51 protein-coding genes, 1 tRNA gene and 3 pseudogenes are annotated in these 54365 nt (G+C 52.5%); 15 read left to right on the forward strand and 40 right to left on the reverse strand.

Annotation, left to right across the window (positions count from 1 at the left end; translation table 11 throughout):
* Window positions 1-29: 29 nt before the first annotated feature.
* The 8 genes from IPI86_RS13255 to IPI86_RS13290 all read right to left on the reverse strand — a co-directional run bounded on the left by IPI86_RS13255 (window position 30) and on the right by IPI86_RS13290 (window position 8431).
* Complete coding sequence (locus IPI86_RS13255; protein ID WP_345298489.1) at window positions 30-608, reverse strand: sigma-70 family RNA polymerase sigma factor; 579 nt, start codon at window positions 606-608, stop codon at window positions 30-32.
* A 121-nt stretch (window positions 609-729) separates the two neighbouring features.
* A complete protein-coding gene (rfbD, locus tag IPI86_RS13260) occupies window positions 730-1596 on the reverse strand; it encodes a dTDP-4-dehydrorhamnose reductase (protein ID WP_345298490.1) in 867 nt (288 codons plus the stop codon).
* A complete protein-coding gene (gene rfbA, locus IPI86_RS13265; protein WP_345298491.1) occupies window positions 1597-2469 on the reverse strand; it encodes a glucose-1-phosphate thymidylyltransferase RfbA in 873 nt (290 codons plus the stop codon).
* Window positions 2466-3545: a dTDP-glucose 4,6-dehydratase gene (rfbB, locus tag IPI86_RS13270; protein WP_345298492.1), complete on the reverse strand. Its 1080-nt coding sequence runs from the start codon at window positions 3543-3545 to the stop codon at window positions 2466-2468. Before rfbB ends, rfbA begins: the two co-directional genes overlap by 4 nt.
* A 15-nt stretch (window positions 3546-3560) precedes the next feature.
* Complete coding sequence (rfbC, locus tag IPI86_RS13275; RefSeq protein ID WP_345298493.1) at window positions 3561-4109, reverse strand: dTDP-4-dehydrorhamnose 3,5-epimerase; 549 nt, start codon at window positions 4107-4109, stop codon at window positions 3561-3563.
* A gap of 6 nt (window positions 4110-4115) precedes the next feature.
* Window positions 4116-4883, reverse strand: coding sequence for an ABC transporter ATP-binding protein (locus tag IPI86_RS13280; RefSeq protein ID WP_345298494.1), 768 nt, complete (start codon window positions 4881-4883; stop codon window positions 4116-4118).
* 2 nt (window positions 4884-4885) lie between these two features.
* Entirely contained in the window at window positions 4886-5713 is an 828-nt protein-coding gene (locus IPI86_RS13285) for an ABC transporter permease (protein ID WP_345298495.1), read from the reverse strand.
* 150 nt (window positions 5714-5863) lie between these two features.
* Window positions 5864-8431 carry a glycosyltransferase family 39 protein gene (locus IPI86_RS13290; protein WP_345298496.1) on the reverse strand — a complete coding sequence of 856 codons (2568 nt, stop codon included), beginning with the start codon at window positions 8429-8431 and terminating at the stop codon, window positions 5864-5866.
* Between the two features lie 49 nt (window positions 8432-8480).
* On the opposite strand from IPI86_RS13290, the gene IPI86_RS13295 reads away from it, so the two are divergent.
* From IPI86_RS13295 to IPI86_RS13305, 3 genes are read left to right on the forward strand one after another with little or no spacing between them, the layout of a single operon-like run.
* The gene (locus tag IPI86_RS13295) at window positions 8481-9305 is read left to right on the forward strand and encodes a methylase (protein ID WP_345298497.1); all 825 of its coding nucleotides are present in this window, start codon (window positions 8481-8483) and stop codon (window positions 9303-9305) included.
* Window positions 9306-9352: 47 nt separating this feature from the next.
* Window positions 9353-10264, forward strand: a complete 912-nt coding sequence (locus IPI86_RS13300) for an SH3 domain-containing protein (RefSeq protein WP_345298498.1) — start codon at window positions 9353-9355, stop codon at window positions 10262-10264.
* 16 nt (window positions 10265-10280) lie between these two features.
* Window positions 10281-11072, forward strand: a complete 792-nt coding sequence (locus IPI86_RS13305; protein WP_345298499.1) for a polysaccharide deacetylase family protein — start codon at window positions 10281-10283, stop codon at window positions 11070-11072.
* A 66-nt stretch (window positions 11073-11138) separates the two neighbouring features.
* Here IPI86_RS13305 and IPI86_RS13310 read toward each other — a convergent pair whose 3' ends face one another.
* A complete protein-coding gene (locus tag IPI86_RS13310) occupies window positions 11139-11558 on the reverse strand; it encodes a hypothetical protein (protein WP_345298500.1) in 420 nt (139 codons plus the stop codon).
* Window positions 11559-11979: 421 nt separating this feature from the next.
* Between IPI86_RS13310 and IPI86_RS13315 the strand changes: the two genes are divergently transcribed.
* The 10 genes from IPI86_RS13315 (at window position 11980) to IPI86_RS13360 (ending at window position 19685) form a co-directional block, all read left to right on the forward strand.
* Complete coding sequence (locus IPI86_RS13315) at window positions 11980-12564, forward strand: GNAT family protein (RefSeq protein WP_345298501.1); 585 nt, start codon at window positions 11980-11982, stop codon at window positions 12562-12564.
* A 4-nt stretch (window positions 12565-12568) separates the two neighbouring features.
* Window positions 12569-13129, forward strand: a complete 561-nt coding sequence (locus IPI86_RS13320; RefSeq protein ID WP_345298502.1) for a GNAT family protein — start codon at window positions 12569-12571, stop codon at window positions 13127-13129.
* Complete coding sequence (locus tag IPI86_RS13325; RefSeq protein WP_345298503.1) at window positions 13126-13704, forward strand: GNAT family protein; 579 nt, start codon at window positions 13126-13128, stop codon at window positions 13702-13704. Before IPI86_RS13320 ends, IPI86_RS13325 begins: the two co-directional genes overlap by 4 nt.
* Entirely contained in the window at window positions 13682-14674 is a 993-nt protein-coding gene (locus IPI86_RS13330) for a GNAT family N-acetyltransferase (protein ID WP_345298504.1), read from the forward strand. The genes IPI86_RS13325 and IPI86_RS13330 overlap by 23 nt, the downstream gene beginning before the upstream one ends.
* Before the next feature lie 15 nt (window positions 14675-14689).
* Window positions 14690-15667, forward strand: a complete 978-nt coding sequence (locus IPI86_RS13335; protein WP_345298505.1) for a GNAT family N-acetyltransferase — start codon at window positions 14690-14692, stop codon at window positions 15665-15667.
* A gap of 222 nt (window positions 15668-15889) precedes the next feature.
* The gene (locus IPI86_RS13340) at window positions 15890-16300 is read left to right on the forward strand and encodes a hypothetical protein (RefSeq protein WP_345298506.1); all 411 of its coding nucleotides are present in this window, start codon (window positions 15890-15892) and stop codon (window positions 16298-16300) included.
* A 3-nt stretch (window positions 16301-16303) separates the two neighbouring features.
* Window positions 16304-16912 (forward strand): HAD family phosphatase, encoded by a 609-nt coding sequence (locus tag IPI86_RS13345; RefSeq protein WP_345298507.1) that lies wholly within the window; start codon window positions 16304-16306, stop codon window positions 16910-16912.
* Window positions 16909-17133 carry a hypothetical protein gene (locus tag IPI86_RS13350; protein WP_345298508.1) on the forward strand — a complete coding sequence of 75 codons (225 nt, stop codon included), beginning with the start codon at window positions 16909-16911 and terminating at the stop codon, window positions 17131-17133. Before IPI86_RS13345 ends, IPI86_RS13350 begins: the two co-directional genes overlap by 4 nt.
* Window positions 17134-17397: 264 nt before the next feature.
* Window positions 17398-18648 carry an MFS transporter gene (locus IPI86_RS13355; RefSeq protein WP_345298509.1) on the forward strand — a complete coding sequence of 417 codons (1251 nt, stop codon included), beginning with the start codon at window positions 17398-17400 and terminating at the stop codon, window positions 18646-18648.
* A 116-nt stretch (window positions 18649-18764) separates the two neighbouring features.
* Complete coding sequence (locus IPI86_RS13360; protein ID WP_345298510.1) at window positions 18765-19685, forward strand: branched-chain amino acid transaminase; 921 nt, start codon at window positions 18765-18767, stop codon at window positions 19683-19685.
* Between the two features lie 57 nt (window positions 19686-19742).
* Here the strand turns inward: IPI86_RS13360 and IPI86_RS13365 are convergent, their stop codons facing one another.
* The 9 genes and pseudogenes from IPI86_RS13365 to IPI86_RS13405 all read right to left on the reverse strand — a co-directional run bounded on the left by IPI86_RS13365 (window position 19743) and on the right by IPI86_RS13405 (window position 27897).
* Entirely contained in the window at window positions 19743-20129 is a 387-nt protein-coding gene (locus IPI86_RS13365) for a hypothetical protein (RefSeq protein WP_345298511.1), read from the reverse strand.
* Window positions 20130-20148: 19 nt separating this feature from the next.
* The gene (locus IPI86_RS13370) at window positions 20149-20886 is read right to left on the reverse strand and encodes a hypothetical protein (protein WP_345298512.1); all 738 of its coding nucleotides are present in this window, start codon (window positions 20884-20886) and stop codon (window positions 20149-20151) included.
* 54 nt (window positions 20887-20940) lie between these two features.
* On the reverse strand, window positions 20941-21828 hold the full coding sequence (locus IPI86_RS13375) for a SurA N-terminal domain-containing protein (protein ID WP_345298513.1): 888 nt from the start codon (window positions 21826-21828) through the stop codon (window positions 20941-20943).
* A 72-nt stretch (window positions 21829-21900) separates the two neighbouring features.
* Window positions 21901-23561: pseudogene (gene groL / locus IPI86_RS13380) on the reverse strand (chaperonin GroEL).
* A 27-nt stretch (window positions 23562-23588) separates the two neighbouring features.
* Window positions 23589-23888 carry a co-chaperone GroES gene (gene groES / locus IPI86_RS13385; protein ID WP_345298514.1) on the reverse strand — a complete coding sequence of 100 codons (300 nt, stop codon included), beginning with the start codon at window positions 23886-23888 and terminating at the stop codon, window positions 23589-23591.
* Window positions 23889-24102: 214 nt separating this feature from the next.
* Complete coding sequence (locus IPI86_RS13390; RefSeq protein ID WP_345298515.1) at window positions 24103-25527, reverse strand: tetratricopeptide repeat protein; 1425 nt, start codon at window positions 25525-25527, stop codon at window positions 24103-24105.
* Window positions 25524-26774, reverse strand: coding sequence for a tetratricopeptide repeat protein (locus IPI86_RS13395; RefSeq protein ID WP_345298516.1), 1251 nt, complete (start codon window positions 26772-26774; stop codon window positions 25524-25526). The genes IPI86_RS13390 and IPI86_RS13395 overlap by 4 nt, the downstream gene beginning before the upstream one ends.
* A gap of 322 nt (window positions 26775-27096) precedes the next feature.
* Window positions 27097-27168 (reverse strand) — tRNA-Lys (locus IPI86_RS13400).
* A gap of 63 nt (window positions 27169-27231) precedes the next feature.
* Window positions 27232-27897 carry an ion channel gene (locus IPI86_RS13405; protein ID WP_345298517.1) on the reverse strand — a complete coding sequence of 222 codons (666 nt, stop codon included), beginning with the start codon at window positions 27895-27897 and terminating at the stop codon, window positions 27232-27234.
* A 101-nt stretch (window positions 27898-27998) separates the two neighbouring features.
* On the opposite strand from IPI86_RS13405, the gene IPI86_RS13410 reads away from it, so the two are divergent.
* The gene (locus IPI86_RS13410; protein ID WP_345298518.1) at window positions 27999-28445 is read left to right on the forward strand and encodes a hypothetical protein; all 447 of its coding nucleotides are present in this window, start codon (window positions 27999-28001) and stop codon (window positions 28443-28445) included.
* Between the two features lie 48 nt (window positions 28446-28493).
* Here the strand turns inward: IPI86_RS13410 and IPI86_RS13415 are convergent, their stop codons facing one another.
* From IPI86_RS13415 to dnaG, 18 genes and pseudogenes are all read right to left on the reverse strand, one after another.
* Window positions 28494-29513: an NADH-quinone oxidoreductase subunit N gene (locus IPI86_RS13415; RefSeq protein ID WP_345298519.1), complete on the reverse strand. Its 1020-nt coding sequence runs from the start codon at window positions 29511-29513 to the stop codon at window positions 28494-28496.
* A 475-nt stretch (window positions 29514-29988) separates the two neighbouring features.
* The gene (locus IPI86_RS13420) at window positions 29989-31500 is read right to left on the reverse strand and encodes an NADH-quinone oxidoreductase subunit M (RefSeq protein WP_345298520.1); all 1512 of its coding nucleotides are present in this window, start codon (window positions 31498-31500) and stop codon (window positions 29989-29991) included.
* 23 nt (window positions 31501-31523) lie between these two features.
* Window positions 31524-32399, reverse strand: a complete 876-nt coding sequence (locus IPI86_RS13425; RefSeq protein ID WP_345298521.1) for a proton-conducting transporter membrane subunit — start codon at window positions 32397-32399, stop codon at window positions 31524-31526.
* 37 nt (window positions 32400-32436) lie between these two features.
* The gene (locus IPI86_RS13430; RefSeq protein ID WP_345298522.1) at window positions 32437-33711 is read right to left on the reverse strand and encodes an NADH-quinone oxidoreductase subunit L; all 1275 of its coding nucleotides are present in this window, start codon (window positions 33709-33711) and stop codon (window positions 32437-32439) included.
* A 71-nt stretch (window positions 33712-33782) separates the two neighbouring features.
* Window positions 33783-34103 (reverse strand): NADH-quinone oxidoreductase subunit NuoK, encoded by a 321-nt coding sequence (nuoK, locus tag IPI86_RS13435; RefSeq protein ID WP_345298523.1) that lies wholly within the window; start codon window positions 34101-34103, stop codon window positions 33783-33785.
* Window positions 34103-34627: an NADH-quinone oxidoreductase subunit J gene (locus IPI86_RS13440; protein WP_345298524.1), complete on the reverse strand. Its 525-nt coding sequence runs from the start codon at window positions 34625-34627 to the stop codon at window positions 34103-34105. Before IPI86_RS13440 ends, nuoK begins: the two co-directional genes overlap by 1 nt.
* A gap of 70 nt (window positions 34628-34697) precedes the next feature.
* The gene (gene nuoI / locus IPI86_RS13445; protein ID WP_345298525.1) at window positions 34698-35219 is read right to left on the reverse strand and encodes an NADH-quinone oxidoreductase subunit NuoI; all 522 of its coding nucleotides are present in this window, start codon (window positions 35217-35219) and stop codon (window positions 34698-34700) included.
* Window positions 35206-36345: an NADH-quinone oxidoreductase subunit NuoH gene (gene nuoH, locus IPI86_RS13450; protein WP_345298526.1), complete on the reverse strand. Its 1140-nt coding sequence runs from the start codon at window positions 36343-36345 to the stop codon at window positions 35206-35208. The genes nuoI and nuoH overlap by 14 nt, the downstream gene beginning before the upstream one ends.
* Before the next feature lies 1 nt (window position 36346).
* Window positions 36347-38815, reverse strand: coding sequence for an NADH-quinone oxidoreductase subunit NuoG (gene nuoG, locus IPI86_RS13455; protein ID WP_345298527.1), 2469 nt, complete (start codon window positions 38813-38815; stop codon window positions 36347-36349).
* 10 nt (window positions 38816-38825) lie between these two features.
* Window positions 38826-40073 carry an NADH-quinone oxidoreductase subunit NuoF gene (gene nuoF, locus IPI86_RS13460; RefSeq protein WP_345298528.1) on the reverse strand — a complete coding sequence of 416 codons (1248 nt, stop codon included), beginning with the start codon at window positions 40071-40073 and terminating at the stop codon, window positions 38826-38828.
* On the reverse strand, window positions 40073-40579 hold the full coding sequence (locus tag IPI86_RS13465; protein WP_345298529.1) for an NAD(P)H-dependent oxidoreductase subunit E: 507 nt from the start codon (window positions 40577-40579) through the stop codon (window positions 40073-40075). Before IPI86_RS13465 ends, nuoF begins: the two co-directional genes overlap by 1 nt.
* The gene (nuoD, locus tag IPI86_RS13470; RefSeq protein ID WP_345298530.1) at window positions 40576-41805 is read right to left on the reverse strand and encodes an NADH dehydrogenase (quinone) subunit D; all 1230 of its coding nucleotides are present in this window, start codon (window positions 41803-41805) and stop codon (window positions 40576-40578) included. The genes IPI86_RS13465 and nuoD overlap by 4 nt, the downstream gene beginning before the upstream one ends.
* Before the next feature lie 2 nt (window positions 41806-41807).
* Complete coding sequence (locus IPI86_RS13475; RefSeq protein WP_345298531.1) at window positions 41808-42320, reverse strand: NADH-quinone oxidoreductase subunit C; 513 nt, start codon at window positions 42318-42320, stop codon at window positions 41808-41810.
* A 55-nt stretch (window positions 42321-42375) separates the two neighbouring features.
* Window positions 42376-42864 (reverse strand): NADH-quinone oxidoreductase subunit B family protein, encoded by a 489-nt coding sequence (locus IPI86_RS13480; RefSeq protein ID WP_345298532.1) that lies wholly within the window; start codon window positions 42862-42864, stop codon window positions 42376-42378.
* The gene (locus IPI86_RS13485) at window positions 42855-43211 is read right to left on the reverse strand and encodes an NADH-quinone oxidoreductase subunit A (RefSeq protein WP_345298533.1); all 357 of its coding nucleotides are present in this window, start codon (window positions 43209-43211) and stop codon (window positions 42855-42857) included. The genes IPI86_RS13480 and IPI86_RS13485 overlap by 10 nt, the downstream gene beginning before the upstream one ends.
* Window positions 43212-43399: 188 nt before the next feature.
* Window positions 43400-44188 (reverse strand): annotated as a pseudogene (locus IPI86_RS13490) (sigma-70 family RNA polymerase sigma factor); the annotation flags it as partial.
* 489 nt (window positions 44189-44677) lie between these two features.
* Window positions 44678-45034 (reverse strand): annotated as a pseudogene (locus IPI86_RS13495) (sigma-70 factor domain-containing protein); the annotation flags it as partial.
* 29 nt (window positions 45035-45063) lie between these two features.
* Complete coding sequence (gene dnaG, locus IPI86_RS13500) at window positions 45064-46968, reverse strand: DNA primase (RefSeq protein ID WP_345298534.1); 1905 nt, start codon at window positions 46966-46968, stop codon at window positions 45064-45066.
* 28 nt (window positions 46969-46996) lie between these two features.
* On the opposite strand from dnaG, the gene IPI86_RS13505 reads away from it, so the two are divergent.
* Window positions 46997-48598, forward strand: a complete 1602-nt coding sequence (locus tag IPI86_RS13505) for a hypothetical protein (RefSeq protein ID WP_345298535.1) — start codon at window positions 46997-46999, stop codon at window positions 48596-48598.
* 57 nt (window positions 48599-48655) lie between these two features.
* Here IPI86_RS13505 and IPI86_RS13510 read toward each other — a convergent pair whose 3' ends face one another.
* From IPI86_RS13510 to glyQ, 4 genes are all read right to left on the reverse strand, one after another.
* Complete coding sequence (locus tag IPI86_RS13510; protein WP_345298536.1) at window positions 48656-50173, reverse strand: peroxiredoxin family protein; 1518 nt, start codon at window positions 50171-50173, stop codon at window positions 48656-48658.
* Between the two features lie 180 nt (window positions 50174-50353).
* Window positions 50354-51298: a hypothetical protein gene (locus IPI86_RS13515; protein ID WP_345298537.1), complete on the reverse strand. Its 945-nt coding sequence runs from the start codon at window positions 51296-51298 to the stop codon at window positions 50354-50356.
* Between the two features lie 58 nt (window positions 51299-51356).
* Entirely contained in the window at window positions 51357-53381 is a 2025-nt protein-coding gene (gene glyS, locus IPI86_RS13520) for a glycine--tRNA ligase subunit beta (protein ID WP_345298538.1), read from the reverse strand.
* Complete coding sequence (gene glyQ / locus IPI86_RS13525; protein ID WP_345298539.1) at window positions 53309-54358, reverse strand: glycine--tRNA ligase subunit alpha; 1050 nt, start codon at window positions 54356-54358, stop codon at window positions 53309-53311. The genes glyS and glyQ overlap by 73 nt, the downstream gene beginning before the upstream one ends.
* Window positions 54359-54365 lie beyond the last annotated feature (7 nt).

Here is a 54365-nt window from a genome sequence, read left to right on the forward strand (position 1 = left end):
GTTTTTGTCTGCTTGATTCCAATGCTTGTTCATGATTCGTCTCTTGTTAGTTTACTTTCCAGTACGATTAATGCACGTGCTTGTAAACGTTTCACGGCATCAACTGATTTTCCTGTGATCTTTGCTGTCTCTGCGATGCTGAAGTCTTCAAAAAATCGCAGGATGATAACTTCCTTTTGGTCCGGGGTCAGTTTTTCAAGGGCCATACCCAATTCTTTATTGGTTATGTCCTGCTCGACGGCTTTCTCCGGATCGAGTGAGGCATCCAGCCATGTTTCCTGCAATTGCAGGGCTTCGGGGCGGCGCAACATATCCACAATCAGGTTGCGGGCGATCGTGACCACCCAGGCACCGAATGAAACGCCCTTCCACTGGAAGGTGCCGATCATTCGAAACGCACGCATAAAAGCTTCCTCGGTAATATCCTCGGCAAGCGGTACGTTCCCATCCAGGCGATAGTAGGCAAATGTATAGATTCGCTGGTAATGCAGACTATACAGAGTCGCTACAGCCTGAGAGTCACCTTCCTGGGTGCGCTCTACCAGGCGGGGAATGTCGGTTTCAGGCGATGAAGAACCCTGAGAAATATGTGATGCTTCATTATTCATAACGTATGAGATCGAAAAAAGAGACCGGCAAAACCAAAATTGCCACGAATTTGCATAATTGAAAGGTCATGAAGGGCCACAAAAGCACTGGACCGTACATTAAAAGGGAAAAACATGCAGATTAACGGTCCATGGCCATGCGCAAAGTGGATTCCCAGCTGGGGAGACGCAGGCCAAAGGTGGATGTGAAGCGGTCACAGTTCAGGGCTGAGAACAGCGGACGAGTGGCCGGGGTCGGAAAATCGGAGGTGGGAGCAGGCAGGATTTCCTTTACCTTCTGTTCGTGACGGTTGGGATCGAGTTCGAGCACCAGACGTGCCCATTCGAGGCGGCTGGCAAAGCCATCTCCAGCGAGGTGGTACAGACCAGCCCGCTCACGGATGTAGTCGCCGCCGCGTGCCAGCACCTGAGCGGTGGTCTCCGCCAGCATGCGCGCCCAAGTGGGATTACTGATCTGGTCATCCACCAGCCGCAGGGTCTCATTTTGACGCGCCCATTGCAGGGTTTTGGTCACAAAGCTATCACGGCGCAAACTGTACACCCAGGCGGTACGGAAAATGAGATATGAACCGGCGACGGATTGAATCGCCTGCTCCCCTGCCAGTTTGCTAGCCCCATAGACGTTTAACGGGTTGGTGGCGTCTGTCTCAACATAAGTTGAGCCTTTTGCGCCGTCGAAAACGTAATCGGTGGAGTAATGGATCAGGGTCGCATTCAACGCTTTGGCTTCTTCAGCCATGACGGCAGAGGCTTTGGCGTTGATGGCATACGCGAGATCGCTTTTGCTTTCAGCCACGTCCACGGCTGTGTAGGCAGTGGAATTCACAATGGTATCGGGTTTGTAGGCGCGAATCACTTCGCGCAGAGTCTCTGGATTTGCCAGATCAATTTGCGGGTAGTCCAGACCGTGTACATCGCCCAGAGGCGGCAAACAGCGTTGTAATTCCCATCCCAGTTGGCCGGTATTACCCAGCAATAAAATTTTCATTTATATTTTTCCGTTTGCGAGATCCAAAAGATATTGACCGTAGGAGTTATTCTTGAGTCTGTCAGCCAGCTCCAGAAGTTGTCTTTTGTCGATGAAGCCCATGCGGTAGGCGATTTCTTCGGGGCAGGAGATCATCATGCCCTGACGTTCCTGCACGGCCTGAATGAAATTCGAAGCCTGCAACAGCGACTCGTGGGTGCCGGCATCGAGCCAGGCCACACCGCGGCCAAGCGCTTCCACACGCAGGTCGCCGCGTTCGACGTAAAGACGGTTCAAATCGGTGATCTCCAGTTCGCCGCGTTTCGAGGGCTGTAAATTCGCCGCCATTTCGATCACGCCGGGGTCGTAAAAATAAACGCCCGGCACCGCGTAATTCGATTTTGGCTGGGCGGGTTTTTCTTCGAGGCTTACCACTTTGCCATCGCTATCGAACTCGACCACGCCGTAACGTTCGGGGTCGCGCACGGGGTAGGCAAAAATGCGCGCGCCGGAAGTCAACGTGGCAGAGCGACGCAATATCTCGGGCAGGCCGTGACCGAAGAAAATGTTATCGCCCAAAATCAAACAGGATGAATCATTCCCGACGAATTTCGCGCCGACGCGGAACGCATCCGCCAGACCCCGCGGCTGGTCCTGTTCTGCGTAGGAGAATCTCAGCCCCCACTGAGTCCCATCGCCAAGCAGGTTGCGGAAGAGCGGCAAATCTTCGGGCGTGCTGATGACGAGAATGTCACGGATCTCCGCCAGCATCAGCATGGAAAGCGGATAATACACCATCGGCTTGTCGTACACCGGCAGCAATTGCTTGCTCATGGAAAAAGTCAGCGGGTGCAGGCGTGTGCCGCGCCCACCGGCAAGGATGATTCCCTTCATGACGGGTTCTCTCTTTTTTCATAGTTTTTGGAAAGCCAGGTTTGATATTCGTGCTGCTTTTGAATGGCACTCACCCACTCTGGGTTGGCGAGGATCCATTGCACCGTGGCAAGCAGGCCGTCCGTCAGGGAATGACGCGGCTTCCAGCCAAGATCGCGTTCGATCTTGCTGATATTCATGGCATAGCGGCGGTCATGACCAGGGCGGTCTGTTACGAATTTAATCAAACTACGATGCGGCTCTGCCAGCGGCTGAAGTTCATCCAACAGATCACAGATGGTTTCGATGATGGTCAAATTGGCGGGCTGGTTATTGCCGCCGATGTTATAGGTTTCGCCGGGTTTGCCATCCACAACGATCTTGTGGATCGCCTCGCAATGGTCGGTCACGAACAGCCAATCGCGGATCTGCTGGCCGTCGCCATACACGGGCAGGTGTTTGCCTGTCAACGCATTGAGGATGACCAGCGGAATCAATTTCTCGGGAAACTGGCGCGGGCCATAATTATTCGAACAATTCGAAATGGTCACCGGCAGTTGGTAGGTGTGGTTATAAGAACGCACCAGATGATCGCTGGAGGCCTTTGAAGCGGCATAAGGTGAATTCGGCGCGTAGGGGGTGGTTTCAGAAAAGGCGGGGTCATCGGGCGCAAGCGTGCCATACACTTCATCGGTGGAAACATGATGAAAGCGGACTTGATCGAGAGGCAACGCATTTTCCACCTGCCAGTATTGCCGCGCCGCTTCAAGCAATGTAAACGTGCCGATCACATTCGTTTGAATGAACGGCTCCGGTCCCAAAATCGAACGGTCCACATGGGTCTCGGCGGCAAAATGAATGATGGTATCGATCTGATGTTGGCGAAGCAAATCGCGCACAAAATCACGGTTGCAAATATCACCCTGCACGAAGGTGTGATGATCCGCGTTGGGCAGGTCCTTCAAATTCTCGAGGCTGCCCGCATAGGTCAACGCATCGAGGTTAATGATCTGAACCTGTGGATCCGCCTCTAAAATATAACGAACAAAATTGGAGCCGATAAAACCCGCCCCGCCAGTGACCAAAACATTTTTCATTTTGTCTCCCGGAGTCTAATCATAAATCTCAGCATCTTTGAGGAGCACGCCCTTTGCATCCTTCCCAGACAGAATCGGAAAGCCATCGCCCGCAACGGGCCAATCGATGCCCAGAGCAGGATCGTTCCATAACAGACTGCGCTCCCATTGCGGAGCATAATAATCTGTCGTTTTATAAAGGATCTCAGCCCGCTCGCTCATGACGTAAAACCCATGCGCGAATCCGGGCGGGACCCAAAGCTGGTTCTTGTTTTCTGACGAAAGGACCGCCCCGACCCATTTTCCAAACGTCGGGGAACTGCGGCGAATATCCACAGCCACGTCATAAATCTCGCCAACGACCGTTCGCACCAGTTTACCCTGAGGCTGGCGAATCTGGTAATGCAATCCGCGCAACACCCCCCGCGTGGAAGCCGAATGGTTATCTTGTACAAAATCAAATTGAATGCCTGCCGCCAAAAAGCGTTCCTTTTGGTAGCTTTCCAAAAAGAATCCACGCTCGTCTTCAAAGACTTTCGGCACGACCAGAATCACTTCAGGCAGGCTGGTTGGTATGAATTGCATGTGGATTTATGCTCCTGCGCCCGGCTGTGCCTTGCGATATTCCGCCACGATATCGGCAGCGGGGCCAACCGCGCGCACTGTGCCATGGTCAAGCCAGGCAACACGCTGACAAAGATTCATCACAGATTCCATGGAGTGAGAAACCATGATGGAGGTGGTCTTTCCATTGCGGAATCCACGCATACGCGCTTCGCATTTCCTGCGGAAGGATTCATCCCCCACAGACAGCACTTCATCAAGCAGGAGGATATCCGGTTCCCAGGTGGTGGCTGCAGCAAATCCGAGGCGGGCATACATGCCGCTGGAATAGGTACGCAGGGGCGAATCAATAAAATCGCCCAGCTCAGAGAACTCGATGATCTCGTCCATGTGCTCTTCGATCTCACGGCGCGGATGACCAAGAATGGTGCCATTCAACATAATGTTCTCACGCCCGGTCAATTCAGGGTGAAAGCCCGCGCCCAACTCCAACAGCGGCGTGACAACGCCTTTGATCCACACCCGCCCTTCCGTAGGAATCAAGACTCGTGAGACAACCTTGAGCAGGGTGCTTTTCCCGGCGCCATTATTGCCCACGATGCCGAAGATCTCGCCTTTTTGGATCTGCAGATTTACATCATTCAAGGCGCGGAATTCTTTAAATTGGATCCGTCTCTGCAGAATACGAATGGCGTATTCCTTGAAGGTACGAATCCGTTCTCCCGGCTTGCGATACAGCACGGAGACACCTTCAATGCGGATAACGTCTTCTGATGGTTTGTTTGAATCGATCATGTTTATAAGTGATAGGCGAACTCATCAGAGCGTTTCGAAAAGAACAGCCATCCGATGATAAGAGTCGTGACAGAGATCAACGTCGCAACGATCAGGATATCCCCATCGGGAAGCACTCCCTCGAAGATCGGCGCGCGGAATATTTTCACATAATAGTACATTGGGTTCAAATGAAAGAACCAATAGCGATAGGCTTCGGGGATCAAGGTTTCGGGATAGACGATGGGCGTCAAATACATCCAGCCAGTCAGCACAAGGTTGTACATATCCGCCACATCAGGGAAGTAGATCGACATGGTGGAAATGATCAGCCCCACCCCCAAAGCGAACGCCCCCAGCAGCAGCATCGAAACCGGCACGAACAGGATGCTCCAACGCAGCGGCAGGCCGATGATGAGAACGATCAAAACGAGGGGGATGAACGAAATCCCCAAATTGGTCAGCCCGGTGCCGATCGAAGAGACCGCAAAAGAGGTGCGCGGCACGTAGATCTGCCGAAGCAAAGCGCCACCCCACACGATCTGCGTCATCATGGCGCTGGTGGCCTGTGAAAAGAACGTCCACGCGATCAGGCCGCTGAGGATGTAAGCCGGGTAGCCCTTGACCTGGCTAAACAGAGTCGAGAAGACCACAGAAAGGATCACCATCATGCCGAGGGGCTGGAGCATCGTCCAGGCGACGCCCAAAACCGAGCGCTTGTAACGCGCCACAATGTCCTTGCGGATCAATTGAAAGATCAGGTCGCGATATCGAAAGATACCGCGCAATTCCTCCAACGCCACCGGCCCGCGCCGGGCGCTATCATAGATAAATTCTTCAGATGTTTTCATACCACTCACAAAAGGTAACTTATTTTCAGGAACCCGACCCGAAATCAGAGCCAGAACAGGCAGGTCAGAAAAATCCGCGGTGCGGATTCTCGAACGGGATTTAAAACAGCGTTTTCGATTCTACCATACGGGAAAAAGCCGCAGAAACGGCTACTGCACAGGGCATTGCAGCGGCACCGGCGGGCGGCGCGTGTACACGATGTTCGGCTGATCCACGATCACCACGGCCAGCGCATCGATATTAGCCCCCAGCCCGCACCCCAAAACAAACACATCGGAGGCGTTCGGGAAGTAATCCACATCGGCCCGCGGCAAAAGCACATAGCTCAACCCCTGCGGACCGATCACCGTAAACGCGATTCGGGGAAAATCCATCGCGGTGTACGGAAAACGATTCTTGGGGATGCCCCTGCCCGCCTCAAAATAACGCGGATACAAAGCGCGCCCGGCCACGATCCTAAGTTCGGGCCATTGCGCGAAGGCGGTCTGCAATTCCGCCGCATCGTATCCCATCTTTTGAATATCGCCCTGAGATTCAAGCAGCGTGAACAATTCCTCCTGCGAACGGTCAGGATAGCGGCGTGGAATGAAATGACCCGACACCGGCACCAGTGACCCAACGAACAGGAAGAAAATGACGATCAACGGAGCCTGCTTCTTAAGCGGTTCCCAACTCCACGAAGCCTGCTCAGCGACATGGGCAGTCTCTTCCCGCAGGCCAAAGAAAGCCAGTCCCCACAAAATGACTTGAAACAAACCCAACGCAAAATAAAACAGGATGACCCAATCGATCGGCACAACGTAGCGTCCGCCGGAGGTGCGGGCGAAGGCATTGGCAAGGTCATAAAAAAGGAAGATACCCAATGGAGCCAGCCCCGGAGCGCGGGAGTATTTCCAGGCGGCGGCAATGCCCAGCGCGACTAGAAGCAGGTTCAAGGTCAGGAAATGATGCGCGCTTTCAGCGAAGCGGCCATCCCAATACGGTTCCCAATACGGGAAATCGCCGCGCACCGTGCGCCACAGATCGTGGAACTCGTCATCTGTCGGCAGAATAAAGACCGACGAAATGATGTTGTGCAGGAAATGAATGGTCACAAATTCATAAACAGGTTTCACCCTTGCAGGCTCAGCCAAACGCGGACCTGTGGATGATACAGCGGCAACGCTCACCGGAGCTGCTTCATTTCCCTGCGGCTCTTCCTCGGGCGCAAGCTGCGGCGCCGCTTGCGGATAACGCGCCTTAAGAACGATCATGATTCTGTAAATATAAATATCGAAAACGGATTTGTCGTGATACGCTCCCCACGCAAACGTGCTCGCGAACATCGTAACCAAAACCAGCATGCCGATCACCATGCCGCGCAATTTCTGCCGCCAATACACGAAGGGAATCAAAATTCCCGCGAACACCAAAAGAAAAAGCGTATTCGTGCGCAGCATGATTCCCAGCCCCACCACGCCACCCGCCCACAACGCATATAAATAATTCTTCGCAGGAGCCTTCAACCAGCGCACCATCATCAAGGCAAACCACGCCACGAAAATGACCGTCGGGAAATCGGTGAGCATATACTTCTGATTGGCAAGATCGATCAAGGTGCTGACCACGATTCCGTTGACACCGCGCATTGTCACCAATGCCGCGAGGATCACACCAAAAGAACGGTTGAAAACATCCCGCCCCAGCAAATACAGGAGCGCTGGAAAAACAGCATAGATGGCGGCTTGCACGTTCATCAAGTGCTCGTAATTCTGCCCGAACAATTGATGCAGGAAAACCAGAAACGCCATATACAGGGCGCGGTCCCAATAGGCACCGTTGTTAATGCCCTGACCGATCAACGCAAACTGACTGCCGCGGTCAAAGGTTGCCGCATCGGAAAATGGATGCAGTTCATAATCAGGCAGAAACGGCCCCGGCGCGAAGAAACTGGTGGGCAATGGTTCACGCGCCCAAAGATACGCCGCCAGGCACCAGATCAAAAAGAAAACGAAAAGGTCCGTCCATTTTGGAAAACGCGCCTTGAATGACGAACGCTCCAACGCAAACACGCCAAGGCCGATCACCATCGCCAGCACGATCTGCAAACTCAGCACAGGCACGCCCGCGCCATACCAAAAACCATCGCTCACCCACACCCCCAAGCCGGTCAACGCGATGAATGCCCAAATCAAAAGAAAAGCGAACATCACGCCCAGCGCAATGCCAAAAATCTTTTTATTCGAAGTGAGTGTATTCAAAAAATTCTGCGGGTCAAAACCATATTCTTCCACCCCTGAAACAACAAAAGTCAAAACACCAGCGAGGGTCAACCAAACGACAATGGGATGCAGGCGCAGGTAATAATCCTGATTGTTCTCCCAGCGATACAAAGGTGTGAACCAGATCACCCAGCCTGCAATGGCGATCGCCGCGGCCAGCCAGCGGATCAGCACGGCGAGAGTCGTCTTCCCGAAGAGAAAAGTCCAAGCCCGCTCTGCCCAGGCCTGATTGCGAAATGAACGGACCGAAAGCGCCGCCGTCAATAACCCCGCCAGCGACACACTGCCAATCAGAATCATTCTTTGCAGTGACAGCCCCAAAAAAATATTATTCTTCGGGTCAGAAGGCACCTGATACACCACCCAGGCCGTCACAAACGCGCCAACCGAGATCAGCAGCCCATAGACCGCAAGGGTGAAGGATTTGTTTTTCCAGCGCAACATATTAATCGGCATGAGTTTACCATAACGAACCCCGTCGATTTCGCTCTTATAATTGGAGCGAATGGTAAAAACTTCAAGCAAAAAACCGATTGGAAACCCGACCCGCGGAAAGACCGCTTCGAACCGACTCCGCCGTGTCGATAACTTTATCCTGCTCTATGAGCCTGCGCTTCTTACGCGGACCGATGGACTGTTTCAGCATTCGATGTTCATTGATCTTGGCTACGGCTTCGACGCCCGAACCACCCTCGAAAGCGCGGAACGCTTCAGGCGTGTCAACCCGTCACTGCCCATCCTCGGCGTGGAGATCGACAAGGAGCGGGTCGAGGCCGCGCTGCCCTTCGCCGACAGCATCACCCACTTTCGGCATGGAGGATTTAACTTGCCTTTGCAATCAGGCGAAAGGGTAAGATTGATCCGCGCATTTAATGTCCTGCGTCAATATGAAGAGAAGGATTTTGCGCCCGCGTATGAACGTCTCGCTGAATATGTTTTACCGGGCGGGCTGATGATCGAAGGCACGTCGAATCCGTTTGGAAGTATCTGGGTGGCGAACCTCGTTCGAAAAATAGAAAGCGGATGGAAGTTCGAAGCGCTTGTATTCAGCACAAACTTCCGTATGGGATTCGACATCACCGATTTTCAAACCGTGCTGCCAAAGAATCACATCCATCATGTGGTGGCAGGCGAACCCATCCATAATTTTTTCGAAGCGTGGAAACGCTCTGCCGCCGAAACCGCGCATGCAAAAGTTTTCGGGTGGAAGCAATGGTTCACCGCCTCGGCCGAAAGCCTGGCGGCAAAAGGGTTCAAGATCGACACGCATAAAAAATGGCTGGCAAAAGGCTGGCTGATCCTGAAAAACGGAACAAGCGCAGAAGGTTGAACGTCAGATTTAAGAGCCGCTGCTTAATTTCATAAAAGGAAAGTATCATGTCATTCTTCAAAAAAACCCGTTTGCTAGCCATTGTGCTGTTAGTTGCCAGCATGGCTTGTGCCACTCCATCCATTTTTCCATCGAACGAAAATGAAATCAGCACTGCCGTGGCAGGGACAGTGATGGCGGGCCAAACCCAGGACGCAATAAACGAACTCCTCACTCCACCCACATTGCAAGATACCCCCACCCTCGTCCCAACTTTAACATTCACGCTCGAACCGCCCACATTGACTCCCACTCCAACACTGGTGCCGACCCTGCCTTTCACTCCCACGCTGGAAACGCCGTTCATCACCGTTTCCGTCGATACCAATTGCCGCAGCGGACCAGGCAAAGTGTACGATATGGTCGGGGCTTTGCTGGTCGGTGAAATCGCCCAAGTGTATGCACGTGACCCAACCAATAACTATTGGTACATCCGCAACCCAGATGGCAGTGACCCCGAGTTTTGCTGGGTATGGGGAAAATATGCCACACTGACGGGGCCAGTCATGCTCGCGCCGGTCTTCACGCCGCCGCCCACGCCCACCGCCACGGCCACTTCCCTGCCCACGCCGAAGTTCACCGTTGAATACACCAGCATGGATTCATGCAACGGCTTCTGGTGGGTGGAACTGAAACTCAGGAATACTGGCGGCATCCCGTTCAAATCGGTGAACATCTCGATCAGGGATAAGATCACCGATGTGGTCGTCTCTGATACCGCTGATGGATTCATCAATCTCGACGATTGCCAGACGAAAAGCGCGAAAGAAATCCTCGGCATCGGCGAGACTTACACCATTAGCACACCCCCATTCAAATACAACCCTGAAAGCCATAGACTCTTTGTAACCATTACACTGTGCTCGGATAAAGGTCAACAGGGAACGTGCGCGACGGAAAAGATCGATTTTGAGCCGTAATCACAAAGGAGACGAAGTGTCACGATCCACACGGACTGCGGATTTGAATCTGCAATTACGAAATAAAACGAGGCTGTTTTTTCTACTGGTATTGACGCTTCTGGCCAGCTGTACCAGCAAGCCCGAACCAGCTCTGCCTGCACTCACATTCAAGAATACCGTGGTCAGCTTGACCTTCGATGACGGTGACGCCGACAACTACGCCGTGCGCGATATCCTCGCGGAGAATAACCTGCGGGCCACCTTCTACATCGTAAGCGGATTCACCGGCACGAACGGCTACATGACCGAAGACCAACTGCGCGACCTGTACAACGACGGCAACGAGATCGGCGGACACACGCTCAGCCATAGCAATGTCCCTGACTTGAGCGGCGCAGACCTCGAACGTGAGATCTGCCAGGACAGGCAAAATCTGCTGGCGCACGGATTCGCAGTAAATTCCTTCGCCTATCCCTACGGCCACTATGACGATGAATCAAAACAAATGGTGGTCGATTGCGGATATAACAATGCACGCGGCGTTTCCGGCGGACCGGACACCATTCCGCCCGTGGATATGTATGTCTTGAATGCCATGCCCTACATTGTGAAAGATACGCGCTTTCCAAAAATGACCCGCTATGTGACCGAAGTTGAAAATGACGGCGGCGGCTGGGTCATCTTTGTATTTCATCACGTCTGCGACGGCTGTAATGAGTATGCGATCAAACTCAATGTGTTCGATCAATTTGCAAAGTGGCTCGGTGAACAACAAGCCAATGGATTGGTAGTCAAAACGATGAGCGAAGTGGCGAATCCGAAGTAGGTCCACTTGCAGCGTGACATCATCAAGAGAGACGCCAAAGTCTGAGGACTTTGGCGTCTCTCTTTTTTATTCTTCTTTTTTCTTGCGAATTACAAAAAAAGGCAAAAGCATCAGCAAAACAGAAATCCCCAATCCGCATAAACCACCCAGCCCAAACATGCCGCCGATGGAGGCCAGCGCATATTGCTCGTTGCGGATGATCTCCGTGCTGCCATCGGCAAAGGTGCAGGTGATCTCCACCGTGTGACCGTACGTGCCCGATGGGCTGGACGTTGTTGGAACGGATGCGCCATCCTGGCGCGAGGTACTTTCCGCGCCCGGGCAAAACACAGATACGGCGATCTTTTCGCTCAGATTGGGAATGGCAAACAGGGAGGGTCCCACCATGAAGGTGGTGACAAAAATGATGCCGCACGAAACTGCACCGATCGCAAACCACGCGATCAAACGGGCAACCCAAACTTCCTTTGCAGAATTCAATTTCATAATTTACCTCTAATTGTTTTTGCGAAAATACACAGTTGACAATTATTGTATCGAATCCAAACAGAGGATACAACCTCCCAAAGGTTTGATGCACTATGATTCCGTCATAAAATATTTTTCCACAATACCCTTGACTCTATTTTCTCTTGCATGATAAACTCACGGCGCTTGATAAAAGCAAATCTTACGAAAGGAGGCGCACGCCCAATGTTGATGAACAAGTTTTACACCTTCCCTGCATTCATCGGTAAAGCCGATGTTGATTCTCGCAGTGCGCCTGCTCACCGTTAGACTGTCCTAGTTGTCTTGCGGCCACGGTGCACTACACACCCGTGGCCGTTTTTATTTAATCGCGCGAAAGGCGGCCATGGGTCAATGTGACCTGTGACCGCTTTTTTGTTTTTTTGGTTTGGAGGAAAAAATGTTGGATATACAAACTCAGTTGTTCGAAGCGACGGATATCCGTTTCGGTCCCATCGACCATGAAACGCATCCTGAAATCGAATCCAAATGGACGCATGACGCCGAATTCATGCGCCTGCTGGACTTAAAACCCGCCCGTCCGCTTTCACCCGCAATGGTGAAGAAGCAGTATGAAGCCGTTGAAAAGGAAATGGAGGAGGATAAGAACCTCTTCTACTTCACCATCCGTGCCCGCGAAGATGACCGTTTGATCGGAAAAGCCATTTTGGAATGGATCGACTGGACCAACGGCAACGGGTTTCTTCGCCTCGGTATCGGTGCCGTGGAGGATCGCCGCAAGGGATACGGCTCGCAAGCCTTGAGTCTCTTGCTGCGCTATGCCTTCAATGAGCTGAATCTCTATCGCGTGACTGCGGTGGTACCTGCCTACAATGAGGGCGCCATGCGCCTCTTCCAGAAGTTTGGTTTTATGGAAGAGATTCGACGACGTCAGGCATTGAATCGCGACGGTCAAATTTGGGATCTCGTCTCTTTCGGCTTATTGAATACCGAATGGCGGGAGCAGAATAACGGTCGAGGGTGAAGCGATGAAAGACATCTATCGCGGATCCCTCGTCCGCCTCGCGAATGATTCCCCCGAGATCATGGCCAAGGCCTTCGTCAAATGGGATCGAGACACCGAACAGCACCGCCTGGCCGACAGCGACCCCGCCATGTTGTTTTCTGAAAAAAAGATCAAGGACTTCATCGAAAAACGCGCGGGCAAAAACCCGCAGGCATTCCCGTTTTCCATACGCACACTCGCCGATGATAAGTTGATCGGTGGCGTGAGTCTGTGGGTCAATTCGTGGACGCATGCCGACACATGGGTTGGCATTTCCATTGGCGAGCGCGAATACTGGGGCAAGGGCTACGGCACCGACGCCATGCGCCTCATCGTGCAATATGGATTTATCGAGCTGAATCTGCGCCGTGTTTCACTCGGCCTGCACGCCTACAACGAACGCGCCTTGAAATCCTATGAAAAAGTTGGATTCAAAATGGAAGGACGCATGCGCGGCGAAGGCCTGCGCGACGGCGTCCGCTTTGACAGCCTTTGGATGGGCATCCTTCGTGAGGAATGGCTCGCCCAACAGGAGGCGAAATGAAAGATATTTTCAAGGGGAATCTTGTGCGCCTTTCTGCCATGGATTCTGAAGAGGTCGGCAAGGCGTTTTCCTCGCTGGGACGCGATTCGGAATTAATGCGCCTGATGGATACGGGCCCGACCCGCCTGCATTCCGCAAAAGCGACGACAAAATTCCTTGAAAAAATAATTGAAGATGATTCACCCGCGAATCATTTCTTCAGTATCCGCGCCCTGGATGATAACCGCCTGTTGGGCGATATCAATATTGATGTGATCAACAACTGGGGTTCGCGTGATTCGTTTGTGGGTATTGGAATCTACAAACGTGAAGATTGGGGCAAGGGCTACGGCACCGAAGCCATGAAACTGATTTTGCAATTTGGCTTCATCGAACTCAACCTGCGCCGTATCACCCTTACCGTCTTTGAATACAATCCACGCGCCATCCGCTCTTATGAAAAATGCGGTTTTCAAGTTGAGGGTCGTATGCGCGGCAGAATCATAAAAGACAACAAACGCTGGGATGTGCTCCTTATGGGCATTCTGCGTGATGAATGGAAGGAATTGAACCATGACACAACCTCAACTAAATGAAACGCGTCTCGACTCAAGCCTCAGCCTGCGCACTGCTCAATGGGCAGATTGCGAAGCCGTGGCAGGAGTCATCTACGCCGTGTGTGAAGCCGATGGAGATACCACGGTCGCAGTCACACCTGAAGAACTGAAAAACGAATGGCAAAGCGAAGGCTTCAATCCAGAAACCGACGCCTTCATTATTGAAACAAAAGATGGCCGCATAGTCGGATACGAAGAATTCGGCAACCAACACGAACACTACAACCTGCGCACCGATGGATACGTCCACCCGCAATTCAAAGGGTTGGGAATCGGCACAACCCTGCTGCGTCGCGCCGAAGCACGCGCCATCGAAGAAATGCAACTCGCCGAACCCGACCTGCGCATTTTCCTGCGCAGCACCATCGACAGCCGCGATGCCGCCAGCCATGAACTGCACAAAACCGAAGGCTACTTTCCAAAACGCTATCACTGGCGAATGGAAATAAAACTTGATTCCGCGCCCCCAGCCGCAGTCTGGCCTGAAGGCGTGGAGATTCGTCCGTTTGTAAGGGCAGAGCATGAAATGGCCGTCTGGCAGGCGCAAAACGAATCCTTTCGAGACCATTGGGGAAGCCACGATGTATCCTTCGAGGAATTTGTCCACAGCCGCTTCGACGACCCTGAATTTGACCCGAATCTTTGGGTCATCGCCTGGGATGGGAACGAAGTGGCAGGCTTTTCGATTAACCGTTACCGCATGGGCATCGGCTGGATCCGTACACTCGGCGTTCGCCGTCCGTGGCGCAAAAAGGGACTCGGCCTCGCTCTGCTGCAACAATCCTTTGGCGAATTCCACAAACGCGGCACAAACACCATCGGTCTCGGCGTGGATGCTTCCAACCCAACAGGTGCAACCCGTCTTTATCAACGGGCTGGCATGGTTGTAGCCAGTGAGTTTCTCACTTATGAAAAGGAACTTCGCCCCGGACGTGTGGTGGAGGAATAAAGTTAGGAGATCGCCATGACTGAAAAAGCACATCTCGACCACGGCCTGACACTGCGCCCAGCGAGTTTGGCAGATGTCAATGCAGTTGCAAAACTCACATATGAAGTTGCTAAAATGGAAGGCGATGCGAGTTTTGTAATGACGGCCGAAGAGCTGGCAAACGCATGGCGTAACGAAGGCTTTCTTGTGGAACGCGACGTCTTTGTCGTGGAGACCCAGGAGGGACGTGTGGTTGGCAGTGAAGAGTTTTATAACGAGAATGGTCACTGTAAACTTATAGCAGACGGATGCGTTCATCCCGAATTCAGAGGCCTGGGGATTGGAACCTCCCTGCTTGAAAAAATGGAAGTACGCGCGCAGGCTGAAATGGAACTTGCCAAGCCGAATACGCGGGTGGTGATCCAAAGCATGATCAATACCAGGAACGAGGCTGGGGATCCCTTGCTCCGTGCCATGGGCTACTCTCCCATCCGCTATTTTTGGCGCATGGAAATCAAGTTGCAGGAAGCTCCTGCAGCAGTGACCTTCCCTACCGGCCTTGAGTTGCGGCCGTTCATCAAAGACGAACATGCTGTTGCCGTCTGGCAGGCAGACAACGAAGTTTTCCGCGACCACTGGGGTAGCCATGAATTTACCTATGAAAAGTGGTCTCAAAAATTTGACAATCCAAATTTTGACCCTACCCTTTGGATGGTTGTCTGGGATGGAGATCAGATTGCAGGGTTTTCACAAAACCGCTTCCGCATGGGATCTGGCTGGGTGGGCACAATTGGTGTCCGCCGCCCCTGGCGCAAAATGGGACTTGGAATTGCCCTTTTACGGCATTCCTTCGGCGAATTCTACAAACGCGGCACAACCACTATTGGCCTCGGCGTGGATGCCTCCAACCCTACGGGCGCAACGCGTTTATATCAGCGGGCTGGCATGGTTGTAGCCAGCGAACACCTCACTTATGAAAAAGAGCTTCGCCCAGGCCGCGAAGTGGAGGAATAAATATTTTTTACCGTCCACTTCTTCTAAATAAAAGACTCTAGAGGTTTTCAAACAGGGAATCAGCCCGATTTTTGGCCTGATTCCTTTAAAAGAGCCTTTAGGGTCTGGTTTTTTAGGCGCAAATTACAGAAAGAACTGAGCAAATAAAAAGCTGATTCGCTATGCGGGTGAAATCAGTGTAGAATCAAGATATATTCGCGCTTTTTTGGAAAGGATAAACCTATGAACCTGCGTTGTATTTACTGCCAGACCCCATTCACCCTTAGCCGCACTGAGATGCTTACTGCCATTATGACGATGAATGAAAAGAACATGAACCACTATGACGGCCACTGCCCGCGCTGCCGCCGCGCCAATTCCATTTCTCGACAGAGGATGGAACTGTTCTTCCCCAACTGGCAGGATGCCGCCAAGAAACAGGCTTCTGCTGATGCAAAAGCCGCTGCCGCCAGCGCCAACGCTGAAGTTCCAGCCACTGCTTTCCTTAAGACCGAGCCCCTTCCAAAAACGACAAAGATCGGCACTGAGAAAAAGTCTGCTGCAAAGAAACCAGCCGCAGCGAAATCTTCCACGGCAAAAGCAAAAGCTCCTGCCGCAAAGAAACCTGCAGCTTCGAAGACCAAGAAGAAATAGCACATGCCCGTCCGCGCTGTGTTCTTTGATTTCGGGGGCGTGATCATGCGTACCGAGTACCAGTCTCCGCGCCAGCATTTGGCGGAGCGGTTTGGCATGGATTATGACGACATCGATAAGGTCGTCTTCGCAAGTGAATCTGCGCGGCGCGCATCGGTGGGTGCCATCCCCGAACATGCCCATTGGGCGGAAGTGTTGAAGCGGTTAAAGCACCCAATCTCCGAGATGAAATCCTTTCAGGATGAATTCTTCGGTGGCGACGTGATCGACCGCGATCTGGTGGAATATATCCGCTCCCTGCGCGGGAAGGTCCATACCGGACTGATCTCCAACGCATGGAGCGGGTTGCGTGATTTCATCGCACGTGAAAAGGTCATCGATGTGTTCGACACTGTCACCATTTCGGCGGAGGTTGGCGCAATCAAGCCCGAGGCAAAGATCTATCAAGTTGCGTTGGAGCAGGCCAGAGTTAAGGCAGAAGAAGCGGTCTTCGTCGATGATGTAAATATCAATCTCGAAGGCTGTGAAGATCTCGGCATGACCGGCATCCTGTTCAAGAACCCACAAGATAGCATTGCAGAGTTGAAGCGGCTGCTGGAGGAACACACATGAATCAAAACGCCAAACGGATCGCCGTCGTGCTTGTAAAAAGCCTGCATGTGCGTGTGGATCATGATGCATCAAGTGAGGCCATTGCAGGTTTGAAGGAAGGCGACGAAGTGGAAGTGACCGCTACATGGGGAAACAGTGAAAGTATTTGGGCGCAGCTCGGCGAAGGCAGATGGGCTGCAATGAAGTACGACGGCCAGACCTTGATGAAGTTCAAGGAATAGTTTTCCAGCATTGTACGGGGAAGCGATGCGCACGGGACCTTCGGCACTTTCACTGATCTGACACTCTGTGCGAGTATTCCAGTTTTTTCATAAATATTTTTTAAGACTTCAGCGTTTGATTACGCTTTTGTCGTTTAAACTCATATAACAACAAACAAAAATGGAGGCTGTCATGAAAATCTTCACCTTTTTAAATAATGTTCGGCATACGGAGGGAGCCTTCCGCGCCTGACGCACGGTTCTCGTTTCACAAAAAGGAATAACATGTTTTCAAATTTAAAGTTAGATGCCACAAAAGTTTATCTGTTTATCGAATTCACCGCTTCGGCTTTCTTCTCGATGATGTTCGTGACCATGTCACTGTACGAGGCCACAATTGCGGGGCTTACGCCATTACAGCTCGTGCTGGTCGGCACCACACTGGAGGTTTCAGCGTTCGTCTTTGAAATCCCCACGGGTGTGGTGGCAGATTCATATTCACGCCGCCTGTCCATCATCATCGGGTACTTTTTGATGGGGCTCGGTTTTCTTGTGGAAGGCCTCTTTCCCGCCTTTCTGCCGATCCTGCTTGCGCAAGTCATCTGGGGGCTGGGATATACATTCACCAGCGGAGCCACACAGGCATGGATTTCGGACGAGGTCGGGGAAGAAAAGGCCAATCAGCTTTTCATGCGCGCCACACGCGTAGGGCTGACCGCATCCCTGTTTGGGATGGGGCTAGCTATGCTCATCGGCGCGAACAACGTGGCCCTGCCGATTCAGATCGGTGCAGTCGGCGTGATCATGATCGGCGTTGTGCTGATCTTCATCATGCCTGAAACAGGCTTCCACCCCACCCCGCAGGAAGACCGCAACACATGGCAGCATATGTGGCACACATTCAATGAAGGTGTGAAGGCAGTGCGAGCACGTCCACGCCTTATCACCATTCTTGGCATCGGTTTGTTTTACGGCCTGTACAGCGAAGGCTTCGACCGTCTGTGGGTGAAGCACTTGCTCGATAATTTTGATATCCCGGTCCTGTTCGGGAACAATCAAGTGGCCTTCTTTGCCGTGTTGCGCATCGTGGCATCCGTCCTGACCATCTTCGCGATCCGTTTCGTGGAAAAACGCGTCGACTCGGGAAGTCCGCTTGCGATTGGCCGCGCCATGATGATCGTAACGGGATTGATCGCCACCACCATGATCGGATTCGCCCTTTCGCCGCTTCTTGTCCTAGCCCTGGGCCTGTATCTCGTCATCGACGTTTTACGCGATATTCGAGGTCCGCTCAACTCGGCATGGGTGAACCAGAAACTTGATCCGCAAACCCGCGCCACGGTTCATTCCATGACCGGGCAGGTGGATGCCTTCGGGCAGATCGCAGGCGGCCCCAGCGTGGGACTCGTTGCGCGATTCTTTTCAGTTGTAGCGGCCATCACCACATCGGGACTGCTGCTTTTGCCAGCCATGTTCCTCGTAGGCCGCGCCAACTCACAGTCCATTGCGGAACGGGATTCGCAAATCGATTCATAAACACGGGGGTTAGTTAATTCATGCAGTAAAGGGAAGCCGGGTTCTTTCGAATCTGGCTTCCCTATTGAATGGATTATAATTTCATGGCAATAACCAATTCAAATCGGAGGTGTCTAGTGGATCTCTCGAAGCACGCTTTCTTTGAGGGAAAGATCGTCCCACTTGCGGACGCGAAAATCAACATAGCAACACATGGCTTTTTATATGGAACCACCGTGTTCAGTGGTATGCGGGCATATTGGAACGAAGAGAAGAAACGTCTCTTCGTTTTTCGTCCATTTGACCATTTTCAGCGCCTTTTAAATTCCGCGCGCATGATGGCAATGGATATCCCCTATGACGAAGAGAGTCTGACCCAGTTGACTCTCGATGTTTTACGAATGGACAACTGGAAGGAAGATGTGTATCTGCGCCCCACCATTTACAAAGCTGACATGGGCATCGGTGTGCGTTTGCACAATCTAAAAGACGAATTCGCCATGTTCGTGATGGCATTTGAAAAATATGTTCCCAATGATTCGAACGCGCATATCACATTCTCGTCCTGGCGGCGCATTGACGATAATTCCATCCCTGCGCGTGGAAAGATATCGGGCGCGTACGCCAACTCGGCGCTGATCAAGACCGACGCCAACCGCGCAGGCTTTGACGAGGCGCTCGTGCTCGACAACAACGGCCATGTCTCTGAAGGCTCAGCCATGAATATCTTTATCATTCGTGACGGCATTCTGATCACGCCGCCAGTCACAGACAATATCCTCGAAGGCATCACCCGCCGCTCGGTCATGGAATTGGCGCGCAGCGAGCTCGGCCTGCAAGTCCTGGAACGCTCCATCGACCGCACAGAAGTATTTATCGCCGAGGAAGTTTTCATGACCGGCACCGCCGCGCAAATCGTCGCTGTGACGAAAATTGATCATCGCCCTGTGGGTACCGGCAAAATGGGACCCATCACTGAGAAATTGCGCATCCTGTTCGATGATATCGTCCGCGCAAAACACCCGAAGTATCAAAAATGGAATCTTGAAGTCGGGTAAAAAAACTATCAAACAAAAATGTCCGCTGCTTATCAGGCAGCGGACATTTTATTATTCTCACTTTTTCTTCTTCGCTTTCCTACCCTTTTTCAACTCTTCAAGCTCCAGCCTGTTCTTTTCCAATTCAAGCTCAAGCTTCTTGCGTTCCACTTCCGCCAGTGACGACTCCCGCCTCTCCTTGCGCCAGGTAATGACTGTTGTGACAATGAATCCAACCAGCGAAGTAATGGAAGTAATGGCAGAACCGATCACTGCCGAAAAGCCCAGACCATCCGCATCCTGCACCGGCGGTGTCGTGGATGGGTCATCGTTCGCGGATGGAGCGAACTCACTCATGGCTTGCTTTACCATCGACGTGCTGACGGCCAATATCACAAGCACAAGCGTAGACGCTACAAACAAAACCAGGAAGATATTTCTAAGAGTGACGCGTCCAGCCAACATTGAAAATACTCCCGACTGATTACGGATTCTTCTTGAAACGCACCAGCACCAAATTCTTTGAACATTCCTTGAAGGTGTCGATCTCGATCGGGTCAGACAAAGGCAGGCCTGCCTGGTCAAGGATCTGCAGGGTCAGGTTGCTTCTGGTTGTGATCGGGGTCGTTCCCAAAAAGAACTCATAGCCAGATTTTCCATATGCGGGGGCAATACTACTGACGGTCAATTCATTCTTGGTGCTGCCGTTGTAACTTCCCACAAGGCGGACGGTGATTCTGAGGATATCTGCATTATTCGAATCCACGATGGTGCCGCCGATCCCCTGCCATTTACAAGCCGCTTCCGGATGAATGATCGTGCTGTCAATATAAGTGACGGTCGCAGAAAACTGCGCTTTGGGCAGCGGGGTCGGTGTGGGCGTATCGGAAGGGGTCACGAGCGAGAAAAGTGTTGGTGAAGGGATCAGTGTATGGGTAGGAAGAAGGGTCGGCGTCTCGGTCACGAGCGCGAATGGAGTGGCTGTCCAGGTGGCATCCATTTGAAGCGGCGTGATCGTCGCTGTGGGCGGAGCATTGGGGTCAACCATGCTTGCCTTAAAGGGATTCAAAGCCGATTGGGGGAAAATAAAAACCGCAACAAAATACACACCGAGGCAGAGCGTCAACAAAAGTGTCGCAATACTTAGCATATCCCAGACCTCAAGTTTTGCGCTTTGCTTTGGGCTGGAGGTCTCTTCATAGTTATAATCGTATTTACTCATTACACAACTCCAATGACAACTTTATATCATTGCAACTGCAAGGTTGCATTTACACTAGGGAATTAAAGTGATCTCGCTTTTTGCGCGCTGTTCTGCAAGCCAGGTATGAACCGCAAGTTCCTGCACGGTCAACAGGGCATCGGGCGTGAGCGGGTGCTCGCCGCGTTCAACGGCTTTGAAAATATGAAATCCCGCATCTGTCGCGATGACATCCGTATACATGCCTGGCTGTAAGGCAAACAACGCTTCATCCGCCGCCGGGTCGAGCAGATAACCGCGCGGCACCCAGCCCAACTCACCAAAAGTGACAGGGTCAAAAAGCGCGGCCTTCGCGTCAAAATCTGCGCCAGCCTTGATCTCATCCAACGCCGCACGCGCGTCAACCTCATTATAGGTCAAAATCTGGCGGACGTGAATTTGTTCAACAACGGTTGGAACATCCGCAATGATTTTGTCACGCATCCACGCTGCTTCGATGGAACGCTTCAGTGCAAAGCGGAAGGAAGCATCGTCATAGCCATGAGCCGACTGCCATTGACTTAACGCATCGGCGCTTCCCAGTTGAGTGGCCAGCGCATCAATCCTCGACTGTAAGTCTGCTTCTGTCAAAGTGAAATTCGCCGCTCTGGCAGCTTGTGACAACAAAACCTGCGCGATCAAATCTTCAAGCACAGCTTTGCCTGCATCTTCATCCGTGAAGGAGAGTCCCAGCGCGGTTTGTGCGGCTTTATAACGCTCCAGTTCAGATTGAAATTCAGCGATGGTGATGTATTCCCCATTCACAGTCGCCACAGAAGGCGGCGGAGTGGCAGTGGGAGGCAAAGGCGTGGAAGTCGGCAATTCGAGAGTGGGCGTGCTCGAGGTCCCGAGCGAAGCGCAGGCACTTAATCCCAAAACAAAAGCCAGAGTCAATTGAGCAAAAAAACGGGGTTTTGAAGACATTCGTGGAATTATATATTAAAAACATAGAGACACGGCAATGCCGTGTCTCTACAAATTTGTTGACGGATCGGTTTAGTAATCCATGCCGCCCATGCCGCCAGGAGGCATGGCAGGAGCGTTTTCCTTCGCGGGCACATCGGTGATGAGCACGTCGGTGGTGAGGATCATCGCGGCGATGGAAGCGGCGTTTTCGAGAGCGCCACGAACCACCTTCACGGGATCGATCACACCAGCCTTGATCATGTCGGTGTATTCGCCGGTGAGGACGTTGAAGCCGATGTTCGGGTTCTTCTTCTCGGCAGCGGTGCGGCGGACGGTGTCGATGATGACGGAGCCATCCTGGCCAGCGTTGGAAGCCAACTTGCGGATCGGGGCTTCGAGCGCCTTCTTGACGATGTTGATGCCGACTTTGATCTCTTCGTTCTCGTCATCGGCATGAGCCTTGGCGAGTTTGTCGAGTTTGCCAGCGGCGTTGATGAGGGAGATCTCACCACCGGGGACGATGCCTTCTTCAACTGCGGCGCGAGCGGCAGAGAGAGCATCTTCCACGCGGTGCTTCTTTTCCTTCATTTCAGTTTCGGTCGCGGCGCCTACGCGGATGATGGCAACACCACCGCTGAGCTTGGCGAGACGTTCCTGAAGTTTTTCCTTGTCGTAATCGCTGGTGCTCTTGTCCATCTCGATGCGGATTTCCTTGATGCGACCTTCGATTTCGCTCTTCTTGCCCTTGCCGCCGATGACGGTGGTGTTCTCTTTGTCAGAGACAACCTTCTCAGCGCGGCCGAGGTCGGCAACAGTGGCGGATTCGAGCTTGCGGCCGGTCTCTTCAGAGATGACCTGTCCACCGGTGAGGGCGGCGATATCCTGAAGCATGGCCTTGCGGCGATCACCAAAGCCAGGGGCCTTGATGGCGAGCACGTTGAGCATGCCGCGGATCTTGTTCAAGATCAAGGTAGCGAGAGCTTCGCCGTCAACATCTTCAGCGATGATGACGAGTTCGCGCTTGCCGAGCTGAACGAGTTTTTCGAGCAAAGGAACGATGTCCTGTGCAGCGGAGATTTTCTTGTCATAGATCAAGACATACGCGTCGCTGATCTGGGCTTCCATCTGGTCGCCGTTGGTGATGAAGTAGGGGAAAGATAACCGCGGTCGAACTGCATACCTTCGACGAATTCGGTTTCGAACTGCATGGTCTTGGATTCTTCAACGGTGATAACGCCGTCTTTGCCGACCTTGTCCATCACGTCTGCGATCAATTCGCCGATCTCAACATCTGCGGCAGAGTTGGTCGCTACGGAAGCGATCTCTTCGCGGGTATCGATCTTGACGGAGTTCTTCTTGAGTTCGGTCACGATGGTCTCGGTGGCGAGCTCAATGCCCTTCTTGAGGAGCATCGGGTTGTAACCAGCTTCAAGAGCCTTGAGGCCTTCGGTTACGATGGCATAAGCCAAAACGGTGGAGGTGGTTGTACCGTCACCGGCGATGTCATTGGTCTTCTGGGCAGCTTCCTTGAGGAGCTGGGCGCCCATGTTCTCGAAAGGATCTTCGAGTTCGATTTCCTTCGCAACGGAAACACCGTCGTGAGTGATGGTGGGGGAACCGAACTTGCGGTCGATTGCCACATTGCGGCCTTTGGGGCCAAGGGTTGCGGAAACAGCGTTCGCAACAACAGTCATGCCGTTCTTAAGCTTACGGCGAGCATCTTCTGAAAATACAATTTGTTTAGCAGCCATGGTTCACTTCCTTTTTTTCTATTGGGATTAACCGACAATACCGAGAAGGTCGCTCTCGCGCATGATGAGCAATTTCTTGCCATCGATCTTCACTTCGGTGCCGGAGTACTTGGCGAAAAGCACGGTATCGCCAGCCTTCACATCCATGGCGATGCGATCGCCCTTGTCATTGCGGTCGCCGGGGCCAGCCGCCAAAATCTTGCCCTGTTGGGGTTTTTCCTTTGCGGTTTCAGGAAGAACGATACCGCCAGCGGTTACTTCTTCCTGCTCGATGGGCTCGACCAACACGCGGCCGCCCAAGGGTTTAAATGAGAGTTGTTTTGCCATTTCCTGCCTCCATTAAGAGATTTGAATTTTTTGAATAAGCACAGAATTAGCACTCAATGCTTACGAGTGCTAATTGCAATATTACCTAGTTAAATTGGTCAAGTCAAGGGGATTGTATAAATTCTTACAAAACTCTGATGGATGCCAACATTCGCCTCCCCGCCTAACCGAACGCTGATTCGGTCTCACTAAGCATTCCCGCCCCGAAAAATCATCAAGGAGGGGCGGTCGGCACTGTGTCTGTGGCCGACGGGGTTCCTTCCGCACCTGCAGCGGGGGCATCATTTAAAGTGGAGCAGATCGTCCGCACCACAACGATATCGGCGGCGATGTTCGGGTCGTTGTCAAATTCCGAAGCTTCGATCTCGCTGGCAATATCCAGCGCCTCCCCACAATAGCTCTTCGACGGGGTGCTCAAAGCCGCCAGTTCGGAGGCATAAATATCATAATAATAGACCGTGTTGGAAGTAAGTGGCAGGCCTGATACATCTGCAGGGACATCGCTATTCCCACAGCCGCCGCGCCCTTCACAGGATTCGTCCTGATTACAGCCGCGGATGGCACACTTCAGCGCAAGAATACCGGTCTCATAGTTACGATTCTTGTGATACAACACGCCCAACTCGCCATAGAACTCCGCCTTGTCAGGTTGGAACTCGATCGTCTTTTGCACGTTACGGATGGCGATAAAGAATTGCCCCATCTGCGAATAGGTCTTTGCAATGGAAAGATACGGCGCAGGATCATTGATCCCCAACTGGTCATTGATGGTTGCCGCTCTGTCGAAATACTCCAGCGATTTTTCAAAAAGCTGGGTCTGTACTTCTTCATTAGGACTGTTAAAAGCAAGGATACGGTAGTTCGCACCCGCCCGAATATGCAAAAAGGTCAAATTGGGAGCGATGTTGATTGCGCGGTCATAGGCCTCAATGGCAAGCGCATATTCGCCCAACGACTCAAGCACATACGCGTGCACCCGATGCACATCCATCAAGGATGGGTCACGCTCCAATGCCTGGTCGATGATCTGCTGGGCATTTGTCCATTTTTGCTGGTCGACCAGAATCTCTGCATAGAAAGCCAAAGCGCGGGTGTTGTTAGGGTCCAGTTGCAAGGCACGCACAGCGGCGCCATTGGCCTTGGTCAACAGGCGCTGCACTTCCCTTTCATCGGGAACAAGCACGGGGTTGGCATTCCAATCCAGAACAAAGGCATAAACAGACTGGGCATAGCTGTCATCAGGTGAAAGGGCAACCGCCTGTTCGGCAGAAGCAAGCGCCTCAGCCAGACGCACCTTGGTATCCGCATCACTCACCATCATCGCGGATGAATAGGTCTGGATGCGCGCAAGGTCTGCCAGCAGCTTGGCGTTGGTGGGGTCCACTTTCGCGGCTTCACCGTAAGCGGTGATGGCAGCATCCAATTCCCCTGCGGTAAATTGCGCATCGCCTTCGAGAGCATAAGAAAGCGCGAACCGCGTGGGCGTGGGCGTGGGATAGAACAAAGGCTTGACATCGCCGCTCTGCACAGAGCGAATCAACCAAATGCCTCCAAGGATCAAAGTGGTCCAGAAGAACATACGGTAAACGTTGATCTCCCCCCGCCGTCGAAAGATGTCGCGTTTTTGGTAGATGTTCATGGTGTCGGTGTGGGAGTTTCCGTCGAAACAGGAGCAGCTTCGGGCGAAGTGGGAAGCGGTTCTGGCGTCTGCACCAGATTCTGTTCGCATTTGCTGATGATCGCATTGGCATTTTCCACGGCCAGTTCATCAGCAGGGATGCGTTCCAGAATGGTGCGTGCAATGTTCAGCGCATCGCCGCATTTGTTGGTGCGCGCAAGTGCGAGGCCATAGGTGAAATAATATTCGGCAAGACGCACATTGTTGGGCACAAGCGGCAACGCCTTGATCGGGGTGCCATCCTGCGTAAAACCGCCGTTGATCACATAATCAAATTCTGCAAGGGCTTCGGTCCAATATCCATTGCGATAATACATCACGCCAAGATTCCCGCGCAGATTCGTATCCGCACCGTCATTCGCAACCGCCTGTTCGGCATATTGCATGGCTTTTCCAAATTCACCACGCGTGGCATAGGTACGCGAGGTGAGAAAATCAGGCGTAGGGTCTTCGGGGTTAAGCGCATCGGCATTCGAGAAAGCGGTGATCGCATCTTCATAACTGCCCATCGCGCGAAAATTGATTCCCTGCGAAAGATACAGGTCGGCGATTTTGGGGTTGATATCGATGGCAAACTGGTATTCGCGAATGGCTTCCTCATATTCGCCGACAGCTTCGAGGATAAGCCCGCGCGCGCGATGGGTCTCGAGGGTGTTGGGGGCTAGCGCCACAGCAATCCTTGATTCATCAATTGCTTTTTCGATCACATCGAAGGAGCCTGAATCCACAAGGATCTCCACGTAATAGGCATGTGCAAGTGCGTTATTGGGGTCAAGTGTCAGCGCGCGCTCAATGCTGTCTTCCGCTTCTATATATTCTCCCTGCTCGCCCAATGACCAGGCAAGCACAGCATGCGCCATCGAATTTGCATTATTAAGCAGAATCGCACTTTCGGCGCTTTGCTGCGCATCTTCATACTCACCTGCAAAAACCTGGGTCTGGGCAAGTGCCACATATACGGTTGGGTCATCAGGCCGCGACAGGATCGCCTCTTGATAAGATTCGATCGCGCGAAGCAGCTGTCCCTGCTTGAAATATTCCTGCGCCTCAGTGACGAACGATTCGGGCGAACGCGTGGGTGTGGGGGTCGGTAAAAATGGTGATGGCCGCGCCGCAATCACAAATCGATTCACGTAGGAGGCACCCAAGACCAACAGGCACAATAAAATAATGCGGAACCAATTCGGGCGGGTCCGCCTGCGATTCATACTCCACTTACTTCCTTTTAGATACATCGTTTTTTATATTACCATTTTCATGAAATCAAAGTCAAGCAGGGGTTTTCAATCTCTCATATGCCTCTAAGCGGAAATGTACAGGATCGTTCGAAAACCATGATTTTTCGCATTAATTGAAACACGGGATTGTTATGCGCAATCGACGTTTCGCACTTCCGTTGATCTGGGTTCAACATCCCAAACATCAGTTTCCCCGAAACATATTCATCCAAATTTCATTTCCTCAGGCGGATAAAAACAAATCTGTTTTAAAAACTTGAAGTCCGATTCTTCAAAATCGGACTTCCGCCTGTGACTCCGGGGGGATTCGAACCCTCAACCAATTGCTTAAGAGGCAACTGCTCTGCCATTGAGCTACGGAGCCATTCACCAAACTTGCGAGCGGTATTATACCGCAAAGAAAAAGTGTGTCAACAAAAAAGCGGCATCAGCGTTTGCGCTGAATGTCATACAGACTGACGAGCCGCGCCACCAAAATAGCCACATAAAGCACGCCTACTGTGACCTCGATGCCCGCCAGCATCCTCGCCCACATACTCGCGGGAAGTACATCCCCATACCCCGCCGTGCTGAGGGTGATCAGGCTGTAATACACGAATTGCTGCCACTGGACGGGCGCGCCGAGGGTATTATCCACAAACGAGCCGGGGATGGCGGTCTCCAGCATGCCATAAATGGGGACAAAGAAGAAGGAGAGCAGGAAGTAGACAGCACAAGCGGCGTAGATCACGTCAGCCGTGACGGATTCCGCGGTGAAAATATAGCGCATCAAAACCGAGACGATCATTACGTGATAGACCAGCAAGATCAAATAAGTGATCTGAATCTTCCAGGCATTGGTGGGGTCAAGCGCATATAGAACCGCCGCGATCAACCAGACCACCGCAATGGCGATCGACCAGGTGATGTGCGCGCGGCTGTCGCTGGTGATGACAATCCCAACCACGAACAGCCCCGCGTACAAAACCTGATACAAAATCAAGGCTGCAGGGTCGTTCCCCGCTGTGATCGGATAAATCATGTTGAGCAGTACGATCACGGCCAGCACATAAATGGCACGCCCTTTAATAGTGTCTTTCGATTTGATCGGCATGCGGGGTATTCTACCAAACACCTGACCTTCATCCCATTTCAAGGGGATGAAAAAAAGCCTACAATATTTTCAATCATTAATTTATTTTCGGAAGGTGTGACATGTCGAACAATTCAAATAGAGCATGGAAGACTTTTTTCGGCTGTGGAGGGCTTTCCCTCTTCCTCCTTACAGTTGCTCTGCTGGCTGTGACATTGGCATGCATCGCAACGGTGGCTGTCCCCATTCTTGACAAGGATATCCTGCAGGAGATCGCCTGCCCGCCGGGTACCACACTCGTCACCGGTTGGGAGGAAACCACCTATACTCATCCCGGAGAAAAGGTTCTTTACGGGTATTGCGAGGATGCGCAGGGAAATCAACTCCCCGCCCAGGACCTCGGCTACGGCGCGTTGGAATATTTCCCGAAATATTTTTGGATTTCACTGGCCGTCAGCTTTGTGTTGACACTTTTGGTGATTATCCCGCTCGTCATTCTCTTTCAGATCATCAAAAGAAAATTCTTCTCTAAACCCAATCCTCCAAGCTCTGCGATTGGAAATTTGTAACAGAAAAGCGATGGCAGTTACGCCATCGCTTTTTATTTGAAAACCAATCTATCGAATTATCGCTGTACTTGCCAGCAGGAACAGGAACTGCGGAACGAAACTTAACACAACGGTTGCGATCGCGGTCACAGCAGTGGTGACACCAAGCCAGGGTTCACGCTCAATGGTTGGGTCGCCTTCACGCATGTACATGGTGACCACCACACGCAGATAGTAGTATGCTGAAATGAGCGATGTCACCACACCGATGATCGCAAGGCCGTTATATCCGCCAGCGATCGCGGCGCGGAAGAGATAGAACTTGCCGACCATGCCAAGGGTTGGAGGGAAGCCGATAAACGAAAGCATGAAAACGGTCATGGCTGCGGCGAGAGCGGGATACTTTTTCGCGAGTCCCGCATAATCGTTGATCTCGAGCCCTTTGCCTTCCGCTTTTTCAAGGGTGATGACCACCGCCCATGTGCCGAAGTTCGTCAACACATAGGTTACAAGATAGAACAAGCCTGCCGCAACCGAAACGGATCCGACTTCCTGATTGCCATAAGGAACGAACGCCATGAGGATATACCCCGCATGTGCAATACTGGAATATGCCAGCATGCGCTTGATGTTCGTCTGCGAAATGGCAGTGAGGTTACCGACCACCATGGTCAATGCGGCAAATACCCAGAGAATGTCAGAGATATCTGTGGAAAGGGCTGGGAATGCGGTGGAGAACACGCGCAGCAAAGCGGCAAAGCCAGCGATCTTCGCGCCCGAGGACATGAAAGCCGTCACAGCAGTGGGAGCGCCTTCATATACATCTGGAGTCCACATGTGGAAGGGAACAGCCGCAACCTTGAAACCGAAACCGACAAGGATGAGAGCAGCCCCAATGGTCAGAAGCAGGATCGAGGCTCCGTTTGAAACGGCGTAGAAAATCCCACTTAGGGATGTGGTTCCAGTCGCTCCAAAAACGAGGGCGGTTCCGTATACAACAAATCCAGTTGCGAAAGCACCCAGCAGGAAGTATTTGACACCCGCTTCCTGAGATTGAGGGATTGGGACGGGCAAATGCGGCCAGCACATAGAGTGGAATGGAGAGAAGCTCAAGCGCAAGGAACACAATGATCAGGTCAGCGGCTTGGGTCATCAACATCATGCCTGAGACGCTGAAAATAAGCAGGGTGTAATATTCGCCGCGCTCGATACCCATGCGGCGTGTATACCCGAAGGCCAGCGCAATTCCCAGCAGCCCACTGGCGAGAAGCAGCACATTGGCAAAGGTTGAAAAACCGTCAACCAACACCATGCCGCTAAAGCCTGCATTATTGAGGCCGATCTGGGTGATGGTCAGGCCAAGCGTGATGGCAAGACCCAGAGCAGCAAGAAAAGCTGTCCAGCCTTTTTGCTTTTTGGGGATAAACAAATCCACCAGCAAAAGCACACATGACCATACGATCAAGGTGATCAGCGGAAGAATAGTGTAGTAATCCAGGTAATTAGGTTGCGTCATGAACGCTCCAAAATCTTGGCCATGGTTTATTTCTATGGTCAATGGTCGTTATAAAGGCAATGCAGATAAAAGTTTCTCAACCGCAGGGGCGAGGAGATCGAAGAACGGCTTGGGGTAGAGACCGATCCAGAACATGAAGATGACCAACGGAGCAACAGTGAGAATCTCGCGCCAATTAAGGTCTTTGAGTTCGTGATGTTCAGTGATCTCACCGGCAGGGCCGAGGAAGACCTTCTGGAACATGTAAAGAATATACACAGCCGCCATAATGACGCCGATGGCGGAAATACCTGCATACCACGGATTGCCAATTGCCTTGGAACCGAATGCGCCAAGCAAAATGGTGAATTCACCGATGAAGCCGTTGAGACCGGGCAAACCCATCGAAGAGAGGGACGCGATCAGCATGATGGTGCCGAAGATCGGGGTGATCTTCCACAAACCACCGTAGACTTTGATCTCGCGGGTGTGGGTCTGTTCGTAGATCATACCGATGAGGAGGAACAGCGCGCCTGTGCTTAACCCGTGGTTGATCATTTGTAAAATGGCACCTGCCACGCCTTGAGGATTCAACGCGAACAAGCCAAGCATCACGAAGCCAAGGTGACTGACAGAGGAATACGCAACCAACTTCTTCACATCTGTTTGAGCATAGGAAACTGCCGCGCCATAAATGATACCGATGGTCGCGAGGAGCGCGATCCACGGGGCGGCTTGGACGGTGGCATCCGGGAATAGCGAGATATTGAAACGCAGGAAGCCGTAGGTACCCATCTTGAGCAAAACGCCAGCCAGGATGACGGAACCAGCGGTGGGAGCTTCCACGTGGGCATCGGGCAACCACGAGTGTAACGGCCACATCGGAACTTTGATGGCGAATGCCGCAGCAAAGGCGATGAAGAGCAGCATCTGAGTCTGCGGGCTGATGCTGGTGGCATACAGATCAGGCAGACGGGCAAGCATGGTCGGGACATTGAAGGTATCGGTCTTGATGCCGAGGAACAAAATGGCAACCAGCATCAAAATGGAACCAGCCATGGTGTAGAGGAAGAACTTGACCGCAGCATATACGCGGCGCGGTCCGCCCCACAGGCCGATGAGGAAGTACATCGGAACGAGGGTAAATTCCCAGAAGATGTAGAACAGGAACAGATCCTGCGCGAGGAATACGCCCATCATGCCCACTTCCAAAAGCAGGAAGAAGATCATGAAATCCTTGACACGCTCTTCAACCGCTGTCCATGTGGAGAGCAGGGAGATGGGGGTCAGGAAGGCGGTGAGCAAAACCAACAAAATGCTCAGACCGTCCACGGCCAGGTAGTAGTAAATGTTCCAGCCCGCCACTTGAATCCACGGGTATTTGGCTTCCAGCTGCAAATCGGGATTGGATGAGTCAAACTGCGTGAGCACCCACAACGAAACGACAAAGGTGATCAATGATGTGCCCAACGCAACCCAGCGAATGGCGTTCTTCGACTCGGAGTTCATAAAGAGAATCACGAGCACGCCCACAAGCGGAAGGAAGGTCAGGAGTGTAAGAGGTTGCAAAAGAAATTCCATGTTCTATCCTCGGTTTCTACGAGTTATTTCAAAATCAAATAGCCTAAGATCAAAACCACGCCCAACAAAACGGAGAGCGCATACGAACGCACAAAGCCATTTTGCACTTTGCGTAACGTTGCTGAAACAGATTGTGTTGCACTGCCAAGCCAGTTCGCGAAGCCATCGATGCCTTTTTGATCGGCGTATTCATTCAACGCGATCTCACTCAGCCAGTTATAAGTTCCCAGAATAACCGTATCATGCACAAAGTCATGCCAGAAGCGCCAGTCGATCACATCCGCAAGGAACTGCGAGATCTTGTTGAACGGATTGATGATGACGGCGAAGTAGCCTTCATCCACGAACCATTTGCCTTCCATGCCGGTAAAAATGGGACCCAGCGGTTTCTTCAGCGGATCAATTTCGCCAGTCTTGAGCGGGTTACGTCCATACAGGAACCACGAGATCAAAATGGCAAGCAGCGCCAGCCCAGTGGAAATGCCAGCGACTTTCATATCAAGCGGAAGGCCTTCGACTTCACCGAGGGTGTGTCCCAGCCAGTGACCGAGATTGTGGAAACCTTCAAACGGAAGATTCAACGCGCCACCCGCGACCGATAAAACTGCCAGCACCATCAACGGCACGGTCATCACCTTTGGGCTTTCTTCTGCGTGCTTGGCTGCGTCAGTACGCGCCTCGCCGAAGAAGACCATCCAAATTTGACGTCCCATGTAGAATGCGGTGAAGAAGGCGGCAATGGTCAACTGCCAATAAACGCTGGTGAAGTGCAGGCTTGCATCCAAAAGGATTTCATCTTTCGACCAAAAGCCAGCAAACGGGAAGATGCCCGCAAGAGCCAGCGTGCCGATCATGTACAGCCAGAATGTGACAGGCATGGTCTTGCGAAGTCCGCCCATGTTGCGCATGTCGCCTGGGTCGAAAACCTCGCCATGCTCATCGTGACCGCCACCGTGTCCATGTTCTTCTTCTTTCTTTGCTCAGGGCATGCTTTCCTTCTTTCTTCTTTTTGCCATGATCATCATGGGCTACGTGATGCGCATGCGCATGATGTCCGCGCTCCAGACCAAGGATGACAGAACCAGCGGAGAGGAAGAGCAAAGCCTTGAAGAAAGCATGTGTGATGAGGTGGAACATCCCAGCCACGTACGCACCCATGCCCACCGCCGCAACCATGAATCCAAGTTGTGAAATGGTGGAGTACGCGAGGACTTTCTTGATATCGTATTGACCAACTGCAATCGTCGCGGCGAAGAGCGCCGTCCCTGCGCCGACCATCGCAACGATGTACTGTGCCTGCGGGACGAGCGTATAAAGCGGAGCGGAACGCGTCACAAGATACACACCAGCGGTCACCATCGTCGCGGCATGGATCAACGCCGAAACAGGGGTTGGGCCAGCCATCGCGTCTGGCAGCCAGATGTAAAGCGGGATCTGTGCAGATTTACCAGCAACACCCACCAACATAAATAATGTAATTGCTACGATCACCCACGGCATCGAATGTGCGATTTCAGGGGCGGCTTTGAAGACCTCATCGAATTGGAAGGAGCCGAGATACCAGAACATCAAGAAGCCAGCGATGAGGAAACCGAAGTCGCCGACGCGGTTGGTGATGAAAGCTTTCTTCGCGGCATTGGAATTGGCCCACGAAGGACGCGCAAGCGTGTCCATCTCGAACCAGAAGCCGATCAGCAGGAAGGAGCAAAGACCCACGCCTTCCCAGCCGACGAAGAGCATCATGTACGAGTCGCCTGAGACGAGGATCATCATCGCCGCGATGAACAGGTTGAGGAAAAGGAAGAAGCGGTTGAAACGTCCCTCTTCATGCTTGAAGCGGACATCCTCATGCATGTATCCGATCGCGTAGATGTGGATGAGGGTACCGACCCCCGAGACAACCAGCATCATTGTGGTCGAGAGCGAGTCGATGCGGAAGGTCCAATCGAGGTTGAGCGTGCCGACATGGATCCACTCTGCAAGTTTCCAGCGCACCACTTCCCCATGATTGAGGGAAACAGAATACGCCAGAAGCACCGAGACGACAAATGCCGCTCCGGACGCCAGGCTTGCCACTGCGCCGACCCAGTTCTCACTGAACTTGAACCACTTGCTAAAGATCAAATTGATCAGCAAGCCGGTGAGGGGCGCAAAGACCAGCCACGGGGCAAGAAAGAAAAATCCTGTACTAACTGATTCGCTTAAGTGCATAAAAGTCTCCAGAGAGTAGAGAGCAGAGAATAGTATTCCTACTATTTATCTAGTCCCTAGTCGTCTAATCTCTATCCTTTTAGGGAATTCAACTCATCAATGTTGATGTTCTTCCTGGTCTTGAAGATCTCAACGATCAAGGCGAGGCCCACGGCCACTTCGGCGGCAGCCACGGCAATGACGAAGAACACGAAGATCTGTCCGCTAAAGAAGGGCTGTCCACCTGCAATTTCGTAGGAACGGCCAAATGCCACAAAGGCAAGGTTGCCTGCGTTAAGCATCAATTCAATGGACATGAAAATGATCAGCGGATTGCGGCGGATGAGCACACCGAGCGCGCCAATGGAAAATAAAATGGCGGAAAGCGCCACGTAATAATTGACAGGGACCATTATTTCTGTTCTCCCTTTTCCTGCTTGGTCAGCACGATCGCGCCCACCATCGCAACCAAAAGCAAAATGGACGTGATCTCGAACGGCAGAAGATATTGATTGAACAAGGTCATCGCCATTTCACGCAAATTGTCCATCGAATTGAGGGAGGCTTCAGGCGATGAGATGAATTTATCGACCTGCGCGCGGGAGATGACCAGATACACCGATTCCACGACCAGCACGAAAGCCAGAATATACGCCAGCGGCTTCTGCCACGGGAGCGACTTGGAGGGCGCAAGATTTTCCGCGCCGAGCAGCATGATCACGAACAGGAACAACACCATGATCGCGCCTGCATACACCGTGATCTGCGACATGGCAATGAACGGCGCGCCAAGCAAAAGATAGAACACCGCTACCGTGATGAAGTTCAGCACGAGGAACAGCGCCGAATACACCGCGTTACGGCTGAACATCATCCCCAGGGCGCTCGAAATGGCGATCAGGGAGAGAACGAGAAAAACGACTATGTCAGAATTCATAAAACTCCATTTACGATTTGTAATTTTGGATTTACGAGATTACTAATCGCAAATCGCCCATCGTAAATCGTTAATCGGACGGATTTTGCATCTCAGGCACCGAACGTGTAAACACGCCCGCATCCACCTTGCGCGGTGTGGTCATTTCCACTGTGGCGACGGGTTCGAGCAGCATCTCCTTCGGGTAGATCGCCTGTCGGCGGTCAGTAAAGGAAAGCTCGTAATTATCACCGAGCACGATTGCCTCGGTCGGGCAGGCATCTTCGCAGAAGCCGCAATAGATGCAGCGCAACATATTGATCTCGTAAGTGGAGGCATACCGCTGTCCGGGGGAGAAGCGTTTTTCATCCGTATTCTCAGCCGATTCAACGAAGATCGCATCCGCAGGGCAGGCCGCGGCGCACAGCGAACATCCGATACATTTTTCGAGGCCGTTGTCATAACGCTTCAACACATGACGGCCGCGATAACGCGGACGCACGGGACGCTTCTCTTCAGGATATTGATAGGTTACGGTCTTCTCAAAAAGGAAGGAGCGCAGGGTTTCGCCCAAACCTTTTGAAAGCTCGATAATGGGATCAAATACGCCCATGGGATTTTCTCCTCAAGTCACTGTTAATAAACACCACCGCCACCAACACACAAATAATCGACAGGACGGGAATGCTCCAGAAGAACAACTGATTATTCAATTCCTTCGCAAGCAGAATACCCGTGGCAGTGATGAAGGCAAGGATCAACGATAACGGTAAAAGCACCTTCCAACCGAATGCCATCAAACGGTCGTAACGGATGCGCGGCCAGGTGGCACGGATCCAGATCATAAAGAACAGCAGGACAACAACTTTCAACAACAAATAGATCGGGCCAAGGAACCAGAAGCGATCCACACTAAAAATGGTCCCTTGCAGGAACCAGAATTCACGATATCCGCCAAAGAACAGGGTCGCTGCGATCATGCAAATGACGATCATCTTCTGGTATTCAGCCATGAAGAACAAAGCGAACTTCATGCCCGAATATTCCGCGTGATAGCCAGCGGTCAGTTCCTGCTCAGCTTCGGGCATATCGAAGGGAGCGCGGTTCACTTCCGCAAGCGTCACGATCATGAAAACCAACGCACCCGCAGGTTGAATGACCGCGAACCACATCCCTTTTTGAGCATTAACAATGTCGTTCAAATTCATCGAATCGCCGAGAAGGATGGCGATCACAATGCACAAGCCGAGCGAAAGTTCATAAGAGATCATTTGTGCAGAGGAACGAATACCGCCCAGCATGGCATACTTGTTATTGCTTGACCAACCCGCCAGCACGATGCCATACACCGCGATGGAGGCAATGGAGGTCAGGTACAACACGCCCACATTCAAGTCGGCAACATAGAGTGTGATCTCGCGGCCAAAAAGCATGAACTTTGAACCCAACGGGATCACAGCCGCCAAAATCAATGAAGGCACCACGGTCAGTATAGGCGCAAGCACAAATACAACCTTATACACGCGTGATGGGGTGAATTCTTCCTTGAAGATCAACTTCACCGCATCTGCAATCGGCTGGAGCAAGCCCTGAGGTCCAGCGCGATTCGGACCCACACGCACCTGCATACGCGCCAGCGCGCGTCGTTCATACAAGGTCAGATATGCAAAGCCTGTCAAAAGGATCAGGCAGAGAATAAATCCCTTTAATACCCATTCAAGCCAGATGGTCCAATCCATATCACTTCACCTTCCCTGCAAGCAGGACACGTGCCACTACAGGTTCACGGATCGCAATGCCCATGCTGCGCGGCACCAATGCCACACCCGCCGAGATCGTATCGTCTATCTTTACAACCACTTCAGCGTTTACGCCGTTCAAACTGATCTTCACACGTGCGCCCGCTTCCACACCCAAATTCTTCGCAGCCATCGGGTGCAGGGTTACGGTCGGCTCCCCAACCCATTGCCCAAGCAGCGCAGCAGATGAACTGACGGTCACACCGTGATCGTACAATTTGGTAACAGGAACAGCCAGCAATTCATTTTCTTTTGGACGAAGAGCCGCTTCTTTCCTGACCTTGGGTATGCGTACTGTTCCACCAGCCTGAGCGGTCGGGACGAGTTGTACGCCCAACCCCTGTGTGTTCTCGTAAGTCGTGCCGCCGTAGTACAAGTCACCGCGCCCAACGATCGGCCATTGACCATGTGTCTCGGCCAGTTTGTCGTAACTCAAATCGGTGAATGCCTCAAGTGAGTTCGAAAGAATATCGAACACCACCGAAGCAGACGAACCTTCAAGGATCACGCCCATTTGCTTGGCAACCTGAGCAGTGATGGCATAATCGGGTTTCGCATCACCCTTTACTGGTACTGCCGCATAAAAACGCTGCACACGGCGCTCTCCAGAAGTGAATGTTCCTTCGCGTTCGGTATAAGCCTGCGCGGGGAAGACCACATCTGCAACTTCGGTTGTTGCGGTTTCAAGAATATCCTGTACCGCCACAAACTTCGCGCCCTTGAGCGCCTTTGCCAAGGCAGGGTCATCACCAACAGGGTCGGCGCCTGCAATATAAACAACTTTTCCTTTAAGGGCCTTCTCTAGATCAGGCTCGGGACGGAAACCAATCTCCCATGCGCCTTGATCATTTACACGTTCCCACACAGCGACCAAACCGTTGTTCGGTCTGCCAGCGTGATCTGTCTCTTTCAAAAGTGTGGCACAAGCGGAGGAAAGGCTCGCCGTATCGCTCAAGCTAAGACCATCATTGCCGTAGAAAACAATAGCATTCTTCGCCTTGGCAAACTCATCGGCGATCTTGCCTTTGTTGCTCAGGTTGTTTACAGCCTTCGATTCATCGCCCTGTGCATAACGAATAACGAACTTCGCAAATTTATCCAACTTGGTCTCGCGCGCATTGGCAACGATGAGCGTCGCGCCGCGATCGGCAGCCTGTTTCACACGCAGCCACCAAATGGGAGCTTCCTGATACAGATCAGAAGCGACCACGAGAATGGCATCGCCCTTGCCCATCTTGCCGATGTTCGTCCCCTGCCCAACGCCGACAAGTGCGGTCAGATCTCCGCCGCCCATGTTGGAATATAAGATCGTCGTGCCACCAGCCGTATCGGCCAGCGACTTCAAGTTGAACAGGTCTTCATTTGCCAGTCGGCCCGAAGCCAGCACGACAAAATCCTTTTTCGATTTCGCGAAATTCTCGGCGGCAAGTTTTGTCGCTGCATCCCACGAAGCGCGCGCCAGCTTATCTTCTTTACGAACGAGCGGACGGGTGAGGCGTTTCTTGCTTTCGGTAAAGTGATAGGTAAAGCGGCCCTTATCGCACAACCAGATCTCATTGACTTCTTCATTCTGGCGGGGCATCACACGCTTCACAACGATATCGCCGCCAGCCTTGGCCTCACGGCGGGTATTGAGTGTGGTGTTGCAACCCACAGGGCATTGCGTACAAATGGAAGCCTGCGCTTTTAATTCCCAGGGGCGCGCGCCAAAGCGGAAGTCTGCAGTGGTCAATGCGCCGACAGGGCAGATATCGGTGGTGTTGCCTGAAAAAACGGAATCAAACCCGGGCTCTGAGAGGGAAATGATCTGCGTGTTGCGTCCGCGCTCATCAAAACCGAGCACCGCTTCACCGGCAACTTCATCTTGAAATCGGATACAGCGCGCGCACTGGATGCAGCGTTCGCGGTCGAGCCAGATCAAATCTCCAAGCGGAACCTGCTTTTCGAAATGCGCCTTCTCATCATAGATGAAGCGGCTTTGTCCCGGACCGAAAGCCATGGTCAGGTTTTGAAGCGGACATTCGCCGCCCTTGTCACAGACCGGACAATCCAGCGGGTGCGAAGTAAGCAGGAATTCAACCGTGCCCTTCTGTCCATCCAGCGCCTTGTCCGTTGTGGTCATCACCACCATGCCGTCTGAAACACGATTGGTGCAGGCCGTTTCAAGTTTGGGCATGAACTGGATCTTGGGCTGGCCGTTTTCCATCACCACCTGGCCGGTGGCGCGGTCCAACATGGGGCGGCCAACTTCCACCAGACACATGCGGCACATGCCAACGGGCTCCAGTTTCGGGTGGTGACAAAATACGGGGATGTCGATCCCAGCCATCTTGGCCGCATCGGCGATCAACGTTCCATCGGGAACGATTACTGTTATTCCATTGATTGATAGCGTGACTTGTTTCGTCATGCGTGCTCCATTAAGCCTTTACCGCTTTTTTGAAATCCTGCGGGAATCTTTCGATACCGGTCACCACAGCCATTGTGGAAAATTCGCCGAGCGCGCACAGGCATTTGCCCTGCATTTGTTTGGCAACGTTCAGGAGCAGGTCCACATCGTTTTGCGCTCCCGTGCCGGAGTGAATGCGTTCTGTAAGGTTCTTCATCCAATAATTTCCCTCGCGGCAGGTGGTGCATTTGCCACAGGATTCATGCTTGAAGAAGTGGATTGTCTTGTTGATCACCCAGTCGATATCCACCGTGTCATCCAGCACGATGACAGAGGCGGAACCAAGATCCGCGCCGAGCGTGCGCACGGTGGCGTAGTCCATCGGCGTATCAAGCACCTTGTCATCCACCGCGATCAGGGAAGAGGATGCGCCCGCAGGCATGATCGCCTTGACAGGTCTGCCATCCAAAATGCCGCCGCCGTGTTCGTAGATCAACTGGCGGAAGGTTGTACCGAATGGAAGTTCATAATTACCGGGCTTGCGCACACGGCCGGAGAGCGAGAATATCTTCACGCCCGCGCTGTCGGCGGTGCCCATCGACTTGTACCATTCCGCGCCATTGGCAAGAATGGGAGTCACATTGGTAAAAGTCTCCACATTGTTGATGATGGTGGGTTTGCCATACAGGCCGAACGAAGGCGGAAACGGCGGACGCACACGGGGCTGTCCGCGTTTGCCTTCGAGCGATTCGAGCAAAGCGGTCTCTTCGCCGCAGATATATGCGCCTGCACCGAGATGAGTGTAGATCTTCAATGAATATTCGGTGCCAAAAAGGTTTTCACCGAGGTATCCTGCTTTTTCCATGTCCGCGATCTTTTCATCGAGAGTGGCGGCTACCTGCCAGAATTCACCGCGCAGATAAATGTAGGCTGCATTCGCGCCGACCGCATAGGAAGCGATTGCCAATCCCTCCAAAAACTGGAAGGGATTGCTTTCCATGATCTCACGATCCTTGAATGTACCAGGCTCAGATTCATCGGCATTGGCGACCACATAGTGCGGCCAATTCTTGGTGTCGATGAAAGACCACTTCATACCGGTGGGGAAACCCGCACCGCCGCGGCCGCGCAGACCTGAATTCTTGACCATATCGGTCACTTCGTTTGGCTGCATTTTAGATACGGCTTTTTTGAGTGCGTCAAAACCGCCGTTCTTTTTATAGACATCGATCTTGTTGATATCCGCAATGTCGCGGTGACGTAAAAGGACGTTTGCCATTATTTCACCCCCGCGTCAGATTTCTTCAAGGCGTCGATCAATTCCATGGTCTTATCCACGGTCATGTTCTCGTGATATTTGATGCCATCGGGTCCCTGTGTCTGGAACATGGGCGCTTTGTCGCAGGCGGCGAGACACATTACAGCTTCCAGGGTCACAACTCCATCGGGGGTTGTTTCACCAACCTGAATGCCGAGGTTGCCGCACAGGTTTTTCAGGAAATCATCCGCACCGCGCAGGGCACAGGGAAGATCCGTGCAGACTTGCATGCGGTACTTGCCGGCTTTTTCATCGTGATACAGGGTGTAAAAGCCGATGATCGAAGCGACTTCCGTCTCGGTGATATCGAGCATGCGGGCAATATCCTGCATTGCGGCTTTGTTGACATACCCTTCCTCGCGCTGGGCAAGGTAAAGGAGCGGCATAACCGCCGAGCGTTTGTGCTCAGGCGGGTATTTTGACAATATCTGTTTAACTTCCTTCGGATAAGTTTTCTCAAGGCTCATCTGTCAATATCTCCGAGGACAATATCAATGGAAGCAAGGATGGCGACCAGGTCAGCCACCAAATGCCCTTTTACGATCTCTGAAAGCACACCCAGGTTATCGAACGAAGGTGTGCGTAAATGCACACGCAGAGGCTTCGGACCGCCATCGCCTTCCAGCATCAACGCCAATTCACCGCGCGGTGATTCCACTGCGCTGTAAATGGAAGCCTTCGGTGCGGGGAAACCTTCCGTCCATAACTTGAAGTGATGGATGAGTGCTTCCATGCTCACACCGATCTCTGAGCGCGGCGGCGGGACGAATTTTCGATTTTCAGAACGAACCGGCCCAAGGGGCAATTTGTTCAAAGCCTGCTCGACGATTCTCAAAGACTCGCGCAGTTCATCGATGCGGACGAGATAGCGCGCATATGTATCGCCTTCGGTGCGGGTGGGGACGTTGAAATCATATTGTTCATAGCCGCAATAAGGACGCGCTTTGCGCAAATCCCAATCGACGCCGGATGCCCGTAGTGCAGGACCCGTTACCCCGTAGGAAAGAGCCGTTTCCTTACTCAGGTATCCGATATCCACCATGCGGTCAATGAAAAGCGGGTTTTTCGTCAACAACGTTTCGTATTCATCGATGCGCTTCGGAAAGATCTTGATAAAGTCGCGCACTGCCTTTTCGAATTCGACGGGCACATCGCGCCACACGCCGCCGGGGCGGAAGTAGGTGGTCATCATGCGCTGGCCCGAGACCAGTTCGAAAATATCGAGGATCTGTTCGCGTTCGCGGAAACAATACAGGAACATGGACATCGCCGCGAGGTCGAGGCCCGAAGTACCAAGCCAAACCAAGTGTGAAGCGATGCGCTGCAACTCGGTGAGGATCACACGCAGTCCCTGCGCGCGCACGGGCACATCGAGGTCTACCAGTTTTTCAACGGCCATCACATACGCGAGGTTGTTTCCCATCGTATTCATATAATCGAGGCGGTCGGTCATCACTTCAGCCTTTTGATAGGTCTTGGCTTCCATGTTTTTTTCGATACCCGTATGCAAAAAGCCGATATCGGGAATGCAGTTGACGACGACTTCGCCATCCAGCTCAAGCAAAAGCCGCAAAACACCGTGTGTAGACGGGTGCTGCGGCCCCATGTTCAATAGCATGGTCTCGCCTGTGAGCGCTCGCTCAGATACCAGATGCTTGAATTTCTCTAAGCTGACTTCTTCAATCTGACTCATAACTATTCCTTTGCGTACGGCTTGCGCAGATCGATCTCATCAAAGTTGAACGTGAATTGCGGCTCTTCATACCCAAGCGGGTAATCCTTGCGGAGCGGGTGTCCCACATGATCGTCGGGCATGAGAATTCTGCGCGGATCGGGATGGCCCTCGACCTCGATGCCGAACATATCGAGGAGTTCACGCTCACGCCAGTTCGCAGATGCATATACAGCGGTCACGGTCTGGACCTTCGGGCTGCTCCCGTTTAACGGGACTCTGATCTGCACCGAAAGATTTTTTGCAAGCGAGGTAAATTGATAGATGACATGAAAACGCGGCGATTCTTGCGGCCAGTAATCTGTGGCAGTCAATGCCGAGAGCAATTCAAATTCCTGTTCGTCGCGCAAAAGGGTCAACGCCTCCACGATCTGCTCGGGCTTCACGAACAGATGCACTTCATCGCGGAATTCCTCATACGTCGCGCCGAATTTATCCTGAATTGCTTTTACAACGGGTTCAAGATTTTTATTCATAAAAAATATTCCTTAAGACCTGACAGTTTTTCGTTGTCAGGTCTTATGAATGGATTTACTTAACCGCCAGATCCTTGAATTTCTCGCCCTTGACCTTTTCATACACGGTCAACACACCGTGGATCAAGGCTTCGGGGCGCGGCGGGCAACCCGCCACGAATACATCCACAGGCACAACTTCATCCACACCCTGATAGATGGCGTAGTTATTGAAGACGCCGCCGCAGGAGGCGCAATCGCCCATGGCGATCACCCATTTCGGCTCGGGCATCTGGTCATATAAACGGCGAAGGACGGGCCCCATTTTTTTCGAGACGCGTCCCGCTACGATCATCAGGTCCGACTGGCGCGGGCTGGCACGCATGAGTTCCATACCGAAGCGGCTCATGTCATAGCTCGCTGATTGTGCAGACATCATTTCGATGGCGCAGCAGGCGAGGCCGAACAACATCGGCCACATCGCATTGGTACGCGACCAGTTCACCACGGTCTCAAGCGTGGTGGTCACCACGCCCATGTTTCCAAGTTTTTGTTCTACTCCCATTCCAGGGCTCCTTTTTTCCAGGCATACACATAACCTATCAATAAGATAACGATAAAGACGACCATTTCAAGCAACCCAAAAATGCCCAGATTGCGAAATGCGATCGCCCAGGGTAAAAAGAACACAACTTCAATATCAAACAAAATGAACAATACGGCAATCAGGTAAAAGCGGACGGGCATGCGCCGTGTCCCTTCACCGTATGGATTCATGCCAGATTCATAAGGCATGGACTTCGCTTCCGTATTTTTCTTTGGCCCAAATAACTCCCCCAAGCCTATCGCGATGAATGCGATCAGCGTGGCGACCGCAATCATCACTCCAATGGCAATATATTCCAATAACATAAAAACACCTCTTGGTGTGTAAAATCGGTGCGTGAAATCTGGCACGTTCGGCGAAGTATATCATAAGAGACTTTCAGGGAATAGACAAAGTGTCACTTTTCACAAAAATGATGATAATTGTCATATTGAAGAAAAAACAATAAAAAGACCGCCTTTACGGCGGTCTTTTTATTGCCCAAAAATTCTTTTCAGTCTCCCAAATAATCCCTCAACTCACGGCTTCTGGCGGGGTGACGTAACTTCCGCAGCGCCTTCGCTTCGATCTGGCGGACACGTTCACGGGTCACATCGAAGTAGCGGCTGACCTCTTCGAGTGTATGTTCCCTGCCATCGCGCAGGCCAAAGCGGAGCTCGAGCACATCGCGCTCGCGGTCTGAAAGCGACTCAAGCGCGTGCTGCACCTGTTCGCGGAGCATTTCGCGCGCGGCGGCATCCATCGGTGACGGGGTGTCTTCATCTTCAATGAAATCGCCCAGCGAACTGGAATCCTCATCCCCCACCGGGCCTTCGAGGGAGACAGGTTCTTCGGCAGAGCGAAGCACACGGGTGATCTTTTGGGTGGCGAGGTCGAGCAATTTTTGCAATTCAGGTTTAAGCGGTTTGCCTTCGGCATGTGAGCGCAAGATCGTTTGCACATCAGAAGCGGAAAGATAACCGACTTCCACCGCAAGTTCTTCACTGCTTGGATCGCGGCCCAATACCTGCGTGAGATGTCGTTGCGCGCGCAGAATGCGTGAAATGGATTCGAATAAATGAACGGGAATGCGGATCGTGCGCGCCTGTTCGGCAATGGAGCGATTGATGGATTGGCGAATCCACCAGGTTGCATAGGTGCTGAATTTGAATCCACGGCGCGGATCGAATTTACTGACAGCGCGCAGCAGACCCATATTGCCTTCCTGGATCAGATCAAGCAGGGACATGCCGCGGCCAAGATAACGCTTGGCAACGCTCACCACCAAACGCAAATTCGCGCGGATGAGCGCCTGATTCCCATCTACAGCGCGGGCGTGGACTGCGTCCATTTCGCTGAGCAGGTCTTCGTCTGACGGCAGGTTGCGGTAGAGTGTGCGCTGTCCGGGCATGGCGTTTTGGGCGCGGACATTCGTCAGCAGCCACTCTGCATATTTAAACGGAAGCAGGTGCAGGTTAAGAAAGACACCGTAGGCATGTCGTGCAAAGTTATCCCAAAGATGGTCCACTCCCCAATGGCCGTTATCCAGATAAGCGCGGAAATACGAAGGCGAATCGAATTGCCAGCCCGAGTGAAGCGACTGGGCTTCAGCGACCATCAAGGCGAGGTTGGGAAGTTCACAATCAAGCTGCTCGGTATCTTCAATGAGACGATCCCACGAAGTGGACATTTCCACGAGCAGGGCATGATAAATGGAAGAAGCAAGTGAAACGCCCTTGCGTTGTTTTAATTTTCGCAGCGCGGTGATGTGACGGTCGGCTTCGCTGAGTGTGGCAAGGCGAAACTCACTGTCTGAATCGAGCAGTTTCACCAGACCGATCTCGCGCAGGTACAAACGTACAGGGTCTTCCGAAAGCTCCGACTCCAATTCGTGCGAATGCAGCGGCACAACTTCATCGAGATCCTCCTGCTGGGTCAGCAGGGATTCATCGGGTTCAATGATCTCATCGGCGGCAGGATCGAACAGCATATTCCCCCCATTCGACAGCGCATCCAAAACATCGCTCTCTGGAAATTTCATTTTGGCGTCTTTTGATTTACGCCCCGCTGGTTTTTGCGCGGTCTTTGATTTTGGTTTTGGCATGGTTGCGGGCTTGACTCTTGATTTGGACTTGGGTTTTGCGGTCATCGGTACCTTCTCCCTGATAGCTGCATTCACTACCGCTTTGAGGACAACTTTCTCTTGGCCTGATCCAAACTATGAAGCAATCTCGTCATCTGCAAAGTTTGCTCCTGATACAACTTCATATTCGCCCCTCCCTGTTGCTGATCTTCCTCCTGAAGAAAACGCAATTGATTGACATTCAACATCGCATTCGCGCGGCGCAGATCCATGAAACGCGCCAGCAGGTCATCGAGGACCTTATCTTCCACGGGGTCGAGGTTGTCAGAACGCGCGACCAATTCCTTCGAAAGATCGCTGACCGATTCAGGCACATGGGTCATCACGTAATGATGGTAATCCTTTTCATCCTGCTCGACCGCCATACGCACAACATCGAACAACAACTGATGGTCAGTATACTCGAAATCCTCCACGGCCAATGCGGTCAGGTCGGCTTCCTGCATGCGTTTATCGAGGCGGTATAACAACTCCGGCTTGCGCAGCAAAACACCGAGGCAATAGGATTCGATCTTCAAAGTGGGATTGACCGCCACAATGCCAGACGATACGACTTTGTGACTTTGTTCCACGCCGCGAGGCTTGCGCTTCGCCACTGGACCCTGAACCTGCGAGCTCAACAAGGAGCGTTCATCAACCCGCAGCATTCGCGACAACGCCTGACGGTACGTGTCACGTTCCATGGCATTCGGCAGGTCTTCGATCAGCGGAAGCACCTGTGCCGCAATTTGATTCTTGACCTTGGCATCGTTCAGGTCCTGCCCAGCCGCCAGCGAATCCATCACGTGCGTGACGATGGGCTTGGCATTCTCGATGAGCTTCTTCCATTCTTCTTTATCGCGCGCCACGATCTCATCGGGGTCGAGGTCATCAGGCATGGTGGCAACGCGCAGATCGGCTTGCAGGCGGGCTTCATTTTTCAGCAGGCCGCGCGCATCGAAACCGAGTTCGCCTTCGCGGTCCATCGCAGAGCGGGCGGCGTCGAGTCCGCGCAGGACGGCTTTTTGGCCTGCCACATCGGGGTCAAGCGCCAGCACAATGCGCCGCGTGGATTTCTTCAACAAACGCAATTGATCTTCGGTCAACGCGGTTCCCATTGGCGAGACGACGTTTTCATAGCCTGCCTGATGCAGCGCGATGACATCGAGATAACCTTCCACGATCACAGCCTGATCCGCCGCGCGGATGGGCTTGCGGGCGCGGTCGAGGCCATAGAGCAGGCGGCCTTTGGAGAAGATGGGCGTTTCGGGTGAATTCAAAAATTTGGGAATATCGTTCGGGTCCACGATACGCGCGCCAAAACCAGACATCTTTCCATTTTCATCGCGGATGGGAATCATGATGCGGTTGCGGAATTTATCGTAGGTGCGCGCTTCGTCATTTTCACGGACAGTGACCATGCCCGAGTCGATCAAATCCTGCTGGCTGTACTCCTTGGAGAGGAAGTGCTTCAACAGGTTGTCATATCCGGGCGGGGCATAGCCCAGGCCGAAGGTTTCGATGGTGGAGTCGGTCAGTCCACGCTTTTCGCGCAGGTAGGTCAGGATCGTGTTATTGCTAAAAAGCTGACTGCGATAATAAATGACCGCATCTTCAAGCAGTTTGCGGAGGTGCTCGTAGGCTTCCTTTTGCTGGGGCGATTCGCGCTGGTAATCCTTGATCTCCACGCCTGCGCGCAGAGCCAGTTTTTGCATGGCCTCTTTGAAATCCAGGCCGTCGCGCTTCATCACGAACTTGAAAATGTCGCCGCCTTCATTACATTGACCAAAACAGCGCCACGTGCCAGACTCGGGCCAGACCACAAAGGCAGGCGTGTGCTTGTTATCGTGGAAGGGACAAAAGCCCGTGTAGTTCTTCCCCGCATGGCGCAGTTTCACCCCGGCCTCGGAAACGAGGTCGACAATATCAATGCGGACTTTGATCTCATCAATGGTGGACATGGTTTGGTTTGAATTATACTTGCCCCCTATGAATTCAAGGCTAATCAAAAACAAGGCGCTCGCGATCCCGTTTTTGGCGGTGTATGCGTGGCTGGTGATCCGCACTTCGTGGGTCGGGGACGATGCGGTGATCACCTTCCGTTCACTGGAAAATTTCCTGCATGGGTATGGGCCGGTGTTCAACATTGGCGAACGGGTGCAGACGTTTACGCATCCGCTGTGGTTTTTGCTGCAGGCGGCAGCGGGGTTTGTGTTCAATCTTTGGAAGAGCAATCCCTTCGGCCAGGGGCAGATGTACTTCCTGAACGTATTTATCTCCATTGGGTTGTCGCTGCTGGTGGCGATCATTTTTGCTTTTAATACGACATCTTCCACAAAGGGAGCGATTTTGGGGCTTTTGATCTTTTCGGTCTCCAAATCATTCGTTGATTATTCGACGTCCGGGCTGGAAAATCCGCTTACGCATTTGATCTTGCTGTTGTTCACACTTGCCTATCTGACAAAGAAGGAAGACTCACAGCGCAGCATCTACATCCTTGGAACGCTGGCAGCTCTCGGCGGGGTGGACCGTCTCGATACGTTGTTGTTCTATTTCCCGGCGCTGATCCTGTTGTTTTGGCAGAGTCCAAATAAAGGGAAGACATTGATCACGCTCGGTTTTGGGTTTCTGCCGCTGATCGCGTGGGAATTATTTTCTCTTTTTTATTATGGGGTGCCATTTCCAAATACGGCGTATGCGAAGATCAACACGGGCATTCCTGAATCGAGCCTTATTACGCAGGGGATCTTCTATTATCTGAATTCGTTGAAGCTCGACCCGATCACGTTGTTGACGATCATTACGGTTTCAATCGCAGGTTGGATGAATCGAAACGCCGCGCACAAGACCATCCTTGCGGGGGTGCTGCTGTATTTGCTTTACACGATCTACATCGGCGGCGATTTCATGAGCGGACGATATTTTTCCACGCCGCTGCTGATATGTGTCACGCTGCTGGCAACCATGGATTTCAAATCGCCGAAGGTGTATGGCTTTGCAATTGGAATCGTTTTGCTGGTGGGCATCGCGCCCATTTTTGTGATCCCTGAACGCGCGCCTGCATTTGGCGTCGGGGACGAGGGAGATCACCGCGTATTCGTCGATGAACGTGGAATTTCAGATGAGCGCATCGTGTACACCGGGCTGGGGCTTTTCGAGCGGATAAAAAAGAAGAGCGCGCCTTCCACGAATTATGCCCGCGATAAATGGGTGTACCTGCCCGGTGAGCCTGTGAGAGTGCGCATTCTGGGTCCGCTGGGATTGAACTCAATGACGCTGGGACCTAATTTTCATGTGATCGACGTAAACTCACTGGCTGATCCATTGATGACGCGTATGCCGCTCTACGAGATCGAACGCTGGCGCATCGGTCATTTTCGGCATATCATTCCAAAGGGATATGAAGAAACGCTCAAGAGCGGAGAGAATCGCATTGAGAACAAGGACATCGCCCTGTATTACGACAAGCTTTCCTTTATCGTCAGGGGCGAGTTATGGAGTTGGGAGCGGGTGATCGAAATATGGAATTTCAATACAGGCAAGTATGATTACCTGTTGGAGAACGTCACGCCTGCCGATGCGGCGGAATAAAAAACAAAAAGGCCGCGCATAACAAATGCACGGCCTTTTGATTTCTGGCAAAACAGGTTACGGGGCAACGGTGGGAATCAAATTCAACAATCGGCGCACGTTCATGTTCAGCATGGAATAATCCATCATGCCGAGTTGACCGAACGACACATTTCCATTGGCATCCACGAAGAAATTCAGCGGGAATAAATTCTTTCCGCCATATTTTTTGAAGGTATTCCCATTCGGATCGACCAGCATTGGGTAGGTGAGGTCATGGGCATCGCGATAGGCGCGTGCATGGTCGGAGTTACCCCACACGTCCACGGCCAGCACAACGATCCCGGCATCCTTATATTCTGTGTAAATATCCTGCATGGCCTCGGCTTCGGTGTCGCAATAGCCACAGCCGTTGGCCCAGAAGAAGATCACCACAGGTTTGCCTCTGAAATCGTCAAGGCTCACTTGATTGCCGGTGTTGGAATTCCTCAATGTAAAGTTAGGCGCCTGCATTCCAGTGGCGAGACCGGTTTCAACTTCCGCATTGGGGTCGTCCGTGCCGATCACGTTAGATATCAGCGTGGGAGTCGCTTCGATGAAGGCGAGCGTGCTGGTCGGGAAGAGTGTAGGCGAGGCAGCGGGCGTCCACGTGGGCGGAAGGCCGAGGGTTGGGATGGTGGTGGGAGTCTCTGTTGGGCCGACAAATACCGGCGGCGTGGGAGAGACGACCGTTTGACTGCGCAGAACGAAGAAAAAGCCGACGAGGATCGCGATAAAAACGCACAGGAAGATCACGATCAACACCACGTATTTAATTAAGTTCGCATTCTTTTTGGGAGCGGGCTTTTTCCCCGCAGGACGGGCAGGCTGCTGGGGAGTTTCAGAATGAAATGGAGAGACCCCGGAAGAATCGTATGCATCCTGACCATAGGAACTTTCAAACGCACTTGGCGCAGGGCGCGGAAGATCGTCATCATCGGGAAGGAATGAGGAAGACGCCGGGACGGAACGATACGAATTCTGATCGGGGAAGGAACGCTCGAACGCGCTCGGCGTTGACCGAAGTTCGTCTTCATCTTCCGGGAAAAACGGGGAGGAGGCTGATGAAGATTGATAGGCATCCTGACCGTGAAAGGAAGACTCGAATGCATTGGGAGCTGACTGTTCATTCACATCGTCATCGGGCAGGAACGACACAGCCTCCGGAGGGCGATACACATCCTGACGGGTAAAGGAGGATTCAAACGCGTTGGAAGATGTTTGCGGGGCCGACTCTTCGTCCGTGATGAACGGAGCAGTGATCGGGTTGAGACGAGACGGTTCCTGACTGAATGAATTCGATTTCGGGGCGATGTCGCTTTGGAGTTTCAACAAACGATTGCGGGCGGGGATATTCCCCGGGTCGAACTTCAAGACGCGCTCCACACAATCCAGTTGTTGTTTCGGCTCGGTCAATATAAAACTGAGCATCCACCAGGCGCGGGAGGAATCGGGATGGCTTTGGACGTAGCGCAACAGGGCTGCCCGCCCTTCCTGTTTTTTTCCATCACGCAGGAGTTGTTCGATATATTCCAAGCCGTTGTTTTGTTCAGCCATGTTGGGATTATAGACTCCGCTTCACGCAACGCAAAGGTGACATTTATCCTAAGATGAAAGTACGGCAGGACCAAGTAAATCCTGCCGTACTGATGATCTTATTGGTACCGTTTCGCAGTATAACGCCCTCGCGCGGCCCCGCCCCTATGAAATTCATTGCAAAAGACGGGCAAGGCAGGGTCATTCAGGGCAAATTTCCTTGATGGCCTGAACAATGCTGCCATCTTTCACTTCATAGACCATCACCCCCATCCCCTCCCAGCGGGTGACCTTGATAAGCACTTCGAGGTTGGCATCCTGATTAAGGTCGAGAAAATCATTCAAGACATATGTGTAAGGATAGGTTGCCTCAGGCTGAGCGGAAAGATAAACATCCGCAACAAGCGGGGTCGTGATGACCTCACTTCCATTCACTTTTCTCATTAAGACGATGGAATAATCACCGCCCGCAGTGACAGGCATGACGGTGCTGGCAAAATGTGATGCCGATATGAACACTTCATCAGTTCCGTCACCTTCGATGTCGGTGCGCAAAATGCGGGTGATATCCACTTCAGGCTGGGCCATTCCCTGCGCAATGAGCCAGTCAGCCACTGCTTTTTGATACACGGGGCTATCCGCCGCAATATCTTCAACAGGGCGGGTGGTGACCTGCCAGCCTTGAACAAAGCCAAACAGAACGGATGAATCATCAGTCAGATCCGAACCCACATAGTAACTCCCACAATATGGAGGCTCCACAGAATCGATGTTGCTTATCGCTGCGGAGGCTGTAAAACCTCTGGAGCTATAAACAGCGTAAGGCTGGTCATATCGGATCTGTTGAACCACATCATCATCCGTTATCCAGGCGCCATCCCGGACCCCGCCCAGGATCTTGAAACTGTAAAAACGATCTACATATTCACGATAGAGGATCGGAGAGAATGAGCCCGCAGGCAAAGGCGCTACATTTGGCGTGGGTGTAAAAGTTGCTGGGGGAGTTTCAGTGACGGTTGCTGTGATCGTAAAAGTTGGGCGGGGTGTTTGAGTGTCGATTACTGGCACTACAGTCGCCGTCGGCGCGGTGACGCACGCGCTCAGTATCAAGATACACAGAATAAACAGGAAGTGAAATATTTTCATGGGGTTCTCCTGTTCCAGTATAAAGAAAAATGGACGGGTTGAGTCCCGTCCATTTTTCCTAGAAGCCTTCCAGCTTACTCAAGTCTGCGATGCCGTTTGCGAGGCTGGCGATCTTTTGCAAGAGGCCCAGCCGATTTTCTTTTACGGCTTTATCCTCAGCCATGACCAGCACTTTATCGAAGAAGGCGGTGATGGATGGGATGAGGGCGGCGATATTCTTCAGAAACGAATCGACATCGCCTGCAACAGCGGATGGCAGGCGGTTGACCGCTTCGTACAACCCTTTTTCTGATTCTTCGACGAGTTGCTTTTCACTCACCTCGAACTGTGTCTTCTGGTCGCGTGTGATGCGGACACAGCGGGCGAAGCCGTCCAAAATAGTGGACCAATCTTCGCGTCCCACCCAAGCGGACAGCTGCTTCACCGCGCGGACAGTTCCCGCAGGGTTATTAGATTGCGCCGCAAGAACGGATTCGATGACATCGTGCTTGTAACCGAGATCACCCAACACAACCTTCAAGCGGCCTGTGATAAATTCCAAAATTTGTTTTTGCACTTCTTCTTTGACTTCAATCGGCTGTGTCTTTGCAGATTTCTTCACGGCATCGGCCAGATCAAAATCAACGCCATGTTCGATCAACGGCTGGACAACTCCAATTGCGGCGCGGCGCAGACCGAACGGGTCTTTCGCGCCAGTCGGCGCAAGACCTGCGGCAAACAAACCCACCAATGAATCAAGTCTGTCAGCGATGGCAATGATGAGGCCCGCTTTCGATTGCGGAACAGTTTGATATTGTTCACCAATGGCGATCGCAATATCCTTTTGTTCGCCGCTTCGCAAAGCATACTCACCGCCGATAATGCCTTGGAGGGAAGTCATTTCAGTGACCATCTGAGTCGCCAAATCTGCTTTCATCAAATGCGCGGCGCGACGGGCAAAAACAGCTTGGTCGGCTTCGAGTCCCAATACGGGAATCAATTCATTAACCAGTTTCTCGATGCGTTCGGATTTATCCAACATTGAGCCAAGTTTTGTATGGAAGGTTAATGACGAAAGCTTGGGACGATACTCTTCCAATTTCAGTTTCACATCTTCGCGGACGAAGAAATTGGCATCGGCAAAACGCGCGCCCAAGACATGCTCATTTCCTTCTCTCACGGTATCAATATGAATGTCGTCACCGTTGCGGATGGCAATAAAATTTGGGAGAAGTTTTCCACCACCATGCACATCGGCAGCGCTCAGCGAGGAGAATTGAACAGGGAAATATCGTTGATGTTTCTTCATCACCGAGATGAGCACATCACGCGGCAGGGCGAGGAATTCTTCGTTGAAGCCGCCCATGACTGCGGTGGGCATTTCGATCAGGTTGGTGACTTCGTTGAGCAAGCCTTCTTCGATGATGGCTTGTCCGCCGAGTAGGGCTGCGGCTTGGTTGACCTGTTCGACGATGGAGGCTTTGCGTTCTTCTTTATCGAGCAGGATGCCTGCTTCGCGGATCACATCAAAATATTTATCAGCGGATGGGATGGTGATGTCGGGCGAGCCGTAGGGGCGTAAGCCACGAGAAATATTTCCAGATGTCACGCCAGCATATTCAAACGGGATGACCATGTCACCGAGCAGGGCAACGTACCAGCGGATGGGACGCGAGAAGGCAATGCCTGAGTCGTTCCAGCGCATGGACTTTTCGAACTTGATGCTTTCGACCAATTTGGGCAACGCATCCACGAGGACTTCGGGAGTGGGGCGTCCCTTTTGCTTGACGACAGCGGCGACGTATTTTCCACCGTCGATCTCGCGGGCTTCGAGCGTGGCAGGGTCGAGATTATTTTTCTTGGCAAAACCAAGCGCGGCTTGCGTGGGCTTGCCGTCTTTGTCGAAGGCTTTATCAGCGGGCGGACCTTTGACGAGGTCTTCGCGGTCTGGCTGATTCGGGGAGAGAGAGTCGATAGAAACAACGATCCTGCGCGGGGTAGTGAAGATGCGAATGTCGCCGTGGGTGAGATTCAGTTCCTTAAGCAGGTAGGCATCCGTTGGCTGAGTTGTTCGTAGGCGGAGTCGACATCGTTGGCGGGTAATTCTTCAACTCCAATTTCAAGGATGAATGATGAAGGATGAGGGATGAATGTCGAAAGATTGAAGGGTTTGATTTCATCCTTCATCCTTCCGCCTTCATCCTTTTTGAGAAGCGGATACTCCAGCCCCTTGCGCTGTTCGCCATAGGAGACTGCTACACCTTTGGCTAATTCGCGGATGCGTCTAAAAAATGCTTGACGTTCGGCGACGGAGATGGCGCCGCGGGTATCGAAAATATTGAAGCAGTGCGAGCATTTGAGGACGTAGTCGTGCGCGGGGACGATGAGACCCTGCGCGAGACAGGCGTCGGCTTCGGCGGAGAAGAGGTCGTACATGGCGCGGACGCGTTCGACGTCGGCGGTCTCGAAATAATATTTGGAGTGTTCGAACTCTTCCTGACGGCGGATCTCGCCGTAGGTGACGCCTGCGCCGTATTCTTCGTTCCAGATGGCTTTGGCGTTGTTGAGCGCGATGAGGATGCGTTCGAGCCCGTAGGTGATCTCGACCGAGACGGGGTCGAGCGCCACGCCGCCCATCTGCTGGAAGTAGGTGAACTGCGTGATCTCCTGCCCGTCGAGCCAGACCTCCCAACCCAAACCCCACGCGGAGATGGCGGGCTGTTCCCAGTTATCCTCCACGAAGCGGATGTCGTGCTGGCGCGGGTCGATGCCGAGGGCTTTGAGCGACTCGAGGTAGAGTTCCTGCGGGTTGCCTGGGTCGGGCTTGAGGATGACCTGATACTGGGTGTGCAGTTGGAAGCGGTTGGGGTTCTCGCCGTAACGCCCGTCATCGGGGCGGACAGACGGCTCGACGTACGCCACGTTCCACGGCTCGGGTCCGAGCACGCGCAGGAAGGTGGCAGGGTTCATCGTCCCTGCGCCCACCTGGGTGTAGTAGGGCTGTGTGATCAGGCATCCGTGCGATGCCCAGAAGTCTTGTAGTTTGAGGATGATTTCTTGAAAGGAGGAGGGTTTCGTCATTTGTTTC

Source organism: Candidatus Villigracilis affinis (assembly GCF_016705895.1).
Lineage (GTDB): Bacteria > Chloroflexota > Anaerolineae > Anaerolineales > Villigracilaceae > Villigracilis > Villigracilis affinis.

Coding starts and splice junctions, on each gene's coding strand:
- nuoH (WP_345298526.1), bottom strand. CDS start 36,345: ATGGATTGGACCATCTGGCTTGAATGGGTATTAAAGGGATTTATTCTC.
- IPI86_RS13465 (WP_345298529.1), bottom strand. CDS start 40,579: ATGAGCCTTGAGAAAACTTATCCGAAGGAAGTTAAACAGATATTGTCA.
- IPI86_RS13485 (WP_345298533.1), bottom strand. CDS start 43,211: ATGTTATTGGAATATATTGCCATTGGAGTGATGATTGCGGTCGCCACG.
- IPI86_RS13310 (WP_345298500.1), bottom strand. CDS start 11,558: ATGAAATTGAATTCTGCAAAGGAAGTTTGGGTTGCCCGTTTGATCGCG.
- dnaG (WP_345298534.1), bottom strand. CDS start 46,968: ATGTCCACCATTGATGAGATCAAAGTCCGCATTGATATTGTCGACCTC.
- glyQ (WP_345298539.1), bottom strand. CDS start 54,358: ATGACGAAACCCTCCTCCTTTCAAGAAATCATCCTCAAACTACAAGAC.
- IPI86_RS13340 (WP_345298506.1), top strand. CDS start 15,890: ATGAACCTGCGTTGTATTTACTGCCAGACCCCATTCACCCTTAGCCGC.
- nuoG (WP_345298527.1), bottom strand. CDS start 38,815: ATGACGAAACAAGTCACGCTATCAATCAATGGAATAACAGTAATCGTT.
- nuoI (WP_345298525.1), bottom strand. CDS start 35,219: ATGGGCGTATTTGATCCCATTATCGAGCTTTCAAAAGGTTTGGGCGAA.
- groES (WP_345298514.1), bottom strand. CDS start 23,888: ATGGCAAAACAACTCTCATTTAAACCCTTGGGCGGCCGCGTGTTGGTC.
- IPI86_RS13510 (WP_345298536.1), bottom strand. CDS start 50,173: ATGGCTGAACAAAACAACGGCTTGGAATATATCGAACAACTCCTGCGT.
- IPI86_RS13415 (WP_345298519.1), bottom strand. CDS start 29,513: ATGTGCTGGCCGCATTTGCCCGTCCCAATCCCTCAATCTCAGGAAGCG.
- IPI86_RS13320 (WP_345298502.1), top strand. CDS start 12,569: ATGAAAGACATCTATCGCGGATCCCTCGTCCGCCTCGCGAATGATTCC.
- IPI86_RS13395 (WP_345298516.1), bottom strand. CDS start 26,774: ATGAATCGCAGGCGGACCCGCCCGAATTGGTTCCGCATTATTTTATTG.
- IPI86_RS13325 (WP_345298503.1), top strand. CDS start 13,126: ATGAAAGATATTTTCAAGGGGAATCTTGTGCGCCTTTCTGCCATGGAT.
- IPI86_RS13390 (WP_345298515.1), bottom strand. CDS start 25,527: ATGAACATCTACCAAAAACGCGACATCTTTCGACGGCGGGGGGAGATC.
- IPI86_RS13365 (WP_345298511.1), bottom strand. CDS start 20,129: ATGTTGGCTGGACGCGTCACTCTTAGAAATATCTTCCTGGTTTTGTTT.
- IPI86_RS13515 (WP_345298537.1), bottom strand. CDS start 51,298: ATGAAAATATTTCACTTCCTGTTTATTCTGTGTATCTTGATACTGAGC.
- IPI86_RS13290 (WP_345298496.1), bottom strand. CDS start 8,431: ATGCCGATTAATATGTTGCGCTGGAAAAACAAATCCTTCACCCTTGCG.
- IPI86_RS13280 (WP_345298494.1), bottom strand. CDS start 4,883: ATGATCGATTCAAACAAACCATCAGAAGACGTTATCCGCATTGAAGGT.
- IPI86_RS13355 (WP_345298509.1), top strand. CDS start 17,398: ATGTTTTCAAATTTAAAGTTAGATGCCACAAAAGTTTATCTGTTTATC.
- IPI86_RS13420 (WP_345298520.1), bottom strand. CDS start 31,500: ATGGAATTTCTTTTGCAACCTCTTACACTCCTGACCTTCCTTCCGCTT.
- IPI86_RS13315 (WP_345298501.1), top strand. CDS start 11,980: ATGTTGGATATACAAACTCAGTTGTTCGAAGCGACGGATATCCGTTTC.
- IPI86_RS13285 (WP_345298495.1), bottom strand. CDS start 5,713: ATGAAAACATCTGAAGAATTTATCTATGATAGCGCCCGGCGCGGGCCG.
- IPI86_RS13440 (WP_345298524.1), bottom strand. CDS start 34,627: ATGAATTCTGACATAGTCGTTTTTCTCGTTCTCTCCCTGATCGCCATT.
- IPI86_RS13375 (WP_345298513.1), bottom strand. CDS start 21,828: ATGTCTTCAAAACCCCGTTTTTTTGCTCAATTGACTCTGGCTTTTGTT.
- rfbD (WP_345298490.1), bottom strand. CDS start 1,596: ATGAAAATTTTATTGCTGGGTAATACCGGCCAACTGGGATGGGAATTA.
- IPI86_RS13405 (WP_345298517.1), bottom strand. CDS start 27,897: ATGCCGATCAAATCGAAAGACACTATTAAAGGGCGTGCCATTTATGTG.
- IPI86_RS13505 (WP_345298535.1), top strand. CDS start 46,997: ATGAATTCAAGGCTAATCAAAAACAAGGCGCTCGCGATCCCGTTTTTG.
- nuoK (WP_345298523.1), bottom strand. CDS start 34,103: ATGGTCCCTGTCAATTATTACGTGGCGCTTTCCGCCATTTTATTTTCC.
- IPI86_RS13370 (WP_345298512.1), bottom strand. CDS start 20,886: ATGAGTAAATACGATTATAACTATGAAGAGACCTCCAGCCCAAAGCAA.
- IPI86_RS13425 (WP_345298521.1), bottom strand. CDS start 32,399: ATGGGCGGACTTCGCAAGACCATGCCTGTCACATTCTGGCTGTACATG.
- IPI86_RS13480 (WP_345298532.1), bottom strand. CDS start 42,864: ATGGGAGTAGAACAAAAACTTGGAAACATGGGCGTGGTGACCACCACG.
- IPI86_RS13475 (WP_345298531.1), bottom strand. CDS start 42,320: ATGAATAAAAATCTTGAACCCGTTGTAAAAGCAATTCAGGATAAATTC.
- IPI86_RS13410 (WP_345298518.1), top strand. CDS start 27,999: ATGTCGAACAATTCAAATAGAGCATGGAAGACTTTTTTCGGCTGTGGA.
- nuoD (WP_345298530.1), bottom strand. CDS start 41,805: ATGAGTCAGATTGAAGAAGTCAGCTTAGAGAAATTCAAGCATCTGGTA.
- IPI86_RS13295 (WP_345298497.1), top strand. CDS start 8,481: ATGGTAAAAACTTCAAGCAAAAAACCGATTGGAAACCCGACCCGCGGA.
- IPI86_RS13430 (WP_345298522.1), bottom strand. CDS start 33,711: ATGCACTTAAGCGAATCAGTTAGTACAGGATTTTTCTTTCTTGCCCCG.
- IPI86_RS13330 (WP_345298504.1), top strand. CDS start 13,682: ATGACACAACCTCAACTAAATGAAACGCGTCTCGACTCAAGCCTCAGC.
- IPI86_RS13255 (WP_345298489.1), bottom strand. CDS start 608: ATGAATAATGAAGCATCACATATTTCTCAGGGTTCTTCATCGCCTGAA.
- nuoF (WP_345298528.1), bottom strand. CDS start 40,073: ATGGCAAACGTCCTTTTACGTCACCGCGACATTGCGGATATCAACAAG.
- rfbA (WP_345298491.1), bottom strand. CDS start 2,469: ATGAAGGGAATCATCCTTGCCGGTGGGCGCGGCACACGCCTGCACCCG.
- IPI86_RS13335 (WP_345298505.1), top strand. CDS start 14,690: ATGACTGAAAAAGCACATCTCGACCACGGCCTGACACTGCGCCCAGCG.
- IPI86_RS13350 (WP_345298508.1), top strand. CDS start 16,909: ATGAATCAAAACGCCAAACGGATCGCCGTCGTGCTTGTAAAAAGCCTG.
- IPI86_RS13300 (WP_345298498.1), top strand. CDS start 9,353: ATGTCATTCTTCAAAAAAACCCGTTTGCTAGCCATTGTGCTGTTAGTT.
- rfbC (WP_345298493.1), bottom strand. CDS start 4,109: ATGCAATTCATACCAACCAGCCTGCCTGAAGTGATTCTGGTCGTGCCG.
- IPI86_RS13345 (WP_345298507.1), top strand. CDS start 16,304: ATGCCCGTCCGCGCTGTGTTCTTTGATTTCGGGGGCGTGATCATGCGT.
- rfbB (WP_345298492.1), bottom strand. CDS start 3,545: ATGAAAAATGTTTTGGTCACTGGCGGGGCGGGTTTTATCGGCTCCAAT.